The 54,714-nt window shown below is 72.4% G+C and carries 57 protein-coding genes (2 of these 57 running past the window's edge); 33 read left to right on the top strand and 24 right to left on the bottom strand.

Features of this window, described 5'->3' with window-relative positions; all coding sequences use genetic code 11:
• A protein-coding gene (locus tag ACWEPL_RS10135) for a LysR family transcriptional regulator (RefSeq protein WP_452435821.1) crosses the window boundary here: on the bottom strand, positions 1-250 show its beginning. It extends 659 nt beyond the left edge of the window; the window shows 250 of its 909 coding nt (coding positions 1-250); its start codon is at positions 248-250; the stop codon falls past the left edge of the window.
• Positions 251-321: 71 nt separating this feature from the next.
• Here ACWEPL_RS10135 and ACWEPL_RS10130 point away from each other — a divergent pair, with 71 nt between their 5' ends.
• Positions 322-687 carry a YybH family protein gene (locus ACWEPL_RS10130; protein ID WP_363973722.1) on the top strand — a complete coding sequence of 122 codons (366 nt, stop codon included), beginning with the start codon at positions 322-324 and terminating at the stop codon, positions 685-687.
• Between the two features lie 57 nt (positions 688-744).
• Positions 745-1,815 (top strand): adenylyl-sulfate kinase, encoded by a 1,071-nt coding sequence (locus ACWEPL_RS10125; protein ID WP_452435820.1) that lies wholly within the window; start codon positions 745-747, stop codon positions 1,813-1,815.
• A 36-nt stretch (positions 1,816-1,851) separates the two neighbouring features.
• Here the strand turns inward: ACWEPL_RS10125 and ACWEPL_RS10120 are convergent, their stop codons facing one another.
• From ACWEPL_RS10120 to ACWEPL_RS10110, 3 genes are read right to left on the bottom strand one after another with little or no spacing between them, the layout of a single operon-like run.
• A complete protein-coding gene (locus ACWEPL_RS10120; RefSeq protein ID WP_363973728.1) occupies positions 1,852-2,247 on the bottom strand; it encodes a DUF742 domain-containing protein in 396 nt (131 codons plus the stop codon).
• 6 nt (positions 2,248-2,253) lie between these two features.
• Complete coding sequence (locus tag ACWEPL_RS10115) at positions 2,254-2,652, bottom strand: roadblock/LC7 domain-containing protein (protein ID WP_363973731.1); 399 nt, start codon at positions 2,650-2,652, stop codon at positions 2,254-2,256.
• Positions 2,649-5,462, bottom strand: a complete 2,814-nt coding sequence (locus ACWEPL_RS10110; RefSeq protein ID WP_363973733.1) for a sensor histidine kinase — start codon at positions 5,460-5,462, stop codon at positions 2,649-2,651. The genes ACWEPL_RS10115 and ACWEPL_RS10110 overlap by 4 nt, the downstream gene beginning before the upstream one ends.
• A gap of 314 nt (positions 5,463-5,776) precedes the next feature.
• On the opposite strand from ACWEPL_RS10110, the gene ACWEPL_RS10105 reads away from it, so the two are divergent.
• On the top strand, positions 5,777-6,769 hold the full coding sequence (locus ACWEPL_RS10105) for an ABC transporter substrate-binding protein (protein ID WP_452435819.1): 993 nt from the start codon (positions 5,777-5,779) through the stop codon (positions 6,767-6,769).
• An 89-nt stretch (positions 6,770-6,858) separates the two neighbouring features.
• On the opposite strand, the gene ACWEPL_RS10100 is transcribed toward ACWEPL_RS10105, so the two are convergent.
• Both ACWEPL_RS10100 and ACWEPL_RS10095 read right to left on the bottom strand, forming a co-directional pair.
• Entirely contained in the window at positions 6,859-8,349 is a 1,491-nt protein-coding gene (locus ACWEPL_RS10100; protein ID WP_452435818.1) for a carboxylesterase/lipase family protein, read from the bottom strand.
• Positions 8,346-9,278 (bottom strand): MBL fold metallo-hydrolase, encoded by a 933-nt coding sequence (locus tag ACWEPL_RS10095; RefSeq protein ID WP_452435817.1) that lies wholly within the window; start codon positions 9,276-9,278, stop codon positions 8,346-8,348. Before ACWEPL_RS10095 ends, ACWEPL_RS10100 begins: the two co-directional genes overlap by 4 nt.
• 206 nt (positions 9,279-9,484) lie before the next feature.
• Between ACWEPL_RS10095 and ACWEPL_RS10090 the strand changes: the two genes are divergently transcribed.
• Positions 9,485-12,193 (top strand): helix-turn-helix transcriptional regulator, encoded by a 2,709-nt coding sequence (locus ACWEPL_RS10090; protein WP_452435816.1) that lies wholly within the window; start codon positions 9,485-9,487, stop codon positions 12,191-12,193.
• Here the strand turns inward: ACWEPL_RS10090 and ACWEPL_RS10085 are convergent.
• A complete protein-coding gene (locus ACWEPL_RS10085) occupies positions 12,190-14,241 on the bottom strand; it encodes an FUSC family protein (protein WP_452435815.1) in 2,052 nt (683 codons plus the stop codon). The genes ACWEPL_RS10090 and ACWEPL_RS10085 overlap by 4 nt on opposite strands.
• Positions 14,242-14,353: 112 nt before the next feature.
• Here ACWEPL_RS10085 and ACWEPL_RS10080 point away from each other — a divergent pair, with 112 nt between their 5' ends.
• Positions 14,354-14,581: a hypothetical protein gene (locus ACWEPL_RS10080; protein ID WP_452435814.1), complete on the top strand. Its 228-nt coding sequence runs from the start codon at positions 14,354-14,356 to the stop codon at positions 14,579-14,581.
• A gap of 49 nt (positions 14,582-14,630) precedes the next feature.
• Here the strand turns inward: ACWEPL_RS10080 and ACWEPL_RS10075 are convergent, their stop codons facing one another.
• The 3 genes from ACWEPL_RS10075 to ACWEPL_RS10065 all read right to left on the bottom strand — a co-directional run bounded on the left by ACWEPL_RS10075 (position 14,631) and on the right by ACWEPL_RS10065 (position 17,282).
• The gene (locus ACWEPL_RS10075; protein WP_452435813.1) at positions 14,631-15,638 is read right to left on the bottom strand and encodes a hypothetical protein; all 1,008 of its coding nucleotides are present in this window, start codon (positions 15,636-15,638) and stop codon (positions 14,631-14,633) included.
• 606 nt (positions 15,639-16,244) lie between these two features.
• Entirely contained in the window at positions 16,245-16,424 is a 180-nt protein-coding gene (locus ACWEPL_RS10070; RefSeq protein WP_452435812.1) for a hypothetical protein, read from the bottom strand.
• Positions 16,425-16,457: 33 nt separating this feature from the next.
• Positions 16,458-17,282 carry a helix-turn-helix transcriptional regulator gene (locus ACWEPL_RS10065; RefSeq protein ID WP_363973758.1) on the bottom strand — a complete coding sequence of 275 codons (825 nt, stop codon included), beginning with the start codon at positions 17,280-17,282 and terminating at the stop codon, positions 16,458-16,460.
• 172 nt (positions 17,283-17,454) lie between these two features.
• Here ACWEPL_RS10065 and ACWEPL_RS10060 point away from each other — a divergent pair, with 172 nt between their 5' ends.
• Positions 17,455-18,819, top strand: coding sequence for a sensor histidine kinase (locus ACWEPL_RS10060; RefSeq protein ID WP_452435811.1), 1,365 nt, complete (start codon positions 17,455-17,457; stop codon positions 18,817-18,819).
• Here ACWEPL_RS10060 and ACWEPL_RS10055 read toward each other — a convergent pair.
• Both ACWEPL_RS10055 and ACWEPL_RS10050 read right to left on the bottom strand, forming a co-directional pair.
• Positions 18,816-19,829 carry a nitrilase-related carbon-nitrogen hydrolase gene (locus tag ACWEPL_RS10055; RefSeq protein WP_452435810.1) on the bottom strand — a complete coding sequence of 338 codons (1,014 nt, stop codon included), beginning with the start codon at positions 19,827-19,829 and terminating at the stop codon, positions 18,816-18,818. The two genes, ACWEPL_RS10060 and ACWEPL_RS10055, sit on opposite strands and share 4 nt — an antisense overlap.
• A complete protein-coding gene (locus ACWEPL_RS10050; RefSeq protein ID WP_452435809.1) occupies positions 19,826-20,809 on the bottom strand; it encodes a DUF1838 family protein in 984 nt (327 codons plus the stop codon). Before ACWEPL_RS10050 ends, ACWEPL_RS10055 begins: the two co-directional genes overlap by 4 nt.
• A 118-nt stretch (positions 20,810-20,927) precedes the next feature.
• Between ACWEPL_RS10050 and ACWEPL_RS10045 the strand changes: the two genes are divergently transcribed.
• Genes ACWEPL_RS10045 through ACWEPL_RS10030 form a run of 4 tightly spaced genes read left to right on the top strand, consistent with a single transcriptional unit; the run spans position 20,928 to position 23,021 of the window.
• The gene (locus tag ACWEPL_RS10045; RefSeq protein ID WP_363973767.1) at positions 20,928-21,566 is read left to right on the top strand and encodes a TetR/AcrR family transcriptional regulator; all 639 of its coding nucleotides are present in this window, start codon (positions 20,928-20,930) and stop codon (positions 21,564-21,566) included.
• Between the two features lie 2 nt (positions 21,567-21,568).
• Complete coding sequence (locus tag ACWEPL_RS10040; protein ID WP_452435808.1) at positions 21,569-21,856, top strand: DUF6204 family protein; 288 nt, start codon at positions 21,569-21,571, stop codon at positions 21,854-21,856.
• Between the two features lie 27 nt (positions 21,857-21,883).
• Positions 21,884-22,450, top strand: a complete 567-nt coding sequence (locus ACWEPL_RS10035) for a helix-turn-helix domain-containing protein (RefSeq protein ID WP_452435807.1) — start codon at positions 21,884-21,886, stop codon at positions 22,448-22,450.
• Between the two features lie 31 nt (positions 22,451-22,481).
• A complete protein-coding gene (locus ACWEPL_RS10030) occupies positions 22,482-23,021 on the top strand; it encodes an N-acetyltransferase family protein (protein ID WP_452435806.1) in 540 nt (179 codons plus the stop codon).
• Here the strand turns inward: ACWEPL_RS10030 and ACWEPL_RS10025 are convergent.
• Positions 23,005-23,838: a MurR/RpiR family transcriptional regulator gene (locus ACWEPL_RS10025; protein WP_452435805.1), complete on the bottom strand. Its 834-nt coding sequence runs from the start codon at positions 23,836-23,838 to the stop codon at positions 23,005-23,007. The two genes, ACWEPL_RS10030 and ACWEPL_RS10025, sit on opposite strands and share 17 nt — an antisense overlap.
• A gap of 64 nt (positions 23,839-23,902) precedes the next feature.
• Here ACWEPL_RS10025 and thrC point away from each other — a divergent pair, with 64 nt between their 5' ends.
• The 14 genes from thrC to ACWEPL_RS09955 all read left to right on the top strand — a co-directional run bounded on the left by thrC (position 23,903) and on the right by ACWEPL_RS09955 (position 36,977).
• Complete coding sequence (gene thrC / locus ACWEPL_RS10020) at positions 23,903-24,967, top strand: threonine synthase (protein WP_363973780.1); 1,065 nt, start codon at positions 23,903-23,905, stop codon at positions 24,965-24,967.
• Positions 24,968-25,070: 103 nt separating this feature from the next.
• Positions 25,071-25,679, top strand: a complete 609-nt coding sequence (locus ACWEPL_RS10015) for a biotin transporter BioY (RefSeq protein ID WP_452435804.1) — start codon at positions 25,071-25,073, stop codon at positions 25,677-25,679.
• Positions 25,680-25,686: 7 nt separating this feature from the next.
• A complete protein-coding gene (locus ACWEPL_RS10010) occupies positions 25,687-27,045 on the top strand; it encodes a class I adenylate-forming enzyme family protein (RefSeq protein ID WP_452435803.1) in 1,359 nt (452 codons plus the stop codon).
• A 1-nt stretch (position 27,046) separates the two neighbouring features.
• Entirely contained in the window at positions 27,047-28,240 is a 1,194-nt protein-coding gene (locus ACWEPL_RS10005; protein ID WP_452435802.1) for a thiolase family protein, read from the top strand.
• The gene (locus ACWEPL_RS10000) at positions 28,237-28,911 is read left to right on the top strand and encodes an energy-coupling factor ABC transporter ATP-binding protein (RefSeq protein WP_350730556.1); all 675 of its coding nucleotides are present in this window, start codon (positions 28,237-28,239) and stop codon (positions 28,909-28,911) included. Before ACWEPL_RS10005 ends, ACWEPL_RS10000 begins: the two co-directional genes overlap by 4 nt.
• A complete protein-coding gene (locus ACWEPL_RS09995; protein WP_355196443.1) occupies positions 28,908-29,513 on the top strand; it encodes an energy-coupling factor transporter transmembrane component T family protein in 606 nt (201 codons plus the stop codon). Before ACWEPL_RS10000 ends, ACWEPL_RS09995 begins: the two co-directional genes overlap by 4 nt.
• A gap of 54 nt (positions 29,514-29,567) precedes the next feature.
• Positions 29,568-29,912, top strand: coding sequence for an ArsR/SmtB family transcription factor (locus tag ACWEPL_RS09990; protein WP_192784068.1), 345 nt, complete (start codon positions 29,568-29,570; stop codon positions 29,910-29,912).
• On the top strand, positions 29,912-30,532 hold the full coding sequence (locus ACWEPL_RS09985) for an SRPBCC family protein (protein ID WP_452435801.1): 621 nt from the start codon (positions 29,912-29,914) through the stop codon (positions 30,530-30,532). Before ACWEPL_RS09990 ends, ACWEPL_RS09985 begins: the two co-directional genes overlap by 1 nt.
• A gap of 123 nt (positions 30,533-30,655) precedes the next feature.
• Positions 30,656-31,456 carry a hypothetical protein gene (locus ACWEPL_RS09980; RefSeq protein WP_452435800.1) on the top strand — a complete coding sequence of 267 codons (801 nt, stop codon included), beginning with the start codon at positions 30,656-30,658 and terminating at the stop codon, positions 31,454-31,456.
• The gene (locus tag ACWEPL_RS09975) at positions 31,456-33,165 is read left to right on the top strand and encodes a peptidoglycan-binding protein (RefSeq protein ID WP_452435799.1); all 1,710 of its coding nucleotides are present in this window, start codon (positions 31,456-31,458) and stop codon (positions 33,163-33,165) included. The genes ACWEPL_RS09980 and ACWEPL_RS09975 overlap by 1 nt, the downstream gene beginning before the upstream one ends.
• Positions 33,158-33,832 (top strand): ABC transporter ATP-binding protein, encoded by a 675-nt coding sequence (locus tag ACWEPL_RS09970; protein ID WP_452435798.1) that lies wholly within the window; start codon positions 33,158-33,160, stop codon positions 33,830-33,832. Before ACWEPL_RS09975 ends, ACWEPL_RS09970 begins: the two co-directional genes overlap by 8 nt.
• 2 nt (positions 33,833-33,834) lie before the next feature.
• Complete coding sequence (locus tag ACWEPL_RS09965; protein WP_452435797.1) at positions 33,835-35,010, top strand: ABC transporter permease; 1,176 nt, start codon at positions 33,835-33,837, stop codon at positions 35,008-35,010.
• Between the two features lie 15 nt (positions 35,011-35,025).
• Positions 35,026-35,691 (top strand): two-component system response regulator CseB, encoded by a 666-nt coding sequence (gene cseB, locus ACWEPL_RS09960; protein ID WP_452435796.1) that lies wholly within the window; start codon positions 35,026-35,028, stop codon positions 35,689-35,691.
• Positions 35,691-36,977 (top strand): sensor histidine kinase, encoded by a 1,287-nt coding sequence (locus tag ACWEPL_RS09955; RefSeq protein WP_452435895.1) that lies wholly within the window; start codon positions 35,691-35,693, stop codon positions 36,975-36,977. The genes cseB and ACWEPL_RS09955 overlap by 1 nt, the downstream gene beginning before the upstream one ends.
• 29 nt (positions 36,978-37,006) lie before the next feature.
• On the opposite strand, the gene ACWEPL_RS09950 is transcribed toward ACWEPL_RS09955, so the two are convergent.
• The 4 genes from ACWEPL_RS09950 to ACWEPL_RS09935 all read right to left on the bottom strand — a co-directional run bounded on the left by ACWEPL_RS09950 (position 37,007) and on the right by ACWEPL_RS09935 (position 40,865).
• The gene (locus ACWEPL_RS09950) at positions 37,007-37,786 is read right to left on the bottom strand and encodes a maleylpyruvate isomerase family mycothiol-dependent enzyme (protein ID WP_452435795.1); all 780 of its coding nucleotides are present in this window, start codon (positions 37,784-37,786) and stop codon (positions 37,007-37,009) included.
• A 294-nt stretch (positions 37,787-38,080) separates the two neighbouring features.
• Positions 38,081-38,848 carry a class I SAM-dependent methyltransferase gene (locus tag ACWEPL_RS09945; RefSeq protein WP_452435794.1) on the bottom strand — a complete coding sequence of 256 codons (768 nt, stop codon included), beginning with the start codon at positions 38,846-38,848 and terminating at the stop codon, positions 38,081-38,083.
• A complete protein-coding gene (locus tag ACWEPL_RS09940; RefSeq protein WP_452435793.1) occupies positions 38,845-40,065 on the bottom strand; it encodes a riboflavin synthase in 1,221 nt (406 codons plus the stop codon). The genes ACWEPL_RS09945 and ACWEPL_RS09940 overlap by 4 nt, the downstream gene beginning before the upstream one ends.
• 191 nt (positions 40,066-40,256) lie before the next feature.
• Positions 40,257-40,865 carry a TetR/AcrR family transcriptional regulator gene (locus tag ACWEPL_RS09935; protein ID WP_363973819.1) on the bottom strand — a complete coding sequence of 203 codons (609 nt, stop codon included), beginning with the start codon at positions 40,863-40,865 and terminating at the stop codon, positions 40,257-40,259.
• Between the two features lie 74 nt (positions 40,866-40,939).
• On the opposite strand from ACWEPL_RS09935, the gene ACWEPL_RS09930 reads away from it, so the two are divergent.
• Positions 40,940-41,623 carry a carboxymuconolactone decarboxylase family protein gene (locus ACWEPL_RS09930; protein WP_350730538.1) on the top strand — a complete coding sequence of 228 codons (684 nt, stop codon included), beginning with the start codon at positions 40,940-40,942 and terminating at the stop codon, positions 41,621-41,623.
• 56 nt (positions 41,624-41,679) lie between these two features.
• Positions 41,680-42,333, top strand: coding sequence for an NAD(P)-dependent oxidoreductase (locus tag ACWEPL_RS09925; RefSeq protein ID WP_452435792.1), 654 nt, complete (start codon positions 41,680-41,682; stop codon positions 42,331-42,333).
• On the opposite strand, the gene ACWEPL_RS09920 is transcribed toward ACWEPL_RS09925, so the two are convergent.
• Together ACWEPL_RS09920 and ACWEPL_RS09915 are read right to left on the bottom strand one after the other, a co-directional pair.
• Complete coding sequence (locus ACWEPL_RS09920) at positions 42,315-43,562, bottom strand: MFS transporter (protein ID WP_452435791.1); 1,248 nt, start codon at positions 43,560-43,562, stop codon at positions 42,315-42,317. The genes ACWEPL_RS09925 and ACWEPL_RS09920 overlap by 19 nt on opposite strands.
• Positions 43,559-44,656: a MerR family transcriptional regulator gene (locus ACWEPL_RS09915; RefSeq protein ID WP_452435790.1), complete on the bottom strand. Its 1,098-nt coding sequence runs from the start codon at positions 44,654-44,656 to the stop codon at positions 43,559-43,561. The genes ACWEPL_RS09920 and ACWEPL_RS09915 overlap by 4 nt, the downstream gene beginning before the upstream one ends.
• A 185-nt stretch (positions 44,657-44,841) precedes the next feature.
• Here ACWEPL_RS09915 and ACWEPL_RS09910 point away from each other — a divergent pair, with 185 nt between their 5' ends.
• The gene (locus tag ACWEPL_RS09910; RefSeq protein ID WP_452435789.1) at positions 44,842-45,861 is read left to right on the top strand and encodes an aldo/keto reductase; all 1,020 of its coding nucleotides are present in this window, start codon (positions 44,842-44,844) and stop codon (positions 45,859-45,861) included.
• 4 nt (positions 45,862-45,865) lie between these two features.
• Here ACWEPL_RS09910 and ACWEPL_RS09905 read toward each other — a convergent pair whose 3' ends face one another.
• On the bottom strand, positions 45,866-46,264 hold the full coding sequence (locus tag ACWEPL_RS09905) for a nuclear transport factor 2 family protein (RefSeq protein ID WP_452435788.1): 399 nt from the start codon (positions 46,262-46,264) through the stop codon (positions 45,866-45,868).
• 87 nt (positions 46,265-46,351) lie between these two features.
• On the opposite strand from ACWEPL_RS09905, the gene ACWEPL_RS09900 reads away from it, so the two are divergent.
• On the top strand, positions 46,352-47,122 hold the full coding sequence (locus ACWEPL_RS09900) for a helix-turn-helix domain-containing protein (RefSeq protein ID WP_452435787.1): 771 nt from the start codon (positions 46,352-46,354) through the stop codon (positions 47,120-47,122).
• A 206-nt stretch (positions 47,123-47,328) separates the two neighbouring features.
• Here ACWEPL_RS09900 and ACWEPL_RS09895 read toward each other — a convergent pair whose 3' ends face one another.
• On the bottom strand, positions 47,329-48,750 hold the full coding sequence (locus ACWEPL_RS09895; protein WP_452435786.1) for a DHA2 family efflux MFS transporter permease subunit: 1,422 nt from the start codon (positions 48,748-48,750) through the stop codon (positions 47,329-47,331).
• Between the two features lie 84 nt (positions 48,751-48,834).
• Here ACWEPL_RS09895 and ACWEPL_RS09890 point away from each other — a divergent pair, with 84 nt between their 5' ends.
• The 5 genes from ACWEPL_RS09890 (at position 48,835) to ACWEPL_RS09870 (ending at position 52,857) form a co-directional block, all read left to right on the top strand.
• Positions 48,835-49,170: an ArsR/SmtB family transcription factor gene (locus ACWEPL_RS09890; protein ID WP_363973843.1), complete on the top strand. Its 336-nt coding sequence runs from the start codon at positions 48,835-48,837 to the stop codon at positions 49,168-49,170.
• A 235-nt stretch (positions 49,171-49,405) separates the two neighbouring features.
• Positions 49,406-49,900: an SRPBCC family protein gene (locus tag ACWEPL_RS09885; RefSeq protein WP_452435785.1), complete on the top strand. Its 495-nt coding sequence runs from the start codon at positions 49,406-49,408 to the stop codon at positions 49,898-49,900.
• Positions 49,901-50,099: 199 nt separating this feature from the next.
• Complete coding sequence (locus ACWEPL_RS09880) at positions 50,100-51,113, top strand: hypothetical protein (protein WP_452435784.1); 1,014 nt, start codon at positions 50,100-50,102, stop codon at positions 51,111-51,113.
• Positions 51,110-52,255 carry a sensor histidine kinase gene (locus tag ACWEPL_RS09875; RefSeq protein WP_452435783.1) on the top strand — a complete coding sequence of 382 codons (1,146 nt, stop codon included), beginning with the start codon at positions 51,110-51,112 and terminating at the stop codon, positions 52,253-52,255. Before ACWEPL_RS09880 ends, ACWEPL_RS09875 begins: the two co-directional genes overlap by 4 nt.
• On the top strand, positions 52,252-52,857 hold the full coding sequence (locus ACWEPL_RS09870) for a response regulator transcription factor (protein WP_363973854.1): 606 nt from the start codon (positions 52,252-52,254) through the stop codon (positions 52,855-52,857). Before ACWEPL_RS09875 ends, ACWEPL_RS09870 begins: the two co-directional genes overlap by 4 nt.
• Before the next feature lie 20 nt (positions 52,858-52,877).
• On the opposite strand, the gene tsaA is transcribed toward ACWEPL_RS09870, so the two are convergent.
• The 3 genes in view from tsaA to ACWEPL_RS09855 are tightly spaced (at most 57 nt apart) and all read right to left on the bottom strand, a layout consistent with a single transcriptional unit that may run on beyond the window.
• The gene (gene tsaA, locus ACWEPL_RS09865) at positions 52,878-53,282 is read right to left on the bottom strand and encodes a tRNA (N6-threonylcarbamoyladenosine(37)-N6)-methyltransferase TrmO (protein ID WP_452435782.1); all 405 of its coding nucleotides are present in this window, start codon (positions 53,280-53,282) and stop codon (positions 52,878-52,880) included.
• 14 nt (positions 53,283-53,296) lie between these two features.
• Positions 53,297-53,845, bottom strand: coding sequence for a helix-turn-helix domain-containing protein (locus ACWEPL_RS09860; RefSeq protein WP_452435781.1), 549 nt, complete (start codon positions 53,843-53,845; stop codon positions 53,297-53,299).
• A 57-nt stretch (positions 53,846-53,902) separates the two neighbouring features.
• On the bottom strand, positions 53,903-54,714 hold the 3' portion of the coding sequence (locus ACWEPL_RS09855; protein ID WP_363973863.1) for a DUF1152 domain-containing protein. The gene runs 136 nt beyond the window's last position; 812 of the gene's 948 nt are visible here — the last part of the coding sequence; the start codon falls outside the window, past its right edge; its stop codon occupies positions 53,903-53,905.

Genomic DNA, 54,714 nt, shown 5'->3' with positions numbered 1-54,714 from the left:
CGCCCACCGCCTCGCCGACCGCCCCTGCCGCCGCGAGCGCGGCCCGGGCGTGCTCCAGAGCCGCCAGGCCCGCGACGGTCAGCGTCGCGGTGCGGCCCGAGCGGTCGAACAGCTCGGCGCCGAGCTCGCGCTCGAGCTGGCGGATCTGGGCACTGACGCCGGACTGGCTGATGTGCACCCGCTCGGCGGCCCGGGTGAAGTTCTGCTCCTCGGCGACCGCGACGAAGTACTCCAGCTGCCTCAGTTCCATAACCAGAGATTCTAGCTTCCATCAGAACCATCTGTTGGACTTCTGATGGGTGGCCGGGCAGGGTGGAAAACATGACGGAATACGAGAAGGCCATGCGGCCGGAGGAGATCACCCGCCTGTTCGTCGAGCGGTCCAACGCCGGTGACGCGGCCGGGGTGGCGGCGCTGTACGAGGAGGACGCGGTGCTGGCCTACCCGCCGGGCAGCCAGACGGTGGGCCGGGAGGCGATCCGCGAGCTGTGGGAGAAGGTGCTGGCCGGGCGGCCGCACTTCGAGCCCGAGCAGCCGCTGCCGACGCTGATCCACGGCGACATCGCGCTCACCTCCACCCCGCCGAGGGACGGGGCCGGGGCGCGGGCCCAGGTCGTACGCCGCCAGCCGGACGGGAGCTGGCTGCGCGTGATCGACCAGCCCGAGTTCGTCCCGCCCACCCGCTGACCCTGCCCTCCGAAAAGGGGTCGCCGGGCGGGGCGGGGGCCGACTACGGTCGCGTGGATGAGCGATGATCGGCTGCCCCTGCTGTGGCTCTGCGGTCCGTCGGGCGTCGGCAAGTCGACGGTCGGCTGGGAGGTGTTCAACCAGCTCAGCCGGAGCGGCGTCAGGACGGCGTTCGTCGACGGCGACCAGATCAGCATGTTCCACCCGCTCCCCGAAGGCGGCACGCACCCCGTACGGGCGCGCCACCTGGCGGCGATGTGGCCGAACTTCCGCCGGGAAGGCGCCCAGTGCGTGGTCCTGTCGGGCTTCGTCTTCACCGACGAAGAGGTCCGCCAGTACACCCGGCTGCTCCCGGACGCCGCGCTGACGCTGTGCCGGCTGCGGGTCGGCCAGGCCGAGCTCAAGGAGCGCTTCCTCGCCAGGGGCTGGCGTCCCGACCTGGTCGAGCAGGCCATCGCGGATGCGGAGGCCCTGGAGCGTACGGACTTCGCCGATGTGTGCGTGGACACCGACGGGCTCTCGATTGCGGAGGCGGCCAGGACGGTCCTCGCCCGGGCCGGGGGATGGCCGCTCGCGCGGGTGCCGGTGCTGTGGTTCTCCGGCGCGACCGCCGTCGGCAAGTCCACGGTCGCGTACGAGGTCTTCTCGCGCCTCATCAGGAGCGGCGTCCCGGCCGCCTACGTCGATCTCCAGCAGATCGGCGTGCTCCGTCCCGTCACCGAGGACGCCCGGCGGCTCAGAGCGGGCAACCTCGCCGCCCTGTGGTCCGGCTACCGGGCCGCCGGAGCCCGCTGCCTGATCGTCTCCGGCGACGCCGGCCTCGACACCTACGCGGACTCCCTCCCCGGAGCCGCGCTGACGGTGTGCCGCCTGCACGCCGGACCCGGCACGCTGGCCGAACGGGTGATGCTGCGCGGGCAGGGCGGAGGGCCGGCCATCCCCGGCGACGAGCTGAAGGGGCTGGATCCCGGCGCACTGCGGCGGGCCGCCGAACGGGCGGCCCGTGAGGCCGAGGCCCTGGAGCACGCCGGCGCGGGCGACCTCCGCCTCGACACCGACGGCCGGTCGGCGGCGGAACTCGCCGAAGAGGTGCTGGCCGCCTGGCCGGGCCGTCCCGCCGGCGCGTGAGGCGGCGTGGCGGCCGTCAGCCCGTGGACGCCGGGCTCAGAGCCGCTGCAGCCCGCTGAGCACCCGTTCCAGCAGGCCGGCCTCCGGCCGCCCGCCGGGCAGGCGCGGGTGGTACAGGTGCAGCAGCCCTTCGGCCGCCATGTCGGCGATCAGGACGCGGGCGACCCCGAGCGGGATCTGCAGCACCGCCGCCACCTCGGCCACCGACCGGACCTGCCGGCACAGCTCGCTGATGGCGGCGTACTCGGGCGTGATCAGGGCGAAGGTGTGCGGCGGCGCGTCGGCGGAGCACACCAGGGCCTCCATCGCCAGCTTGATGCGCGGCGCGGTGCGCCCGCCGGTGACGGCGTAAGGCCGGACCGGCGAATCCGGGTCCTGCTCGTCGGGGTCGGGCGGCGGCCGCCAGCCGCCGCTCCAGGGCGGGTCGGTCATGTCCACTCACCAGGACTGCCGGGCGCGAAGGGCCGGGGTGAGCACCTGTCCGGCCCGGTCGGCCAGGAGCGTCATCTGGTACGCCACCACGCCCATGTCGCAGTCGGGGGTGGCCAGCACGGCCAGGCAGGAGCCGTCGCTGATGGCCACGTTCAGCATGAGCCCGCGCTGCATCTCAATGGCGGTCTGGACGACCGGCCCGCCCTCGAACAGCGTGGCCGCGCCCTGCGTCAGGCTGGCCAGGCCCGAGGCGACGGCGGCCAGTTGCTCGGCGCGTTCGGGCGGGAAACCGGCCGAGACGGCGAGCGGCAACCCGTCGGAGGAGACGACCGCCGCGTGGGCGACGCCGGGGACCGACCGGGCGAAGTCGGTGATCAGCCAGTCGAGATTGCTGTTGCGGGTCATGGGCCTTCCTCGCGGGTCGTGCTCCCTGCATCGAAGGGAGGGATGCTGCGCATGCAGATGTCGTCGCGGGCCGCTCGGAACCCCTGCTGGTAGCTGGCCATGCGGTCGCGGACCTGCTCGGGCGAGATCTGCGGGATGGGGGCGACGCCCTTGGGTACCGAGGGATTGTCGGCGCTGCCGGGCACCAGATTGGCCTTGGGCACGCGCTTGGGCAGGCCGGAGGCGGTGGTGCCGTCGTTGGCCGGGCTGGCGGCGGCCTCGGCCGCGCTCCACCCGGCGTCGGCCTGGGGCGAGCTCCAGGCGCCGTCGGAGGTGTCGTGGTTGAACCAGGCCGACTTCACCGCCGCGAAGATCGGCAGGTAGCCGTCGGGGTCGGGGACGGGCGCGACGCCCAGCCCCGTGCCGAGCGGATCCACGGAGATAGCCCTGGCGGGGACGGCCCCGTTTGGGACCGGGCCGCTCGCGATTGGACCGCTCGCGATCGGGCCCGGCGCCGCGCCACCGAACGCCGGGCTTCCCGGGACCGGGCCTGGGGCCGTGCCGCCGAAGGACGGGCCTCCCGGGACCGGGCCCGGGCCGCCGCGCAGGAGGTCGAAGCGCGCCCTGGCCCCGGGCGTGTCGAACATCCCCGGCCAGATGGAGGCCGCCGACCAGTCCGCCGAGGACGTGTCGGGCCCGGGATCGGTGGCGAACGACGGCCAGTCGGCCGAACCCGTCCCCACGGCCGGCGAGTACGGCCGCGGGGACGGGACCACGGGCGGGGGAGGGGTGACCCAGGAGTCGGAGATGTCGAACGGCCGCCCGAAGGACGCCGCCGGCGTCGGCTGGGCGGGCGGCTGCAGCAGCGCCTCCGGCAGGAACACCGTCGCGGTCAGCCCCTTGGAGTCGTTGAGGTGCAGCTGCACCCGGATGCCGTGGCGGTGGGCCAGCCGGGCGACCACGAACAGCCCCATGCGCCGCGAGACCGACACGTCCACCGTGGGCACGTTGGAGAGGCGCTCGTTGGCCTGCGCCAGCTCGTCGGGGACCATGCCGATGCCGCTGTCGGTGATGGACAGCACGGCGCCGCCGCCCTCGATGGCGGCGGCGGTGACGACGACGGACGTGGTCTGGGGCGAGAACGACAGCGCGTTCTCCACCAGCTCGGCCAGCAGGTGGATGATGTCGTTGACCGCCTGCCCCGAGACGGCGCTGCGGGTGGCGACCCGGGGCGTGACCCGCTCGTAGTTCTCCACCTCCGACAGGCAGGCGCGTACGACGTCGGCCACGCTGACCGGCTTGTTCCAGCGTCTGGGAGGCTCCTGACCGGCCAGGAGCAGCAGGTTCTCGTTGTTGCGCCGCATGCGCGTGGCCAGGTGGTCGAGCGTGAACAGGCTGGCCAGCCGCTGCTCGTCCTGCTCGCCCCGCTCCAGCCCGTCGATGAGCTTGATCTGCCGCTGCACCAGGGTCTGGCTGCGCCTGGACAGGCTGACGAACATGGCGTTGACGTTGGCGCGCAGCCTGGACTCCTCGCCGGCCAGCCGGACGGCCTCGCGGTGGACCTCGTCGAAGGCCCGCGCGACCTCGCCGACCTCGTCCAGGGAGTCGACCCCGATGGGCGGGATGGCCACGGTGGTCTCGTCGCCGGCCTCGTGCAGCGAGCGCACGGTCCGGGGCAGGCGTACCCCGGCGATGTGCAGGGCCTCGGTGCGCAGCCGGCGCAGCGGCCTGACCAGCGACTGGGCCATGATGGCGGTGACCATCAGGACCGCGAGCAGCAGCAGGAGGCTGTAGGTGGCGGCCAGCAGCGCGTCGCGGCGCGCGGAGTCCTGCAGCGTGCGGCTCTGCACGTTGATCGACTCGCCGAGCCGCCGCTGGACGGTCCACATGCCGTCCACGGTGCCGCTGATCGCCTCGAACCAGCGCTCGGCGTCGTCCTCGCGACCCGGGTCGAGATCGACCCGGCCGCCCTCGGTGACCTGGGCCAGCGCGCGCAGCCTGATCGCCTCGGCGCGGTCCACCAGCGTGCCGGTGACGGTGTCGTCGTAGGTCTGCAGCTGGTCCAGCGTGGCCACCGACCTGAACACGGCGATCTCGCTCTCCTGCTGGGCCCGTGCGGCCATGAAGCGTTCGAGCTCGCCGCTCTGGAAGCGGCCCGCCGAGGCCACCGCGGCGAGCAGGCCGCGCTGCTGCGAGGCGGCGTCGTGCGCCTTGGACAGGGCCGCCAGCGCGCGGACGCTGTTGCCCAGGGCCTCCTGGTCGCCGCCCTGGGCGATCTGGTCGTGGAACTGCTGGAAGGCGTTGATGATCTGGGAGTACTTGGTCAGCGCCGGCAGCGCGAGCAACTGGGTGGACTGCACGATGCCGCGGGTCGCGGGGATCTCCGGCAGGCGGCTGATCATCTGCTGGGTGATGGTCCAGGCGCTCTCGCCGTGGTCGGGGGTGATCGCCTGGGCCTTCGCGCGTACGGTGGCGACCGCCTCGTCGACGGGGGCGAACTGCCTGCGCAGCGGCTCCGCGCGCGCGGCCGAACGGCCGGTGGCCACGAAGTAGACCGCGAGGTCGCGCTCGCGGGCGAGCTGGTGGGTCAGCTCGATGACGGTGTCACCGAGCTCGGCCTTCTCCAGTACGCGCTGGTACTGGCCCGCCGCGGCCCACGAGGTGATCACCTGCTGGGCTCCGAGCACGACGCCCACCCCGGTGGGGATGAGGATCAGGGCGACGAGACGCGCCCGCACCCGCCAGTCACGCAGTCGCAGCCTGCGCTTCTGCCTCCTGCGGACGTGCGCTAATCGGGGGCGAGGGCGGCGCGCGGTCGGTTGCTTCGTCACTGGCTCCCCACTCTGTCGCCTGAACGCACGCCGGCATGCGAGGCGCGTGATGCGCGCCACGAGACGAAGAGCAATTTGAGCACACACCGACGAGGTAGGCCAACCTTACAAAGACCATGACTTCCATTGGAATGGCCGATTGACCTGGAATCCCTCCTATCTGCCCAAGGTTGCCAGAAATAGGACACTTTTGGACAACCCGTAATGTTCCACCGAGTCATGACTCATGATATTTCATGGCAATTGCCGCAGATCCTGCTGTACGATCACCGGCGGCCTTTCGGATGCGTGGACTCGCCAAGGAGAAACCCTCAATGGAATCCGGTTCTGCTTTTCGCGCGTTCCTGGCGTTCCTGGCCGCCGCCGCCCTCGCCGGGTGCGGCGGCGGCAGCACCCTCGCGGCGAACCCGGGCACGCCGGGAGACCTGGAGAAGACCGCGCTGACCATCGGCGTCAGCCCCACTCCCTCCTCGGCGCCGGTGTTCATCGCCGATCGCAAGGGCTTCTTCAAGGCCGAGGGCCTGACCGTCAAGACGGAGATCATCCAGGCCCCGCAGCAGGTCATGCCGAAGATCCTCAACGGCGGCATCGACATATTCAAGGGCAGCTACGTCTCCCTCATCAACATCCAGGGCAGCGGCGCCGCCAAATTGAAGATCCTTTCAGACACTTTGCAGGGCGCGCCCGGCATCGCCGGCGTCGTGGTACGCAAGGACTCCCCGCTGCAGACCCCCAAAGACCTCAAAGGCAAGACGATCGCGGTCAACTCCCTGAACAACCTGGGCACCATGTCCATGAGCGCCCATTTGAAGGCGTATGAAGTAACGCCGAAACAGGTGAAGTTCGTCGCCATCGATTTCCAGGCACAGCTGGGCGCGCTGACGAGCGAGAAGGTGGACGCGGCGTGGATGGTGGAGCCGTTCCTGTCGGCCGCCCAGCAGGCCGGCGCCCGGCTGCTGCTCGACACCAACACCGGCCCGACCGACGCGCTGCCGATCGACGGCTGGGCCGGCACGGCGGAGTGGGTGAGCAAGCATCCGAAGACCACCGCCGCCTTCCAGCGCGCGGTCGCCAAGGCCCAGCGCCTGGCCGCCACCAACCGCGCCGAGCTGGCCGAGGTCGTCCCGCTCTACACGCAGACGCCCAAGCAGGCGGTGATGACCATGGCGATGGGCACCTTCCCGACCTCGCTGAACCCCAAGCGGATCCAGCGGGTGGCGGACCTGATGTACGAGTTCGGCTACCTGAAGTCCAAGGTTGACGTGGCCTCCATGGTCGTCCCCGAACCCGTTCCGCAACCCGGTTAGCCGCGCCGGCCGACCCCTCGACGATCAGCTCGCGGCGGCCCCAGCCGGGCGCGGTGCCCGCGAACTGCATGCATCCCGGGCCGATGGGGTCAGAGCCACGCCTGAAGCTCCTCGCCGTGCGGGTCGTCCACCAGGCTCCATTCCGCGTCGATGCGCATGGTGGCCCGGCGGCCGGTGTCGTAGCGGTCCCAGCCGGGGTCGCCGGTCGTGGCGAAGGAGACCCAGGCGGCATGCATGCGGGCGGCCGGCTCCGCGGGCGGTTCGTCCGGCCCGAGCAGGGCCTCGGGGCCACGCAGCCGGGGCAGCCCGGTGACGTCGAAGACGAACGGCAGCTCCACGGCGTGGGTGGCACCCAGTTCGCCGCCCAGAGCGTTCGAGCGCCACGCGAATGAGTAGCGGTAAGTGGCGGCGTCCGCGCGTCCCGCGTGCGCGTCGGCCAGGCGCCGGCTGCCCACGCCGAACAGGGCGTCGCCCATGATGGCCGAGCGCAGTTCCCCGAAGGACGCCTCCGGCCTGGCCTTGCGGTAGGTCTCGACGAGGTGGGCCGGATCCGGGTGCGAGCGGGCCGCGGCAGCGTCCACGTCCGCCGCGGTCGACGTGGACAGGCTCCCGAACGGCGCCAGATAGAGGTTGCCTTCCTCCGTGTTGGTGCCCACCAGCAGGTCCACCCCCGCGCCGCGGCCCGCGGCGACCGCCTCGGCCGGTTGCCGGTCGAGCACGACGCTGAATGCGCTGAGCCCGATGAGCGGGTCCGTGTGAGTCTCGGTCCGCAGGTCGATGCCCGACAGTTCGGATACGACCTCGACGAGCCGCTGGTCGGGGACGCCGGCGAAGGCCGCGGCGTGCGGCTCGATCCCCAGGGTGCGGGCCGCGGCGCGGGTCACGCGGGCGGCCTGCTCGGACGTGAAGGCGCCCAGACCGCTGCCGCTCTGCACGATCGCGCGCCGGAACAGCCCCTCGGCCTGCGGCGCGGCCAGCACACCGCCCACGATCGTGGCGCCCGCGGACTGGCCGAACAGCGTGACGCGGCCGGGGTCGCCGCCGAACGCGGCGATGTTCTCCCGTACCCAGCGCAGGGCGGCTATCACGTCGAGCAGGCCCCGGTTGGCGGGCGCTCCGGGCAGGTCGAGGAAGCCCGCGACGCCCAGCCGGTAGTTCAGCGTCACCAGGACGACCCCGTCGCGGGCGAAGGCGGCGCCGTCGTAGATCTCGGACCGGGTGGATCCCGCCACGAACCCGCCGCCGTGCACGAACACCATCACGGGCAGCCGCGCGCCGCCGGCTTCCGGCGTCCACACGTTGACGGTCAGGAAGTCCTCGCCGGGGATCCAGCCCGGCCCGAAGTACGGGGTCATGTCCACGCTGCCGAGCCTGCGTTCGGCTTGCGGCGCGGTCGGACCCGGCGTGGTGGCGTCCCGCACGCCGTCCCAAGGGGCGTGCGACCTCGGGGCGGCGAATCGGGCGGCGCCCGCCGGTGGAGCGGCGTAGGGGATGTTCAGGAAAACGCTTGTCCCGTCGCGGCGCAGGCCCCGTACGGCGCCCTGCGCGGTGACGGCGGCGTCTCGCGTACGGTGGTTCATCGAGCCTCCTCCAGGCTCTCGGCGTGCGGTGCGAACGGCGCCCAGCCCTTGATGGCGAACCCGCTCCCTTCGCGGCTCACCTCGGCGGCCCCCTGCCCGCCCAGGTGTGCGGGGACGACCAGGGCGTTGCGGTCGGCGGCCCAGCCGAGCACCTTGCGGCGGGTGGCGCGGGCCCCGGCAGGGTCCTCGCAGAAGCAGCTGTTCGTGTCGGGCTCCACGAACTGCACGGGGCTGTGCAGCAGGTCGCCGACGAACACCGCGCGGTCCGCACCCGATTCGAGGACGACCACGGAGGACCCGGGGGTGTGGCCGGGCGCGGGCTCCAGGCGCAGGTTGGCGTCGATCGTGTACGAGTCCTCCCACAGCGTGGTCAGGCCCGCCTCGTGGACGGGGGCGACGCTGTCCTCGAACACGTTCTGGTTGCCCCGGCCGAGCAGCGGCTTGTGCTCGTTCGCCGGGTTCCAGAAGTCGAAGTCGGCCTTGGGCATGAGGTAGGTGGCGTTGGGGAAGGTCGGCACCCAGGCGCGGCCGTCCAGGTAGGTGTTCCAGCCGACGTGGTCCACGTGGAGGTGGGTGTTCACCACGAGGTCGACGTCCTCGGGCCGTACGCCGGCGCGGGCCAGGTTGTCCAGGAAACCGGTGTCGAGGCGGCTCCACACCGGCGAGTAGGGCCGTTCCTTGTGGTTGCCGACCCCGGTGTCGATGAGGATGTTCCGGCCCTCGCTACGCAGCAGCCAGGTCTGGATCGCGGAGTTGACGATCCGCGTCTCAGGGTCCACGAAGTGCGGCTCCAGCCAGGAGGCGTGCTCCTCCCAGGCGCGTGGCGAACTCTCCGGGAAGAACGTCTCGGGCGTCATCGCGACGGGTCCGTAGAACTCCCACACCCGCGTGACCGTGACGTCACCCAGGGTGATCTGATCGGTGATCATGAGTATTCCTTGATCGATGAGTGGTGGTGAACGCGGTGGAAGCCGCCGCCCGTCCATCGTGCGCCGCCGCCCCGGTCGAGCGGTATGCGACAGGTGACTGCATCTGCCGTCCGGCACCCGTTGCTACGGTGACAAGGAAGCGGTACGGACCTGCGACGACGCCGCGTCACGGCCGACGGGCACAGGCGTTTTCCGGAGGGAGGCCCATGGACGAGCGGGTGCCGCGCGACCCGATCATCGGGCGGGACGCCGAGATCGAGCGGCTCTCCGCCCTCGTGGCCGACGGGTCCGGCGGCGGACGCGTCCTGCTCCTGTCCGGAGCCGAGGGGACGGGCAAGAGCACCCTGCTGGAGGAAGCGGTCCGCCGCGCCGAGGCGGCAGGCCACCGGGTGCTGCGCGCGACCGGCCACGGATCCGAGAGAGACCTGGCCTTCGCGGGACTCCACCAGCTCCTGCGGCCGGTGCTGCACGAGGCGGCCGACCTGCCGGACAGGCAGCGCCTGGCGCTGCTGGGGGCTTTCGGCTTCGCGCCCGACGCCCCCGACCCCCTGCTGACAGGCGTCGCGGTCCTGACCCTCCTGTCCCAGGTCGCCGAGCGGGCGCCCCTCCTGGTCGTGCTCGACGACGCCCAGTGGATCGACTCCGCCTCCGCCGCCGTCCTCGCCTTCGCCGCCCGGCGGCTGGACGCCGACCCGGTTGCCGTGCTGGTCGCCGCACGCGACGGCGATCCCGGCCTCGACCGGGATTTCCCGACGCTCAGGCTGGGCCCGCTCGACGACGTGGCGTCCCGGCGGCTGCTCGACCTGCACTCGCCCGGCCTGACGGGAAGGATCAGGAAACGCGTCCTCGACCAGGCCGCGGGGAATCCGCTGGCCCTGCTCGAGCTGGCCGAACACGCTCGTTCCGACCGCGACGATCACGGTCCGCCGCCGGTCGGCGAGCGCCTGGAGGACGTCTACGCCGCCCGGCTGACAGAGCTGCCGGAAGCCGGCCGGCGCGCCCTGCTGCTGCTGGCCGCCGCCGATGTGGAGGACCCCCCGGACGCCGTCCTGGCGCTGCTGCCCGACGCCGACGACAAAGCCTGGCCCGCGCTCGAAGAGTCCGGGCTGATCCGCCGGGCGGGCCGGCACCCACGGTTCCGCCACCCGCTGATCCGTTCCGCGGTCTACCACGCCGCGTCGTTCGACGCCCGGATGGCGGCTCACCGCGCGCTGGCCGACGCCCTGCGCGACGAACCGGACCGCCGTGCCTGGCATCTCGCCGCCGCGACCCTCCACCCGGATGCCGACGTGTCGGCGGCCCTGGAGCACACGGCCGGTAGGGCGCGTCGGCGAGGTGGCTACGCGGCGGCGGCCAAGGCGCTGGCCCGCGCGGCGGAGCTGCGTCCCGGACGCGACGAGGGTGCCCGGCTGCTCGCGGACGCGGCCGGCCTGGCCGTCTTCACCGGGGACCTGTCCTGGGTGCGGGAACTGGCCGATCGGGCCCGCGACCGTACCGACGACCCGGCCGTGATCGCCGCGGCCTCCCTGCACGTCGGCAGGCTGGCCGCGCTGACCAGGCAGCACGGCACCGCTTTCGCCGGCCTGGCCGCGATCGCCGACGACCTGGCCGCCACGCGTCCGGACACCGCGCTGGACGCGCTCGCCACCGCCGCCGTGCTGCGCTTCTACTCCGGCGAGGAGTCCCAACGGCGGGAGATCGACCGGATCCTGCCCCGCCTGCCCGCCGGACCGCTGCGGGACTGGGTGCGGATCGTGTCGGACCCGTTCGGCGGCGGGCGCGAGCTCGTGCCCCGGCTGCCGGACCTGATCGCCGCGGCCGGGGACCGCCCGGAACGGCGGACCGCGCTCGCCGTCGCGGCCTGGGTGCTGGATGAGCTGCCGCTGGCCGTCCGTACGTTCGAGGAGGCCGTACAGTCGTGGCGCGCCGCGGGACCGCTACCCGACGGGCTGGGCGGCGTCGTCGCGCTCGCCTACTTCGAGTACGGCCACTGGGAACAGGCCCGGGCGGTGTGCGCGGAACTCGCCGAGTTGTCCGTCGCGGCCGGGCTCGCCCACGCCGTCGCGTGCGCGCGCGCCGTCGACGCGATGGTCCAGGCCTCCCACGGAGACGCCGCGGGTGCCCGCGCACTCGCCGAGGAGGCGCTGAGCCTGGTGAACCCGTTGGAGAGCCGGTCGGTCGCCATCTACGCGCGCCGCGCCCTGGCCGTCGCCGCCCTGGCCGAGGGCGATTACGAGGCGGCCTACGAGCACGCGCGGATGGTGTTCGACGCCGACGGCGACCCCGTCCACTACCACGCCTCCTACCCGGCACTTCCGGAGCTCGCCGCGTCTGCCGCGCGCGGCGGGCACCACGCCGAAGCCGTCGAGATCGTCGAGCGCTCGGCCCGAGCTCTCGCGCGCGGAGGCTCGCCCCGCCTGCGGGCCCTGGTCCATCGCAGCCGCGCGCTGCTCGCCGAGCCCGGCCACGCCGAGCCCGACTTCCTGGCCGCCCTGGCCGACCCGGCGCTGGAACGCTGGCCCTTCGAGCGCGCGCAGGCGCTGCTGGAGTACGCCGAATGGCTGCGCCGCCGACGCCGGATCGCCGAGGCGCGGCCGTACCTCAGCACCGCGTACGACATCTTCCGCCGCCTCGGCGCACGCCCGTGGACGGAACGCGCGCAGTCCGAGTTGCGGGCGGCCGGTCTGGACGTCGACACCCCGGACCCCGACGCCTTCGCCGGACTCTCCCCGCAACAGCAGCAGATCGTCCGGCTCGCCGCCCGCGGGCTGACCAACCGGGAGATCGGTGAACGCCTCTTCCTGTCGCCGCGCACCGTCGGCTCCCACCTCTACCGCACCTTTCCCAAGCTGGGTGTCACCGCCCGCTCGCAGCTGCGCGACGTGCTGGAGACGGGGACCCGCACGACCGGCTAACGTGCCGGGCACCCGATGCGGGCTCCGCCGAGAGCCCCCGCGAGCTCGGTCGTCGCCTCGTCCAGGCGTTCCAGGTGGAACAGTTCGCGGTGCGCCGCGGAGGAGGTGCGGTCGCCGCCCCACCGGCGCTCGGCGGCGAGCCGCGCCAGCATGCGGCGGCCGTCGTGACAGGGGATCACGGGCCACCCGCCCGCCTCCACCAGGGCGATCGTCCGGTCAAGCGTGGCCCGGATGCGCTCGACGGCACGCACCTCGCACCCCGCTTCGCCCAGCTGAACCGCTGGTTCGGCGGTCACGGCGGCGAGGCTGCGGGCGTGATAGGCACACGACTCCAGCAGCGCGAGCAGGCGGCGGGCATGGGCACGCCGGGCGCGGCGCGGGTTCAGCGGGTGGGTCAGCGGACGAAGCGAACCGCGCAGCTCCTCGATGGCCCCGTCCAGCTCACGGAGGTCGAACAGCGCGCCCCCTTCCCGTACGCGCGTCCGCCGGAGGACCCGCAACACCTCGAGCAACCGCGCCGCGCCGGCCCGGCCCGCGGTGGTGGGCAGCACGAGCGTCCCCATGAGCACCCCGCACAGCGCCCCGAGGACGGTCTCCTGGACACGCAGCGCGAGGAGCTCGGCCGAGAAGGTGCCGAGCAGGACGAACATCATGGCGATCAGGCAGGTGACGAAGAAGGTGACCGCCCAGTACGCACGCGGCGGGGTGCGGAAGATCCCGTAGACACAGACCAGCGACACACAGAGCGCCGGCAGGACGCCGCCCCCGCCCGCGGCGGCGAGCACCGGCCCGCACACCACGCCCAGGACGGTGCCCAGCAGCCGCTGGAAGCCCTGGACCAGGATCTCCTGGGAGCTCTCGGTGTTGACGAAGACGACCCACGCGGTGAGCACGGCCCAGTACCAGCGCTCGGAGGACAGCAGCTCCCCGAGCACGACGGCGATCGCCCCCGCCGCGGCGGCCTGGACGGCCTGCCGCGTCGTGACCCGCCTCAGCCCGCGAGGGCTGGTACGAGGTGGCTGCCTGCCGTCTCCCAGCCGGTACGGGGCGCCGTCGACCAGCCCGAGTCCGGCCACGGCCCGCGTCAGCTCGCCGATCACGTGACGCACGTCGGGGAAGGCGACAGGAGCGCCCCCGAGCTGCCGGTCGACCCGGTCGTGGTCCGTGTCACGAGGGCGCATGAGATGGCCGTGGACAACCTGCAGCTCCGCGACCAGTTGCTCCCGGGCGCGTGCGCACGCCGGCCCGGCCGAGGCGGAACGGACGATCAGCACCGCCAGCCGCTGCGCGGCCACCTCGGCCTGCGCGACCCGCCTCAGCACCCGGTTCGCGGAGGACTCCCGCGACTGCGCGGCCACGTCCTGGTCCAGGAGGTCCGCGATCAGCAGCGCGTCACGGTGCAGCCGGGCGACCCGGCGTTCCAGCGACCGCGCAAGGCGGGCGTCGTCCCGTCTCGCCCGCATCACCTCGATCGCTCCGAGCACGACGTGTCCCAGGTGCGTGTGGAAGGCCCGCCTCAGCCGTCGCAGCGTCCTCGCGGGTCCCGTCCGCAGCAGGCCGAAGCGCACGAGCGCATGGGCGGCGAAGCCCACGCCCACGGCGGCGTACAAGCCGGGCAGATCACTCACCCGCGCGTCCAGGAACTGGGTCAGGAAATACGCCATGAAGGCGAAGATCCCAAGCGCCTGGCCCCGCGGCCCGTACCGGCGGATGTACACCGCCCAGAAGATCAGCACAACGAAGACGCCCTCGGCCATCACGGGAAAGGGCGCCAGCGCACCGCCCGCGGGCAGCACGGCGAACACCAGGGGAACGGCCGCGACGACCACGAAGACCTGATCCCGCGCAGAGCCGTCGCCGATGGCCAGCGCAGCGGTGAAGGGGGCGAAGCAGCCGGCGACGAGGAACGGGGCGGGCATGTCCAGGAAGGCCAGGACCGCCAGGGCGAGCGCGATGCCCGCGACGGCCGCGAGCGCGGTCGTCGAACGCATGAGCCCGGGGTCGCGGACCGCGAGGCGATCCCACGCACGCCGGAGTTGAATGCCCATCGGTTTCCTCGAGGTTGTCCGGTTCTCCGGGCCATCATGCGGACGTGCGGCCCCGCCGGGGTATCGGACGCATGACTGCACTTCAGCCCGGCTACCGCGCAGCCTGATGAATATGATGATCACCATGGGCCGTGCGGCGGGCGAGGACAGGACGGCGCCTCACAGCCGGTCCCCGAAGACGCACCAGCCGGACGACATCGAGTTCCGCCTGCTGGGGCCGGTCGGGCTCTGGGCGGGTGACACGTTCGTCGGCCCTGCCACCCCGCAACAGCGCTCGGTGCTGGCGCTCGAAAGCAGTGAGGTGCCCGAGACACCGCAGGCGATCCGACGGCAGCACTGAGCTTTCAACGTCTCGACTCGACCAGACTGCGGCGCGCGGGACAGGCGGCTCACTGGACGCTCCAGGCCTCCTTGCGCGGCGGATAGGCGAAGGTCTGCGTCTCGGCCCAGTCTTCCCCGACGACGCGGTAGTCGTGCGCGGCTTCGCTCGCGGTGTGATGGCGGCCGATGTCGACCGTGTCGGCGGTCGACCAGACACCGTTGACCTGGTGCTGCACGGTGTAGAGAAACTCGTTGAAGCCCGAGGGGGACACGCACGTGTTGACGATGGTGAGCGAGCGTCGCCCCGTCGTCAGATCCGGCGGGAGGGTGACGATCTGGTTTCGCCACTTGTAGATGCCGTCCTCGAGCAGCGGTCGCCATTCCGCGGCCGGGGTCCCGTTGACGCTGATGGTGGCACGTTGCAGACCGACGCCCGCATCCAGCCGGCGGATCAGCCGTACGCCCGTATTGGCCGGGTCGACGGTCACGGTGAACCGGCTCCACCCTCCACGGGGGAACGCACGACCGTCGTCGCTGACGATGTGGGCGGGATTGACGATGTGGTCGGGCACCTCTTCGGAGGCGCCGCGTTGCGGCGTCGCCCGCTGAGCGATGACGACGCTCAGGATCACCGCGGCTGTCAGCACGGTCACCGCTGTGAGCAGGGCGGCTCGGCGCCGACGCCGGCCGGCGGCACGGGCCGTCCCCGTGGTGCCCGGTGTGGTCATGGCCTGGGCGGCGATCTCCGTGGACCCGGGGGGCAGCTGATTGACCCGCACCCGCTCCCACGCCCGTTCCCACGCCGGGAGCTGATGGTCGGGGACGCGGCAGCCCCGGAGGAACGCCACCATCACCGCCTTCTTGGGGAAACGCCGACCGGCCAGCATGTCGGCGCAGGTAGAGCGGGGCAGCCGCGTTCCGCCCGCCCTGTCCGCCCGCGTCTGAAGCTCCCGAAGTGACACGTCGGCCCGCGCGAACTGCTCGGCCAGCAGTTTCACCAGGTCCTCGTGACACGTCACCGACTCCGGCCCGCCCTCGGGCCGAGGATCTTGGTCGCCTTGAGGGGCCTCGCTCATCGTTCCCGGACCCTGTCCTCTCCTGACCGGGCCGTCCGGCCTCGCCTGCTGCGACAGACAGTGTACGGGTGATTGCTCGGCGTGTCCGAGCTCGGCCGAGTCTGGCCGAGTTCCTGTTGGACACCCGCCGGGGTGGGTTTCGCTGTCGTCCACCGGCGGTGATCGGGCGAGCACGCCCGGTCCCGCCACGAGAACACGCCCGAACACAGGAGACCACCATGCGCGCACGTCGCGGACTCGCCGGGATGCTCGCGGACGTGGGTCAGCGGATTTCCTCGTCGTCGGTTTCCGGGCAGAGGTCTTCGCGGTGGTCAGGCCGGTGGCGGTGTAGACGTCGTGGCGTGGGACGGGCCGGTTGTTGCGCCGCCCGAGTGGTCGTCCCGGTCCTGGCCGGAAAGGTTTCGGTGCCCGGGCCGGACCGGTCCAGCTGCCACATCCGGTCCACCTCGACGGGACCACCACAGCCACACCGGCTTCGGGATCGCCCCGCCGGCAGATGGTCCATCTCCAGGCGGATCACGGTGCCCTCGATCATCGGCAGCTCAGCCGAATCGGCCCAGGCCGCACGGCCGATGAGAAAGGTTGAAGATCAAGCGGGACCGTGTTTCATGAGGCGTTGAGCCACTGGTTGATCGCGGCGATGATGACGACGGCTTCGTAGCGTACGGTGAGATTGTCGTAACGGGTTGCCATGCCGCGGTTGCCTTCGAGCAGGTTGATGCCGCATTCCACGGCGTGGCGCAGCCGGTAGAGCGCGGGGAGGACAGCCCGTGCGCCGCGGCCCACCCGTCCGGGGACGACAGCCGTTGAAGAGCGATCTCAGCCACGGACGGGCGCGGCGAGGCTGCCCAGCAGTTTCAGCGCCTGCTCCGAAGGGCTGCCCGGCTGGGCGAGCAAAGTGATGAGCTGTAGGCCGTCGGAGCCGTTCACCGAGAAGACCTCGCAGGTCAGCTCCAGCTCCCCGACCTCCCGGTGGCACATGCGCTTGACCTCGGCCACCTTGGGCGAGACATCGTGGCGGGCCCACAGCCTCCGGAAGTCGGAGCTCTTGACGGACAACTCTCCCACGAGCTCGGTCAGGCGGGGGTCGTCGAGCTGCGACCCGGCGACGAGGCGCAGGTGGGCGACCTTGGAACGGGCCGACTTCTCCCACTCGGGATAGAACTCGCGGGCCGCGGGATCCAGGAAGATCATGCGGAGCAGGTTGTCGCGGTCCTCGAACCCGCCGTACAGGGCGTCGGCGAGGGAGTTCGCGGCGAGGATGTTCATGAGGTCGTCGCAGATCAGCGCGGGCGTGACGGGCCAGCCGCCGATCAGCGTGCGCAGCGCAGGGCTGACCCGCCGGGCCGGCGACCGCCGGGGCTGGAGCATGGGATGGGCCAGTGCGTGCATGTGGGCCGTGGCCTCGAGAGTCAGCCCGAACACCTGGGCAAGGGCTCCGAGCACGCGCTCGGACGGGTGGCGCTCCCTGCCCTGTTCGAGGCGGATGTAGTAATCCGTGCTGACGTGGGCCAGCATCGCCACCTCCTCGCGCCGCAACCCCGGGGTCCGGCGCGGGCCCCCGTCGAGGAGCCCCGCCTGCGCGGGAGTCATGACCTCTCTCCGTGCGCGCAGGAACTCGCCCAACAACTTAGTGCTGTCCATTTAAGTACGATATGTCGGGATTTGAGCGCCAGGGTGGGCGTGTCACTACCAGGCTGAGACGGCATTGCCGCATCCGTCGGCATTCATCCAGGTATGCGAATTTCCTGGGTGTCACGCGCCTACCCTCCTCAGCATCGTCCCGCCTTACCGTCGCAGTGACGGAAAGGAAACGATGACCGTGATCCCTCGCCCCCGGTCCATCCGAGCGCGCTGTACCGTGGCCGCGTCGCTGCTCGCCCTGGTCGCGCTGGCCGTGGTGGGCGTCACCTCCTCGCTGGCCATCCGCTACCGCATCCAGGACGACGCCTTCAACCGGGTCGAACAGGTCGCCAGCCGGTGGAGTGCGGCGGCCCGCGCCGGCACGATCCCCAAGGTCATACCCACCTCGGGCGACCTGGCTCTCATTCAGCTGGTCGACGCGCGCGGCCGGGTCCTCGCCGCCAGCCACTCCGCCCTCGCGCGCTCGGCGCTGAGCACGCTGCGACCACCCGTCGACGATCGCGTCCAGCGGCGGAGCGATGGGTGCCGCCTCCTGGTGGCCATCCGGATCACCACGGCGGCCGGCGCCCAGGTCCTGCTGGCGGAGCGCCGGGAGCCGGCCCTGCTGCGCGGCCACAACCTGGAGTACGCGCTCACGGCGGCGGCCCTCGTCCTCCTCGCGATCGTCTCCTGGACCTCCTGGAGAACGGTGGGCCGCACGCTGCGGCCGGTCGAGGCGATCCGCGTGCGCCTGGCCGAGATCACCGTCAGCGACCTCAGCCTGAGCATCCCCGTGCCGCCGGGCGACGACGAGGTCGCCATGCTCGTCCGTACCGCCAACCAGACCCTGGACCGGCTCGACGAGGCGGTGGCGCAGCAGCGCAGGTTCGCCTCCAGCACGTCGCACGAGCTCAGGAACCCGATCGCCGGCCTGCGGGCGCAACTGGAGGAGGCGCTGCTCCACCCCGGCGAGATCGATCCGCACAAGACCATCCGCTCGGCCCTGTCGGTCACCGACCGGCTCGACGCCATCGTCGGCGACCTGCTGGCGCTCGCGCGGCTCGGGGCCGGCGACCCGGCGCCGCCCGAGCTCATCGACCTCGGGCGGCTGGTGAGCCAGGAGGCGCCGCGCGCGGGCCGCGTGCCCGTACGCGTCCACGCGGCCTCGGACGTCTGGGTCCGCGGGTCCCGCATCCAGCTCGCCCGGCTGCTCGCCAACCTGGTGAGCAACGCGATCCGGCACGCCGGCAGCGCCGTGGACGTCCTCGTGGCAGCCTCGGACGGCGAGGCCGTGGTGACGGTGGCGGACGACGGCGCCGGCATCGCGCCCGCCGACCGCGAGCGGGTCTTCGAGCGGTTCACCCGCCTCGACGACGCCCGCCACCGCGACGCCGGCGGCAGCGGGCTCGGCCTGGCCATCTCCCGCGACATCGCCCAGAGCCATGGCGGGACGCTCAAGGTCGAGGATGCGCCGCGCGGCGCCAGCTTCGTCCTGCGGCTCCCGCTGCTCGACCCCCCTCCGGTCGATCAGACGGAACGCGTGAGCGCTGTCGCCTAGTAGCCGCCCGGGCCGTACAGGCGCTCGATCGCCTCGACCTGCCGGGCGGCGAACCAGGCCCGATCGCGCGCGCCCTGCGACAGCCCGCCGGGCCGCTCCCCGTCGTGCCTGGCGTACTCCTCGGCCCACAGCCCCGTCTTCACCCTGCTCAGCAGGTTGCCCATGCCGGGCCGCCGCCGCAGCCGGCGCAGCGCGCCCACGTCCAGCTCGGCGGCGGCCACCAGCGACTCGCCCGCGCCCGCCTGGGCGAGCACGCGTCCCTGGTGGTCGAGGACCTCCGAGCCGCCGTTGGTGGAGTCGCCGGGGATCGGGATGCCCCTAAGGCCGCCGCTGTTGGCCGAGACCACGTAGGCCAGGTTCTCGGCGGCCCTGGCGCGGCGGGCGATCGCCTTCGGGGTCAGCGCCGGTGAGGAGGCCTCGGAGGTGGGGTGGCAGAAGATCTCGGCGCCGCGCAGGGCCAGCGCGCGGGCCAGCTCGGGCATGAGGATCTCCTCCGAGGCCAGCACCGCCAGGTTGCCGATCTCGGTGCGGGCCACCGGCAGCACCCCGTCGATGCCGTAGACCTCCAGGTAGCGCTCCCACACGTCGTACGGGCTCGGCGTGAACATCGAGTGCAGCCTGCGGTAGCGCAGGACCGGCGCACCCTGCGGGGAGAGGATCACCGACGCCTGGAAGTACAGCTCGGGGAAGTGCTCGTCGCGCTCATAGGCGTTCACGCACAGGTAGACCTCGTGCCGGGCGGCGATCCCGGCCAGCGCCTCGTACTCCGAGCCGCCGGGGTCGAGCGCGGCCTTGTCGCGCCACTCGGCGAAGCTCTCGCGCATCGGGAAGCCGGTCAGCACGTACTCGGGCAGCACCACCAGGCGGAGATCGCGGCCGAGCCAGGCCTTGCTGCCGCCGACCTGCTCGCCGATCCGCTCGATGGCGGCGCGGATGGCGGTCCTCGGGTCGGCGGCGGCGTTGACGGCCCTGGTCTCCATCTGGAGCGCCAGGGCCGTGTAGGCGGTCACGAGCGCCCGTTGGCCGCACACCAGCCAGACCAGGTGGTGGCGCCCTTGCCGAGCTGCTTGTTGTAGAAGGAGCTCCAGGAGTTCTCGCTGGCGCCGGGCGCGGTGGGGGCGGCCGTGAAGAGCGGGTGGTTCGCCTCGACCTCGGCGCGCAGCCACGGCTCGATCTCGGCGTAGGAGCTCAGGGACCAGCTGCGGGCGTGGTAGGTGAGCTGGCCGCGTACGTCGCTCTCGGCCAGGCACATGAACGGCGCCCACGGGCTCGTCCGCGCCCAGCTGATCTTCGTCTCCATGGCCCCGGAGGGGACGGTGCCCGGAACGGTCCTGGCGGCCGCCTCGCGCTCGTCCACGGAGAAGTCGAACATCTCCTGGGCCGCGTACACGCCGCCCACCAGGCCGAACCGCTCGCCGAGCGCGGTGCCGAAGTCGGAGCGTACGGGGATGTCACTGGTCCACACGTTCTCATCATGCAACTGGCGCACCGGTGGGCCCACGTAGGCGGAGGTGATGTTGAACGGGCCGAAGTTCACCGCGTCGTTGTTGATGGGGATGACCGGATAGGTCTTCTGGTCGATCGGGTTCTTCCATTCCCGCAGGACCCGCGTGGGATCGGCGGGGTCGGTGTAGAAGACGATCTCCCGGGAGAGCTGGTAGAGCTGCGTCGTGTCCGGCACCCGGTACAGGCGCCTGATGTTGTAGCCCTCGATGTTGAACAGTTTCTGCCCGTGCCGCATCGCCGGGTCCAGGCTGTTGCCCTCGATGTTGGCGTACACGCTGCCGGAGATCCGGAAGACCATGTCCTTGCCGTCGGGACGGCCGAAGGTCTGGAGCGAGAGCAGGCCGTTCCGATCGGTGACCGTCTTGTAGACCGGTCCCGGATATGTCGGGTCGGCGGGCTTGTCGTCCGCCGCGGCGCCCGGAGCGGTCACGCTCAGGAAGAGGGCCGCAAGGGCTAAAGACCGGAGGATATTGCGCTTGACCATGGGTCCGCTCCGAACACTTAGGCGAGTGAGCGAGCCCAATGTGATCATGTCGCGTTCGGCGCTGTCCATCCGGCCCAGAAAACTGCAATGGACTCCAAATTTGGAGTAGACTCCAGGCATGGTGGAGGGGCTCCGGGAGCGGAAGAAGCGGCAGACCCGGCAGCGCATCATCGGCGTGGCCATCGGCCTGTTCGTGGAGCGCGGCTTCGAGCACGTCACGATCGCCGAGGTCGCGGCGGCCGCCGAGGTGTCGGTGAACACCGTCTACAACTACTTCCCGGCCAAGGAGGACCTCGTCCTGCCGCCGGAGGAGGCCTCGCCGCACCGGCTGGCCGACATCGTGCGGGAGCGCCCGCCCGGCCAGTCGGCGGCCGGGGCGGTGCTGGCGCGGCTGCGTGCGGAGGTGCGTGGGCGCGAGCGCCAGGTGGGGCTGACGGAGGGGTTCGGGCGGGTGCTGGAGATGATGCGGGCCGCGCCCACGCTGGCCGCCCGGCTGGACGACCTCGGCCGCCGGATGACCGACGAGCTGGCCGTCGTGCTGGCCGAGGAGACCGGGGCGGCCGAGGGTGATCCGCTGCCGCGCGTGGCGGCCTGGCACATCGGGTGCCTGCACGCGCTGGTCTACGCCGAGATCGGCCGGCGGACGGTCGCGGGCGAGCCGCCCGACGCCATCGCCACCGCCGTGCTGGAGCTGATGGATGTCGCAGAAGGGCTGCTGGGCGAGCGTGTCCTGGCCTATGCCGTACGAAAGGGATGACCGTGTTCAGGGTGACGATCAGGGGCAAGTTCAAGGGGCTCGACGACGCCGGGCGGGCCGCCGTGCTGGCCGCGAGCGGCGCGGCGTACACCGAGGCCGGGACCTTCACCCACGACGCGGGCGTCACGGCCTTCACCTTCCGCTGCCAGGTGCCCGCCGGGCCCGACGACGGCGAGGACGAGGCGGCGCTGGGGGCGATGGAGGCGCTGGAGGCGCACGGGCATCCGTACGAGATCCTGCAGCTCGCGGTGACCGACATGCGCGACATCAAGGTGCGGCGTCGCCGCTGATCCCACATATGGGATATGTTCTCTTATATGAGACAGATGGAGGAGGTCGAGGTCCGGCTCGCCGGGCGGCTCGCGGAGCTGCGCGTCGAGCGCGGCTGGTCGCTGGAGGAGCTGGCGAGCCACTCGGGGATCAGCCGCTCGACGCTGTCGCGGCTGGAGCGGGGAGAGATCAGCCCGACCGCCGCGCTGCTGGGCAGGCTGTGCGCCGTCTACGGGCGTACGATGTCGCGGCTGCTGGCCGAGGTGGAGGCCGAGCCGCCGCAGCTCGTACGGGCGGAAGTGCAGGCGGTGTTCCGGGATGAGGAGTCCGGGTTCGTCCGGCGTTCGGTGTCGCCGCCCCACCCCGGGATGCGGGGCGAGGTCGTGGAGGGCAGGCTGCGGCCGGGGGCGGACATCTCGTACGACGCGTCGCCGGTGCCCGGGCTCGAGCAGCACATCTGGGTGCTGGAGGGGGCCGTGGAGATCACCGCCAACGGTCACACGCACACCGTGGAGGCGGGCGACTGCCTGCGCTTCCGCCTGTGGGGGCCGTCCCGCTTCCGTTGCCCAGGCCCCGACCCGGTCCGGTACGCCCTCCTGATCGTCCTCCCATGACCCACAGCTCGAAAGACCCCGGAGGAGTCCCATGCCCGCCATCGAGCGCCTGACCGCCGACGACTTCGACGCCGACGTCAAGGAGCTGGCCGGCCTGCTGGTCGACGCCGTGGACGGCGGCGCGTCCGTGGGCTTTCTCGCGCCGTTCGGCCACGAGGAGGCCGCCGCCTGGTGGCGGTCCCAGGCTCCGGCGGTGGCCGACGGCAGCCTCCTGGTGTGGGTGTGCCGCGACGGGAGCGCCGTCACCGGCCCCGTCACCGGCACCGTCAGCCTTGCCCTGGCGACCAAGCCGAACGCCCGCCACCGCGCCGAGATCGTCAAGCTGATGGTCCACCGCGAAGCCCGCGGCCGGGGCCTGTCGCGCGCACTGCTGGCCGCCGCCGAGCAGGCTGCCCTCGACGCCGGGGCGGACCTGCTGCTCCTGGACACCGAGACCGGCAGCACCGCCGAGCACGTCTACCGCACGGGCGGCTGGACCCGCTACGGCATCGTCCCCGACTACGCCGGATCCCCGGACGGCACGCTCCAGGACTGCAGCTTCTTCTACAAGAAACTCACAGCGTCCGGGTGAGCGCGTCGAGGTCGGCCAGCCGCTCGGTGGGGGCCAGGCGGGCGGCCGTGGCGACGAGCAGCAGCTCGGTGACGGCGATCTCGTGGGCGAGCGGCGCGATCGGCCCGGCGGCCTCGCGCGGCAGCCTGATCAGCACCTCCGCCTCGGCGGCCAGCGGCGACTCCCATGCGTCGGTGACGAGCACCAGCCGCGCTCCCCGGGCGCGCGCGGCTTTGACGAAGCGGGCGGTGCCGGTGGAGTAGCGCCGGAAGTCGTACGCCACCACGACGTCGGACCCCTTCAGATCCAGCACGGTACGCGCCCGGGCCGGCACGGAGTCGGGCACCCGGTGCGCGCCGGGCCGCAGGCTGGCCAGCTGGCGGATCAGGTATTCGGCGGCCAGCTCGCTCAGCGGCCCGCCCAGCGCCCACACGGTCCTGGCCTCGGCGAGCAGGGCCGCGGACGCGTCGAGCAGGGGATCCGTGGCGGCGGCGAGCGTGCCGTCCAGCCCCGCGCGCAGGTCCTCGGCGGCCTGCCGCAGCTCGGGGCTGGCGGCGGGGGAGTCGGGTGCGCGCGAGACGAACTCCAGCAGCCGCGACCGGCCCCGCGCCCCGTCGCGCACCGCGGCCTGGAAGTCGGCGAACCCGCCGTACCCCAGCCGGTCGAACAGCCGCGACGCCGTCGGCGGGCTCACCCCGGCGCGCTCGGCCAGCGCCCGCAGCGAGCCCAGCGCCGCGAACGGATAGTCGTCGAGCAGCACCCGCACGATCGCCCGCTCCCCGGGCGGCAGCTCGGGATAGACGGCGCTGAGGCGGTCGGCCACCGGATCGTTCTCCACAATGACAAATGTTACATCAACACCGGCTACCCAGGTTCGCGAAACGAATGTTACGGTTCGGGGCATGAGAACCTGGCATGGCCTGATCGACAGCGACTACCGGCGCTGGCTGCCGGTCACCGCCGACACCCCCTCCATCTCGCTCAACGAGGGCAACACCCCGCTCCTGCGCTCCGCGCACCTGTCGGAGCTCACCGGCTGCGAGGTCTGGCTGAAGGTCGAGGGCGCCAACCCGACGGGCTCGTTCAAGGACCGCGGGATGACGGTGGCGATCAGCAAGGCCGCCGAGGCCGGGGCCCAGGCCGTCATCTGCGCCTCCACCGGCAACACCAGCGCCTCGGCCGCCGCCTACGCCGCCCGCGCCGGGGTGACGGCCGCCGTGCTGGTCCCCAAGGGACGGATCGCGCTCGGCAAGCTGAGCCAGGCCGTACGCTACGGCGCCGAGATCGTCGAGATCGACGGCAACTTCGACGACTGCCTGCGCGTGGCCCGCGAGCTGGCCGCCCAGCACCCGATCGCGCTGGTCAACTCGGTCGGCAACGAGCTGCGCCTGGCCGGGCAGCGCACGGTCGCCTACGAGATCGTGGACGCCCTCGGCGAGGCGCCCGACGTGCACTGCCTGCCGGTCGGCAACGGCGGCAACATCACCGCCACCTGGGGCGGTTACCGCAACTACCACGGCGCCGGCCTGGCCGGGCGGCTGCCGCGCATGTGGGGCTTCCAGGCGGCCGGAGCGGCCCCGCTCGTCCACGGCGCTCCCGTGGCGGCTCCGCAGACGGCGGCCAGCGCGATCAGCGTGGGAAACCCGGCCACCTGGGACGGCGCCGTGGCCGCCCGCGACGAGTCCGGCGGGCTGATCGAGGCGGTGACCGACGAGCAGATCTTCGCCGCGTACCGGCTGCTGGCCCGCCGCGACGGCGTCTTCGCCGAGCCCGCCTCGGCGGCCGGCGTCGCGGGCCTGCTCGACCGGCACGAGCGAGGCCTGCTGGAGCCGGGCCTGCGGATCGTGATCACGCTCAGCGGCAACGGCCTGAAGGACCTGGACGCCTCCCTGCGCGGCGGCTACTCCTCGACGGAGACCTCCTCGTCCGCCTCCGACGTGGCCCGGGCCCTCCGCCTGGCGGCCTGACCGCAGTTGTGGAGAAGGTATCGATCGTTAGCAGAGGAACACCCGGAAAGTTGTGGGATCTCTCCATGCCTGAACGGTGCGGTTCTGGTGTGGGATCGTCCCCATGATGGATGCATCGAAGCGGCGCGGGTTCCCCACGGGCGACCTGGCGCGGGTGGCCGTGTTCGCGGCGCTGATCGCGGTGCTGGGCGTGCCCGGCTCGTTCAACCTGTTCGGCAATGCGGTCCCGATCACGCTCCAGACCCTCGGCGTGATGCTGGCGGGGGCGATCCTCGGCACGTGGCGGGCCGCGCTGGCCGTGGTGGTGCTGCTCGTGCTGGTCGCCGTCGGCCTGCCGCTGCTGGCGGGCGGGCGGGGCGGGCTCGGCGTGTTCGCCATGCCGTCGGCCGGATACCTGATCGGCTGGATCCCCGGCGCGGCGGTGACCGGCTGGCTCGTCGAGCGCGCGGGCCGCAACCCGGGGATCTTCCCGCTGATGGTGGCGTGCCTGGTGGGCGGGATCGGGGTGGTCTACCTGTTCGGCATCCCCGTCCAGTCGCTGGTCACCGGGGTGTCCCTGGGCGCGACGGCGGTGTCCAGCCTCGTCTTCCTGCCCGGCGACCTGGTCAAGGTGGTGCTGGCGTCCGGCGTGGCCAGGGGCACGCAGCGGGCCTACCCGGACGCGGTCCCGGCCGTGCACCGCGAACGGCTGCGCTCCGGCGGGGGGCGTTGACCGCTCGATGCCCGTTGCACAACACGTGATGCGGCACGCCGCCGAACGCCCTTCGCACCCGGCGGTGTGCGGCCCCTTCGCCGAGCTCACCTACGCCCAGCTCGCCGAACGGATCCACGGCGCCGCCCGCCACCTGCTCGGCCGAGGGATCGGCCCGGGCGCGCTGGTCTCGATCGGCCTGGCGGACCCGGTCGAGCTGCTCACCGCCGTGCTCGCGGCCGACCTGGCGGGCGCGACGCCGCTGGTGGGCGACCCCGCCTGGGACCGGGAGCGGTGGACGAGCGTCGCCGCTCCTGGACCCGGTTTCCTCGTGGACGCGCCGCTGCCCGGGGTGGCGGGTCCGGCGGTGCGGCACGATCCGGAGCCCGGGGACCGGGCGTGGGCGTGCTTCAGCTCGGGCAGCACCGGCCGGCCGCGCGCGATCGTGCGCACCCGCGCGTCGTGGACGGAGTCGTTCCCGCACCTCGGCGAGCTGGCCGGGATCGGCCCGGACGACGTCGTGCTGATCCCTGGCCCCCTCGTCTCCAGCCTGTACGCCTTCGCCGCCGTCCACACCCTGGCCACCGGGGCGACGGCCCTCCTTCCCGGCCGCCGGCCCTCCCGCACGCTGCCCGGCCTGCTGGCCAGGGCCACGGTCGTGCACCTGGTGCCGCACCGGCTGCCCGACGTGCTGGAGCACCCGGGGGCGCTGCGCGTGGCCGTCGTCGGCGGCGCGGCCCTCGACCCCGGCACCCGGGCGGCGGCCGCCCGGGCGGGGGTCCGGGTCGTGTCCTACTACGGGGCGACGGAGCTGTCGTTCGTGGCGGTGGACGCCGACGGGGGCGGGCTGCGCCCTTTTCCGGGCGTGGAGATCGAGGTCAGGCCCGAGGGCGGGCTCGGCGAGGTGTGGGCGCGTTCGCCGTGGCTGGCCGACGGATATCTGGGCGGCGCCGCGGGCCCGTTGCGCCGGGACGCTGACGGTTGGGCGAGCGTGGGAGACGTGGCGGAGCCGTACCGGGTAGGAGAGGTGCTGCGGGTACGCGGCCGGGGTGACGGCGCGATCCAGACCGGGGGCGCCACCGTCGTGCCCGAGGACGTCGAGGAGGTGCTCAGGAAGGTGCCCGGTGTGGGGGACATCGTCGTGATCGGCTCGCCGCACCCGTCGCTGGGTGCGGTGGTCACGGCGGTCATCGAGGCCGAGTGCGCCACGCCACCGCCGCGCGCGCTGCTGGAGGCGACGGCCAGGGGCGGCCTGGACGAGGCGCAACGGCCACGCCGCTGGTACGCGGTGCCGAGCCTGCCCCGCACCCAGACCGGCAAGCCCGCCCGAGCCCTGGTCGCGGCCCGGCTGGCGGGCGGCGACCCCGACATCCGGCGGCTGATCTGACATGCGCGACTCCGATCCGCGCCACGAAGCCGCGACCCGGACCCTCGGGGACGAGCCCGTCGTCGTGGCGGCCCGGCGCACCCCCATCGGGACGGCCGGGCACGCGTTCAAGGGCGTGACGGTCGATCGGCTGGCCGCGCCCGTGATCGCCGCCGTGGCGCGCGAGCTGGCCGGGCGGCGGGTGGACGACGTGGTGCTGGGCAACTGCATGGGGCCCGGCGGGAACGTGGCCAGGGTGTCGGCCCTGGCGGCGGGCCTGGGGCACGAGGTGCCCGGCCTGACGGTGGACCGGCAGTGCGGCAGCGGGCTGGCCGCGATCCTGGTGGCCGGTCAGGCCGTCCGGGCGGGGGAGATGGACCTGGTGATCGCGGGAGGGGTGGAGAGCGCCTCGACCGCGCCGCTGCGTACCCATCGGGGCGCCATGGAGCCGTACCCCAGGGCGCCCTTCGCCCCGCACGGTCACCCCGACCCCGACATGGGGCCGGCCGCCGAGGCGCTGGCGGCGGCGCGCGGCGTCAGCCGGGCGCGCCAGGACGCCTACGCCTGCCGCAGCCACGCCAGGGCGCTGGCCGCCCGCGAGGCGGGCCGGTTCAAGGAGGAGATCGTCCCGATCGGCGGGCGCCGCGACGACCAGCGGCCCCGGCCGCTGCGGGCGGCGTCGCTGGCCCGGTTGCCCGCGGCCTTCGTGGCGGACGGTACAGTGACGGCCGGTAATTCCTCCCCGGTCAGCGACGGCGCCGCGGCCGTGGCCATCGTGCCCGAGCGGTTGCGCGCGGGCCTGCCGGGGATGCGGCTGGTGGCCGGGGCCGTCGTCGGGTGCGATCCCGAGCTGCCCGGGTGGGGTCCGGTGCCGGCGGTGCGGCGGGTGCTGGCGCGTGCGGGGGTGGAGTTGGAACAGGTCGCGGCGGTGGAGATCGTGGAGGCGTTCGCGGCGCAGGTGCTGGCCGTCACCGACGCGCTCGGGATCGACGCCCTGGACGACGATCGGGTGTGCGCCGACGGCGGTGCGCTGGCCCTGGGGCATCCCTGGGGCGCCACCGGCGCGGTCGTGGTGACCCGGCTGTTCGGCCGCCTCGTGCGCGGGGGAGCCCCGCCGGGGACGCTGGGCCTGGCGACGGCCGCGGTGGGCGGCGGGCTCGGCGTGGCCGCCCTGTTCGAGGTGGTCGGCACCGGCCGGGACGGAGCGCGGGCGTGATCGAGTTCGCCGACGTGCGCGTACGCCTCGGCGCCCGCGACGTCCTCAACGGCGTCACCGCCGCCCTGCCCGAGCGGCGGATCGGCGTGGTCGGCGCCAACGGGTCGGGCAAGAGCACCTTCGCCCGCCTGATCAACGGTCTGGCCCTGCCCACCTCGGGCAGCGTCACCGTGCTCGGCCTCGACACCCGCCGCCACGCCGCCAAGATCAGGCGAGGCGTCGGATTCCTGTTCACCGACCCGGACGCGCAGATCGTGATGCCCACCGTGGCCGAGGACGTGGCCTTCTCCCTGCGCCGCAAGGGCCTGGCGCGCGAGGAGGTCGAGCGGCGCGTGCACGACGTGCTCAACCGGTACGGCCTGGCCGGGCACGCCGACCACCCCGCCCACCACCTGTCGGGAGGCCAGAAGCAGCTGCTCGCCCTGTGCTCCGTCATGGTGCTCGAACCGGACATCCTCGTCATGGACGAGCCGACCACACTGCTGGACCTGCGCCACTCCCGCCAGGTCGCCGACCTGCTGCGCGAGCTGCCGCAACAGGTGCTGGTGGTCAGCCACGACCTGCCGCTGCTGGCCGACTTCGACCGCGTCCTGGTGCTCGACCAGGGCCGCGTCGTCGCCGACGGCACCCCCGACGAGGCCATCACCCACTACCGGAAGATCATGTCGTGAACGGCCTCACCGGCGCCTACGTCCCCGGCTCCTCGCCGCTGCACCGGCTCCCGGCCGGCGCCAAGCTGGCGGGGCTGGCGCTGGCGTGCACGGGGCTGGTGCTGCTGAGCTCGCCGCTCGCGCTGGCAGGCGCGGCGGTCGTGGCGGCCGGTCTCTATGCGCTGTCCGGGGTCGGCGTGGCGGCGGCGTGGGCGCAGGTCAGGCCGGTGCGGTGGTTCGCGGTGGGGCTGTTCGGGATGCAGTGGGTGCTCGTGGACCTGCCGGGGGCGGTGTCCACCACGCTGCGCGTGGTCCTCGCGGTCGCGCTGGCCGGGCTGGTCACGCTCACGACCCGCACCTCGGCCATGATGTCGGCGCTGGAGCGCTGCCTGTCGCCGGCCAGGTTCGTGGGTCTGGACCCGTTCCGGCTGTCGTTGCTGCTGTCGCTGACGGTACGCAGCGTGCCCGTCGTGGCCGCGCTGGCCACCCGCGTCCGGGAGGCCCAGCGGGCCAGGGGCGTCGAACGCAGCTTCCGGGCCTTCGCCGTGCCGCTGGTGGTCGGCTCCCTCCGGCACGCCGACGCCCTCGGTGAGGCCCTGAGCGCCCGCGGCCTGGACGACTGAGCGCAGGCTTATCCCAGGTTTGACTTATATAAGCCAATCCTGAACAATCAGGTCGTGCACGCATTCGACGTCCTCGGCGATCCGGTCCGGCGGCGGATCCTGGAGCTGCTGGCCGCCGGTGAGCAGAGCTCCGGAGAGCTCACCGGCGTCATCCAGCGCGAGTTCGGCATCTCCCAACCGGCCGTCTCCCAGCACCTGCGGGTGCTGCGCGACAACGGCTTCGCCAGCGTACGAGCCCAGGGCACCCGGCGGCTCTACGCCGTCGAGCCGGGGCCGCTGCAGGAGGTCGATCTCTGGCTGGAGCGATTTCGGGGCTTCTGGACCCAACGACTGGACGCGCTGGCGACGGAGCTGGCCCGCGGCAAGCGCGAGCGCCGCATGAACGAAAAGGACACCTGATGGATATCGTGGACGAGCTGCTCAAGGCGCAGCGCGAGGTGAAGGACGGCGACGTCAAGAGCGTGGTGCTGCGACGGCACTACGACGCCGAGGTCGAGGACGTCTGGGACGCCTGCACCGACGCCGAGCGCCTGTCCCGCTGGTTCCTGCCGGTGAGCGGGGACCTCCGGGTCGGGGGGACGTACCAGCTCCAGGGCAACGCGGGCGGGGAGATCCTGCGCTGCGAGCCGCCCAGCCTGCTGAAGGTCAGCTGGCTGTTCGGCGCGAACCCCGGCTTCTCCGAGGTCGAGGTGCACCTGTCCGCGCAGGACGGCGGCACCCTGTTCGAGCTGCGCCACAGCGCCGAGGTGCCGCCGGAGTTCTGGGGGCGGTTCGGGCCGGGCGCGACCGGCGTGGGCTGGGACCTGTCGCTGCTGGGCCTGGCCCTGCACCTGTCGACCGGTGGCGACACAGGGGTCGACGAGGCCACGTTCCACGAGACCGGCGAGGGGCGGCGCTACATCACCGAGAGCAGCCGGGCCTGGGGCGAGGCCCACCTGGCCGCGGGCGGCGAGCCGGACGAGGTCGCCACGGCCGTCGCCGCCACCACCGCCTTCTACGCCCCCGAACCGGAGCGTTGATACGCGGCGGATACACGGCTGAGCACGCGCGGATACCCGGTCAATACAGATCGGCCGGGAGAGGGCTCCAAAGTGGCCACGGCGTCGCGAAGGGCGGCGTGAGTCACCGGGAAGGAGTCCCCGATGCGTGTGCTGATGTGTGGCCTGCTCGGTCTGGCGGTGCTGACCGGCTGCGGGGGAGACCCGGCCCCCGCGGCCGACGGCGGTGGCGGTGGCGGTGGCGGTGCCACGATGGACAAGGCCCGCGAGCGCGAGACCGTCATCGCCACCTGCATGAAGCAGAAGGGTTTCGCCTACACCCCCTCGGTCAGCCCGCCCAGGAAGTCCGCGGCGAACCCCGCTGACTACGCGGCGATGAAGGCCGAGCGCGGCAAGAACGGCTTCGGCGTCTTCTCCGCCGTCGTCTATCCGAAGCCGCCGGAGACACAGGCTCCGGACCCCAACCAGGCGACGATCGACGGCCTCTCCGGCGCCAGGCGGGACGCCTACCTCAAGACCCTCAACGAGTGCCGGGTCACCGCCCTCCGGCAGGTGAACGGCCTCAAAGCCACCTCGGTCGCCGACTACCAGGACCAGATGGCCACGGAGATCGAGAACATCGACAAGACTCTCGACGGCGACCCCAAGCTGCTGGAGCTCGCCGCGCCGTTCGCCGAGTGCCTGAAGTCCAAGGGCGAGCGGGTGACCTCCGAGAAGCCGGTCGCGCTGAGCGGCCGCGGCGTGGTGCTGTGGAGCGAGCAGGCCGACCGGCTCGGCAAGGCGGGCACCGTCACGGCGGAGGCCGCCAGGCCGTACCTCGCCAGGGAGATCAGGTCGGCGCTGGTCGACCTGGAATGCGGCAAGGACTTCTACGCCGCCTTCATCCCCCTGCAGAAGCGGCTCACCAACGAGGCCAGGGTGAAGTACGGGTTCCAAGAGCGGTGATGCGCACCCCTCGCGGAAAGCTGCTGCTCGTGCTGGCCGTGGTCCTGGCGGTCGCGGGGACCGGCTGGGGAGTGGCCGCCCTGCTGCGCTCCCCGGCCGACGAGGCGGCGGCGCGCAAGCCGCCCAGACCGTCGCTGGTCACCGTCGCGGTCGAGCGGCGTAAGCTGCTCGCCACCGTCGTCGTCAGCGGCGCGCTGGAGTACGGCTCGCCTTATCCGGTGTCGCTGGCCGGGGTGGTGGGCGGCAGCGAGACCACTCAGCGCGCGACCCGCGCTCCCCGGCGGGGCACCCTGGCGGAGGGCGCGGTGATGATGGAGGTGAACGGGCGCCCGGTGTTCGTCTTCTCCGGCACGGTGCCGATGCACCGCAGCATCGTCTCCGGCGCCAAGGGGGCCGATGTCGAGCAGTTGCAGAAGGCGCTGCGCAGGCTCGGTCACCGCGCGCCCGCGACCGGCGTGTTCGACCGGGCGACCGTCGCCGCGGTGTCGCGCTTCTACGCCAAGAAGGGCTATGAGGCGCAGCAGCCCACCTTGGAGCTCCGGCAGAAGCGCGACGACCTGCGCCGGGCCGTACGGACCGCCCAGGAAGTGCTCGCGACCGAGCGCATGGCTCTTGACCAGGGCAAGGATGTGCTCCCGCTGAAACTCAAGCTGGCCGGCGCCCGGCAGGATCTCAAGGAGGCCGAACAGGCGCTCGGGAGCGCGCGGGCGCAGGACCGCACTACCGAGGACGAGGCCAAGGTCGAGGCCGCCGAGAGCGCCGTACGGGCGGCCGAGGAGAAGCTGCTGGCGGCCCAGCAGGAGCTCGCCCAGGCCACCGCGACGCCCACCGCGGCACCCAGCCTCGGGCCCAGCCCCACGGTGAGTGCCACGGCCGGGCCGCCCGCCGACACCCGCCTGCTCGAACTCCGGGTCGCCAACGCCCGAGCGGATCTGGCCGCCGCCAGGTCGGCGCTGGAGCGCGTACTGAAGGAGGCCGGGATCACGCGGGCCGCGCGGCTGACCGAGCTGGGGAAGAACGTCCGGCTGGCGCGCGAGGCGGTCGCCACCGCCGAGCAGGCGCTCAGGCAGGCCAGGCAGCTCTCGCCCGTCAAGCTGAAGGTGGCCAACGCCCAGCGTGACCTGGCCGCGGCACGGGCGCTGCTGGCCGAGTTCTCCCGCACCTACGGCGTCACCGTACCGCCGGGAGAGGTCGTCTTCCTGCCCAGGCTGCCCGCCCGCCTGCACAAGCCGGCCGTCAAGGTGGGCGAGCCGGTGGACAAGTCGGTCGCCACGGTGACCAGCGCCTCGTTCGTGGTCTCGGGCTCGGTGGACGTGGCCGAGGCCGAGCGGGTGAAACCCGGCCTGAACGCGAGCATCGAGACCGAGGCCGGCAAGACCGTCCCCGGCACGGTGACCTCCCTCGGCGGACGCGACGCGAAGGGCGCCGTGCCGGTGACGATCACTCCCACGTCGATGAAGGGCCTCAAGAAGCTCGCCGGCGCGCCCGTCACGGTTCGCGTGACCATCGGCGCCACCGACCGGGAGGTGCTCGTGGTCCCCGCCGCGGCGGTCGTCACCGCCGCGGACGGCCGGGCCCGGGTGCAGGTGGAGATCGCGCCCGACCGGACCAAGGAGGTCGAGGTACGCACCGGCCTGTCCGCCGACGGGGCCGTGGAGGTGACCGGCGAGCTCAAGCCGGGCGACCTGGTGGTGATCAACAGTGCCTGAGCCGGTCATCCTGCTCGACGGCCTGACCAAGGAGTTCCCCGCCGACCCTCCCGTCAGAGCGCTCTCCGCCATCACCCTAAGAGTTGAAAAATCGGATTATGTCGCCATAGTTGGCCCCTCGGGGTCCGGGAAGTCCACGCTGCTCAACACGCTCGGCCTGCTCGACCGGCCGACCAGCGGCAGCTACCGGCTCGACGGCATCGAGACCACCACCTTGAAGGATGGTGCGCGGACCACCATCCGCGGCAGCCGGATCGGCTTCGTCTTCCAGTCCTTCCACCTGTTGCCGCACCGCAGCGTGCTGGAGAACGTCATGCTGGCCGAGGTCTACGGCGCGGCACCGCGCGCGGGGCGGCGGAAACGCGCGCTGCGGGCCCTGGAGCGGGTACGGCTGTCGCACCGGGTGGACTTCCTGCCCGGCAGGCTGTCCGGCGGTGAGCGGCAGCGCGCCGCCATCGCCCGCGCCCTCATGGGCGAACCGTCGCTGCTGCTGTGCGACGAACCCACCGGCAACCTCGACAGCAGGAACACCGACGCCGTGCTCGACCTGTTCGACGAGCTGCGCGCCCAGGGGATGACCATCGTGGTCATCACTCACGAGACCGACGTGAGCGACCGGGCCGCGCGCCGGGTGCGCATCACCGACGGCGTCCTCACGGAGGAGTAGAGGTGCACCCTCGCGATCTGCTGAACGAGGCCGTGGCCGGGCTGCTGGCCCGCCCGGTGCGCTCGGCGCTGACCACGCTGGGCACGGTGCTGGGCATCACCACGCTCGTGGTCACCCTGGGCGTCGCCGCGACGGCGGGCAACCAGATCGTCGGCCGCTTCGACGAGCTCACCGCCACCTCCGTCACGGTCGAGGTCCCGGAGAACCCGTTCCCCCTGGTCGACTGGGCCGACATCGGCCGGGTGACCCGGCTGCGCGGGGTGGTCTCCGCCGCCGCCCTCGCCGAGTCGAAGCAGAGCGCCAACCTCAGCGTCCGTTCCAACGACATCGTGGACCCCACCCGGGTCACCGACCAGACCCTGACCGTGGTCTCCAGCAGCCCTGACCTGCCCGCCGCGGTCAAAGGCAGGATGATCGAGGGCCGCTACTTCGACGCCGGGCACATCGCCCGCGGGGACAAGGTCGTCGTGCTGGGCCTGCACGCGGCCGAGCTGCTGGGCATCACCCGGCTGAGCCGGGCTCCGGCCGTCTTCATCGGCGCGCAGGCGTACACCGTCATCGGCGTCCTCGGCGACCTGCGACGCGAGAAGGGCCTCGCGAGCGCGGTCATGTTGCCGCCGTCGGTCGGCAGGCGCTACGGCCTGAGCACCGTGAGCCGGGTCCTGATCAACACCGGCCTCGGCGCCGCGGAACTGATCGCCAGGCAGGCCCCGGCCGCGCTCAGCCCCGGCAACGAGGCACTCCTCCAGGTCGGCTCGCCGCCCAGCCCCACCAGGGCCCGCGATGCGGTGGAAGGCGACGTCGACGCCCTCTTCCTGATCCTCGGGCTGGTCTCCCTGGTGGTCGGCGCGGTCGGCATCGCCAACGTCACGCTGGTGACCGTGATGGAGCGCGTCGCCGAGATCGGCCTGCGCCGCGCCCTCGGCGCCGCCCGCCGCCACATCGCCGCGCAGTTCCTGCTGGAGTCCACCCTCACCGGCCTGACCGGCGGCGTCATCGGCGCTTCCGGAGGGATCGTCGTGATCGTCGCGGTCTGCGCCGTCAAGCAGTGGACGCCCGTCATGGACGTACGGCTGGCCCTCATGGCGCCTGCCGCCGGTGCCGTCGTCGGGCTGCTCGCGGGCCTCTACCCGGCCCTGCGCGCCGCTCGCATGGAACCGGTCAACGCACTTCGCTAGATATGGTGCCCTTTCATGACATCTCTGCTGCTCGTCGAAGATGACGCGGTGATCCGTGAGTCCCTCGGCCTGGCCCTGGAGCGCTACGGCTACCGGATGACCACCGTCGCCGACGGGCTGAGCGGCCTGGAGGCGGCCCGGGCGGGCGGCCACGACCTCCTGCTGCTGGATGTGATGCTGCCCGGCCTGGACGGCATCGGCCTGTGCCGCAGGGTCAGGGAGTCCAGCCAGGTGCCGATCCTGATGATGTCGGCGCGCGGCGACTCGCTGGACGTGGTGTCGGGCCTGGAGGCCGGTGCCGACGACTATGTGGTCAAGCCGGTCGACATCCCGGTGCTGGTGGCCCGGATCAGGTCGCTAATGCGCCGTACCACTGCTCCTGCCCCTTCATCGGGCGTGCTGACGTTCGGGGAGCTGACGGTGGACCCGGCGGCGCTGGAGGTGCGGCTCGGCGGGCGGCTGGTCGAACTGGCGCCGACCGAGCTGCGCCTGCTGCTGGAGTTCGCCGCCAATCCGGGGATCGTGCTGGAGCGCGCCACGCTGCTGCGTAACGTGTGGGACTACGGCTGGGACGGCGACAGCCGCGTGGTCGACCTCTGCGTGCAGCGGCTGCGCAGGAAGATCGGCACGGACCGGATCGAGACGGTGCGCGGGTTCGGCTACAAGCTGCGCAGGTCGTGATGCTGGGCTCGCTGCGCTGGAAGCTGGCGGCACTGATCACGCTGGCCTGCTGCGCGATCGTGACCGTGGTCGGGATCCTGGTCCACCGCACGACGCTCGAGCGCACGATGCGGCTGGGCGAGGAGCGGGCGCTGGTGTCGGCCGCGGAGGTCGCCGACAAGCACCGCAGGGACGCTCCTCCCGAGGAGGGGCTGGTCCCGTACACCGAGTCGATCATGAGTGTGGACGAGCTGCCCCCGACCCTGCGCGCGCGGCTGGCCGTCGAGTCACCCGCCACCTGGTACGACGACCTGCGGGCCGAACAGCGGTGGATGTGGGCGGCACAGCCGGTGGGCGATGGGCTCGTGGCCGCCCCGAAGGTCGACATGACCTCGGACATGCGCGGGCTGAGTGCCCTCGACCGAGCCATGGTCCGGGCCGCGCTGACCGCGCTCGCCGTGGTGCTGCCGGTCTCGATGGGCATTGCCGAGCTGGCCAACCGGCGCCTGCGCCGGGTCGCCGCCACCGCCCGCAGGATCGCGGACGGCGACCTGGACGCCCGCGTCGCCGCGGACCGCCGGGGCCTCTCCCGGTGGGGCGGGCGCGACGAGATCTCTGACATCTCCACCGCCGTGGACTCCATGGCGGCGAGCCTGCAGCACCGGCTGCTGGCCGAGCAGCGCTTCACCGCCGATGTTGCCCACGACCTGCGGACCCCGCTGATGGGCCTGGTCGCCGCGGTCGAGCTGCTGGAGGAGAGCGAGGCCACCGATCTGGTACGCGACCGGGTCCGGGTGCTGCGCTCGCTGGTGGAGGACCTGCTGGAGGTCTCCAGGCTGGACACGGGCGCCGAGGTCGCCGAGCGCGTACGGGTGCCGCTGGCCGAGGTGGCGGAGGAGTCCGCGGCCCGGGTGGGGGTCGAGACCCGCGTGACGGCCTCGGGTCATCCGGTGGCCGAGACCGACCCGCGCCGCCTGGACCGCATCCTCGCCAACCTCGTCCTCAACGCCCACCGCCACGGTGCGCCCCCGGTGGAGATCACGGTCCGGGACCACGTGATCGAGGTCCGCGACCGGGGGCCGGGCTTCCCTCCTGAGCTCCTCGCCGACGGCCCGACGCGCTTCCGCACGGGCGCCGCCGAACGCGGCCGCGGCCACGGCCTCGGGCTGACGATCGCGCTGGGCCAGGCCCAGGTCATCGGCGCCGACCTGACCCTGGCCAACGCCCCCGGCGGCGGCGCCGTCGCCACCCTCCGCCTTCCACGGGGCTTGCGCTCGACAGATCACCCCAGTGGACATTTGCCGTGACTTCGAGGAGCAGGCCCCACCACCGTGGGTCAGCCGTCGGTGACCCAGTCCATGTGTTCGATCCAGTGGTCGAGCAGCGCCCGATCCCCCTGCAATTCCAGCGTGGGAGCCGCATCCAGTGGGCGACGCCTGCTGATCACGAGCAGGAGCTCGACGGCTGGGCCGCGTACCACGACGTCCGCCTTGGTGTGCGTGCGCTCCAGCACGACCATGTCCGGTTCCCGGCGTGCCACCCACTCCCCAGGCGCGTCGGTTGCGTGGAAGTGCAGAGTCTGACCGCCCCCGCGCATCGCATCGGCGAAGCCCGCCCTGTTCTCCCAATAGCCGCGGGACGCCATCGTGTCCAGCCAGTCCTCGAGGGCCGCAACGGCAAGCTCCGGAGCCAACTCGAACGGCATGCCGAGTGCCGCAGCCGCGTCCGCGCGATGCACGCAAGCCTCGGCGAACAACCGACGTGACCAGAACGGCACGCCTGCGGCGCCGCCCGACGGATCCCACACCGGCGTGTCATCGGCGACCGATGCGAACGCCTGTCTCGCCTCGGCCGCGCCGTCGTTCAGCCAGGCGCGCCACTGGCCCGAATCGGCCGGACCCGGAACGTAGCCGGCGAACGCCCTGCTCGGCTCGGTCATCTGCTCACCCACGAGCATGGCGACCATACGCTGTGTCCCGCCGACATGGTCGACAAGATCGGCCAGCGTCCACTTCGGACATGTCGGCACCGGGGCCGCCGCATCCCTGCCGTGCACCCAATCGGCAAAGGTGCCCGTCTGCTCGACAACGGCCTTCACATACGCGGGTGTGTCCATCGCTGCACCTCCAAGTGCTTTGTGATCTTGCCGAAGTTCGGGGGCCAGGTCACTCAATGCCGGCCGCCGGTCGGTGTCGATGATCAGGGGCGAAACACCGCACTGATTGTGGCTTGCGGAAGCGCGCCTGACCAGGTCAGTGACCGGACATTCTCCGGACTTCGGCGGCGATCAAGGCAGCGGTGGCGTGCCGCAAGCGGACCTGACCGGGGCCTCCTGGGATTCGGACCCGCGAGCCGGCGTCTCGACCGCTTGGGACGGCCCTCTGCGTACCTGCCTGATCGCCGACCATCATCAGGCGGTGGCCGTGCTGGACGTTGTCACCAGGCGGTAGCCGAGGTCGAGCGTGTCGGCGTCGAGGAGAGCCCGGTGGCGTTCGTTCCAGCGCCCGGTCGCGAGGTCGGCGGCGAGGCGCCGCATCGCGCGCTCGACCCGCTCCTGGTCGAGGGTCGCCAGCGCGGAGATGGCGGCGCGGACCTGCGGGTCGAGGTAGCAGTGCGGGCGTCGCCAGTACGCGCCCAGGAACCCGTCGGTGCAGTCGGCCGGCACCGGGACCGGGACGACGGTCACCGGCGTTCCGTCACGCCGGAGGTGGGTCTCGACCACCGCGAGGGCGGCAAGCCGGGCGTCGGCTTCGGCGATCTCCGGGAGGTACTCCGCGACCAGCCAGAATCGTGCCGTGACGGCGGGATCCCAGGTGAGGACGACCTGCCGGGCGGACACCCGGCGCAGCTCGGCGAGGCCCGCGGCCGCGTCGGTCCAGTGGTGGACGGTGAGGATCGCCATCGCGGCGTCGAACGACCGGTCGGGGAAGGGCAGGGACTCGGCATAGCCCTGGACGACCGTCGCGGAGCCGGGAGGACGCTGCTCGATCATCACCGTGGACGGCTCCACGGCGGTGACCTGCCGGCCGCGCGGTTCGTAGGAGCCGGTCCCGGCGCCCACGTTGACCACCGTCCGGGCGGGCCCCAGGGCCTGGTCGATCAGGCCGGCGATCCGGGGGTCGGGGCGGCGGTGGCGGGAGTAGCCGAGCCCGATCGACTCGTACGGATTGGCGGTCACAGGTGCTTCCCGAGGTCGGACACGTCCAGCAGGGGCAGGCCCCAGCGCAGGGCGGCGATCTCCAGGTCGGCGGCGCCGGCCATGGTGCCGTCGGGGTTCATGACCTCGCAGCACACCCCGACGGGCGGCAGCCCGGCCGCCACGCACATGGCCACGGTGGCCTCGGTGTGTCCGGCGCGTTCGGCCAGCCCTCCGGGGCGGGCGGCGAGCGGGAAGACGTGTCCCGGCCGCAGGAAGTCGGCCGGCCTGGCGTCCGGATGGGCCAGGCGGCGCACGGTCGCGGCGCGTTCGGCGGCCGACACCCCGGTGCCGGTCCCGGAGGCCAGGTCCACGGGGATGTGCGGGCGGGTGCCGTGCCGGTCGCCGGGGCCGGGGACGGGGCCGATCTCCAGCCGGTCGAGGACCTCGGGCGCGCAGGGCACGGTCGGATGGCCGCACACCTGGGTGAGCAGGAACGTGAACGCCTCCGGGCGCAGCCGGGCCCCCGCGAACACCACGTCGCCTTCGCCCTCCCGCTCGGGGTCCCAGATCACCACGGCTCCTCCGGCGGCGAGCTGCGTGAGCGCCTGCTGCACGCCGCGCGCGCCCGAGAGCCGTCCGGCCCAGGGAAGTGCCGCGACCACCTCGGTCACCGACTTCGCCAGGTCGGGCAGGCGGCGGCGGGCCAGGCGGACGACCAGGTCGGGCTCCAGGTTCACCCGATCGCCGACGGACAGCTCCGACAGCGTGGTGGCCCGCAGCGTCAGCGGGATCAGCGCCACCGAGAACCGGTCGCGGGCCACCTCGGCGACGGTGAGGCTGACGCCGTCGACCGCGATCTGCCCCTTCGCGACGACCAGCGAGAGGAAGCGCTCGGGCGGTTTGATCCACAAGCGCCGTGCGACCCCCTCGTCATCGATCCGCACGATCTTGCCCACGGCGTCCACGTTGCCCTGGACCAGGTGACCGGCGAGCGGGTCGCCCAGCGTCAACGGGGTCTCCACGTTGACCCGCGTGCCCGGCCTGATCTGGTCGAGGGTCGATCTGCGCCGCGTCTCCGCCGACAGCCCGGCCTCCAGCGGTTGCGTCTCGTGCGCGGTCCTGAGGACGGTCAGGCCCACGCCGTTCAGGCAGATCGAACCCGGCGCGCCGGCGGCGGCCCCGGGGGCACTGACCGCGATGCGCGCCTCGTCGACGGCCACCACCGTGCCGATTTCCTGGATATTTCCGGTGAACATGCGACACCACCTCTCGACAGCGGGAACCAGGGGCCGGACAGGCCCGAGAGGTGGCGGGGTGTCACCGCGTGGCCCGGAGTCGCACCGAGTCGTCCCGCCGGAACCGGCAGAACCGGCGGGCTGTCACCGCCGCACCTTGGAATCGCACCAATCAACCTTTTATCACCCGGCGGCCCGGGAGATCAAAGCGTCTAACCCAGAGAGATCCCGGCCAGCTTGATCAGGAACCGGTCGATCTGCGCCTCCAGCGGCGGCCAGGGCAGGTCGGGCTGGTTGACCCGCATCGACACGGCCCCGTGCACCGCCGCCCGGAGGTCGAGCGAGACCTCCGCGGCGTCGCCGGGGGCGGCGAGCCCGGCGTCCATGCAGCGCCGCACCGCGGCCGTGGTGCGCTCGCCCAGCTCCTGCTTGAACTCCATGCTGGCCCGCTGGTTGAGCGTGCTCTCGTGGAGGACCTTGTACAGGCCCGGGTGCCGGCGTACCCAGTCGCCCAGGTAGAGCAGGCGGGCGCGTAGGCGCGCCACCGGGTCGGCGGCGGTCTCGGCCTGGTCGAGGGCGCGTACGAGGTCGCGGTGGCACTGCTCCAGAGCGGCCAGGACGAGGGCGTCGCGGTCGGCGAAGTGGATGTAGACGGAGGTGGCGGCGATGCCGACCTCCCGCGCGACCGCGCGCATCGACAGGGCCTGGTCGTCGGCGAGCTCGTCGAGCAGCCGTAGGGCGGCCGTGACGATGTCCTCGCGCAGCCGCTCGCCCTGGCCTCGGGGGTTGCGGCCCCGGGAGCGGGGGTTGGTCACGTTCATGGGAGCCATTGTAACGAGACGGGCGTTGCACTACAGTCGTAGCGCTACAGCCGTACAGTTATCGAGGAGCATCGATGAAAGTCCACGCCAAGACGCTCGACCCGGTGTTCGCGGAGATGAGCGAGGCCACCGACCGCATGATCTGGGAGGAGATCACCGAGCTGTCCATGCGGGAGAAAATCCTGCTGTCCCTGGTCGGCGACGTCTGCCAGCAGACCCTCGGGCTGCCTTTCGAGGCGCACGTGGCGATGGCGTACGAGAACGGGCTGTCCGCCGACGACCTGCGCGAACTCCTGCGCTTCATCGCCTACGACAGCGGCTACCCGGCGGCCCTGTCGGCGCTGGCCCGCCTGGTCGACATCGAACGCGAGCAGGGCCTGCCCGGCCCCACGGGCGACGGGCACCCGATCGACGCCGACGGGCTGACCAGCCCGATCCCCGCGCCGACCCGGCAGGCCGTACGCAATCTCGACCCCGCCTTCGCCGACTACATGGACCTGCAGTCGCGCATGCGCGCGGGGATGCGGCGGTTGACCGTTCGCGAGCGCGCGTTCGCGACCATGACCGTCGACGTGCTCTTCCAGACGCTGGAGGAGAGCTTCCGCGTCCACGTGACGCGGGCCCTGAAGGCGGGCGCCACGCCGGAGGAGGCGCGTGCCGTGGTGCGCTTCTCCGCCCAGTTCGGCCTGACGAAGGCGTGGCGCGGCATGCGGGCGCTGAATGCCCTGTTCACGGAGGCGGGCACGGTCTTCGCCTGATCCGTCCCCGCGAGGTAGGGTGAGTGAATACTCACCTACCGAGAGGGGCGACACTGATGAGACTCGCGGTCTTCGGCGCGACCGGCGGCATCGGCCTGCAGCTCCTGCGCCAGGCCCTCGGTCTCGGCCACGAGGTCACCGCCGTCGTACGCGACGCGTCCCGGCTGCCCGCCGAACTGCGCGGGCGGCTGGACGTCGTCGAGGCCGACGTGATGAACCCGGACGCCATCTTCCCGGCGGTCAAGGGCTGCGGGGCCGTGCTGTCCGCGATGGGCACGCGCGATCGCGGCCCCACCACCGTCCACAGCGCCAGCACCACCTCGATCATCCAGGCCATGACCCAGGCGCAGGCCCGCCGCATGCTGCTGGTCAGCGCCAGCGGTCTGGTCGCCGACGCGGGCGACGGCTTTTTCACCCGGTACGTGCTCAAGCCGCTCATCGTGCAACGCCTGTTCCGCCAGTCCTACACCGACCTGGCCCGGGCCGAGGAGCTGCTGCGCGCCTCCGACCTGGACTGGACCATCGTGCGACCCTCCCGGCTGCTCGACACCGAGCGGCCCGGTCAGTACCGGACCGCACGGGACCTCAACATCAGAGGAGGGCTCAGCACCACCCGCGCCGACGTGGCCCACTGCATGCTCGACCTCATCGACGACCCGTCGTCCGTCCGCCACGTCGTCTCGGTCGCCTCTCAGGGGCCGGCGGTGTAGTTGCGCAGCTCCGGCAGGGCCCATGCGACCACGGCCACGGTCACCGTGGTGAGCAGCCCGCCGACGCAGATCACCAGCCGATGATCGAGGATCGAGGTGGCGGCCCCGTGCAGCAGGTTCGCGAGGTGCGGGCCGCCGAAGAGGACGACGGTGAGCGAGCCCTGGATCCGGCCGCGCATGGAGTCGTGGGTGTGCGCCTGTGTGATGGCGTTGCGGAAGGTGCTCAGCACGAAGTTGACCGCGCCACCGAGGACGAGCGCCACCAGGGCGAGCCACAGCTGGGCGGCCAGCCCGAGGAGCGCCACGGTGATGCCCCACGCCGCGGCGGCCGCCGCCATGAGCGCGCCGTGGCGTCGGGCCCGGGTGAACGTGCCCGACATCAGCCCGGCCGTGACCACCCCGGCCGGATAGGCGGCGTACAGCAGCCCCAGCTCAACGCCGCCTCCCGCGGGCCCGCCGTAGGTCTGCTGGGCGAGCTCCGGGAACAGGGCCGTCGGCATGCCGAAGACCATCGCCGCGAGGTCCACCAGGAGCACCGCCACCAGCAGCCGGCTGGCCGCCAGATACCGGAACCCGGCCGCCGACCGGCGCTGCGTGGCCGGGTGGGGTCGGGGCGGCAGCGGCGGGAGCTTGACGACCGCCCACACGACGGCCAGCAGCGCGACGGCGTCGAACAGGTACAGCGCACCGAGCCCGACCACCGGTATCAAGGCGCCGGCCAGCACCGGCCCGAGGATCGACCCGGCGTAGCGGGTCAGGGAGCTGAGGCTGTTGGCCGCCGGCAGGAGCTCGACCGGGACCAGGCGGGGCACCACGGCGCCCATCGTGGTCATGATCGCGGCGAAGGACAGTCCCTGGCAGGCGACCAGCACCATCAGGATGGGGACGAAACGTCCGCCCAGCACGGCTTGCGTCCAGAAGGCCACGTACGTGAGCGCCAGGCCGCAGTGGGCCGCCAGCAGCACCTTTCGCCGGTCCATGACATCGGCGAGCGCGCCCGCCCCTAACGCCGCCACCACCAGCGCGACGAACGACACCGCCCCCGCCACGCCCACGGCCGCCGAGGAGCCGGTCACCGTGAACAGCTGCGCCGGCACGGCGACCACGCTGAACGAACCACCGACGGCGCAAACCGCCGATGACACCCACAAGCGCCGGTAGGCCGCGATGGCCAGCGGGCGGCGGTCGACGGTGTAGGCGCCGAGCGACCGGGCCGTTGAGGTGATCATCGTCCGGCCTCATCGGCGTCCAGGCTCACCACGTCGGCCACGACGCAGGCGATGTTGTCGGGGGCGCCGGCGGCGTACGCCAGCGCCACCAGCTCGTCGAGCACCTGCTGGGGGGCGCCGGGCCCGGTCAGCGCCGCGCGCAGCGCTCCGGCCGGGACGACGGTGGACAGCCCGTCGGAGCACAGCAGGTACCGGTCGCCGGCCGCGGCGGCGTGCAGCGACAGTTCCGGCCGGGCCCCGCCCGTACCGGTCAGCGCTCGTGCGAGCAGCGCGCGCTGCGGATGCGAGGCGGCCTCCTCCACGGTCAACCGGCCCTCGTCGACCAGCCCCTGCACATAGGTGTGGTCATGGGTGATCTGGAACAGCTCGCCGTCCCGCACCAGGTACGCCCGGGTGTCACCGATGTGCACCAGCGCCAGCCGCGACCCCGACCACAGCAGCGCGGTCAACGTGGTCACCGCCTCACCCGACGGCGTCGAGGCGGCGATCTCCCCGATGGCCCGCTCGGCTTCTCCGACCGCCTCGGCGAGCGCGCCGAGCAGGTCCTCGGCCGGTACGGCCAGCGTCTCCAGCGGTTTGAGCGCGTCGACGGCCGCCGCGCTCGCCAGGTCCCCGCCCGTCCCGCCGGCCCCGTCGGCCACCGCCAGCAACCGGGGGCCGGCGTAGGCGGTGTCCTGGTTGCTCGTACGCACCAGGCCCGACTCCGACCGGGCCGCGTAACGGATCCCCAGCATCGTCGCCGTCTCTTCCACGGTGCTTCCCCTCCCCGACAGATAGTCGACGAGGAACGTGGCCAGCTCTCCACGGGCGGCGGTCTCGGCCAGCACCTGCTGCCAGTAGCCGGCGATCTCCTCGGCCGCCGCGCCCGCCGGCAGGTCGCACACCCGCCGGATGCGTGCCAGCGGCATGCCCAGCCGCCGCAGCCAGGCGATCAACCGGGCCCGCTCCAGCTGTCCCGGGTCGTAGAACCGGTATCCGGACTCGCCGTCCACCGCGGCCGGTCGCAGCAACCCGAGCTGGTCGTAGAGCCGCAGGGCCTTCGGCGACAACCGCGCGGCCCGAGCGAACGCCCCGATCGTCAGCAGCCGCACCATTCCTCCTCGTCCCGGCCACCGTGGCCGGTACCGACGATGCTGCGGCTTCACCCTAGGGGAAGGTCAACACCGCACTTTCCGGAAACCAGTTCCGCATGCACAGCACAGGCAAGTTGCCAAAACGGAACCACATTCCCTATCTTTATCGGAACATGGTTCCGTTTAATCCAGGAGGAAACACAGTCATGCAGTACCGCACCTTGGGCCGTACCGGTGTGCAGGTCAGCTCGCTCGTGCTCGGCGCGATGAACTTCGGCAGGATCGGACGCACCACCCAGGACGACGCCACCGCCATCGTCGACGCCGCCCTCGAAGCCGGGGTCAACCTCATCGACACCGCCGACATGTACAGCGACGGCGAGTCGGAAGAGATGGTCGGCAAGGCCATCGCCGGCCGCCGCGACGACATCGTGCTGGCCACGAAGGCGAGCCTGCCGATGGGCGAGGAGCGCAACCATCAGGGCGGCTCGCGCCGCTGGCTGGTCACCGAGCTGGACAACAGCCTGCGCCGCCTCGGCGTCGACCACGTCGATCTCTACCAGATCCACCGGTGGGACCCGACGACCAGCGACGAGGAGACGCTGTCGGCCCTGACCGACCTGCAGCGCGCGGGGAAGATCCGCTACTTCGGCTCCTCGACCTTCCCCGCCCACCGCGTCGTCCAGGCCCAATGGGCCGCCCGCGAACACCACCTGAGCCGTTACGTCACCGAGCAGCCCAGCTACTCGATCCTGCAGCGCGGTATCGAGAGCCACGTCCTGCCCGTGACCGAGCAGTACGGGCTCGGCGTGCTGGTGTGGAGCCCGCTGGCCTCGGGCTGGCTGTCGGGCGCGATCCGGCAGGGCCGGGAGATCGCCACCAACCGCTCGGCGTTCATGCCGCGGCGCTTCGACACCTCCATCCCGTCCAACCGCACCAGGCTCGACGCGGTCGAGCGACTGGCGAAGGTCGCCGACGCGGCCGGGCTGACGATGATCCAGCTCGCGCTCGGTTTCGTGACCGCGCACCCGGCCGTGACCAGCGCGATCATCGGCCCCCGCACGCTGGACCACCTGCGCTCGCACCTCGCCGCCGCCGACACGGTGCTCTCCGCCGACGTGCTCGACGCCATCGACACGATCGTCGCGCCCGGCGTCGACCTGGCCCCGGAGGAGAAGTACGACACCCCGCCTTCCCTGCTCGACCCGTCGCTACGCCGCCGCTGATCGCTCAGGCGGACTCCCACCACACCAGATTGGCGGCCACCTGGGCCACCGGCTCGATGATCTCCCACGCCTCGGCGATCAGCCCGTCGTCCAACCGCCAGATGTCGACGACCGCGATCTCCGGCCCGGCACCGGGGAGCCGGCGTCGCGAGTACATCACGACGTGATCACCCTCGGCCAGCACGTGATGGATCTCCACCTGCATGCCGGCGAGCGGGCCGAGCGCGGCGCGCACGGCGGCGAGCCATTCCGCCTTGGTCGACGAGGTCGGACCCGGCCGGTGATGGACGAAGTCCTCGCTCAGCAACGGCGCGAGCGCATCGACGTCGCCCGTCGCGACCAGTGCCGTCAGCGCCCGCTGGACGATGCTCTTGTTGTCTGTGGTCAGGTTCTGCGTAGTCATGGCGGCAGTGTTTCGACCGTTGCCCACGGTTGTCGATGAACTCGCATTTCATGGCGCCCGGCGCCACGAGGAGTAGCATCGGCGGGCATGTACACGGTCGGGGAGCTGTTGCGGCAGTGGCGGCATCGGCGGCGAATCAGCCAGCTCGATCTCGCGATCGCCGCCGACGTCTCGGCTCGTCACGTCAGCCTGGTGGAGACCGGCAAGTCCAACCCGAGCGCCGACATGATCCTCCGGCTCGCGGATCAGCTCGAGGTGCCGTTGCGTGAGCGCAACCGGCTGCTGCTGGCCGCCGGCTTCGCACCCCGCTACGCCGAGCGGCCGCTCGGCGGGGACGCGCTGTCGGCGGCCTGGGGCGCGGTCGAGAGGGTGCTCCGCGCACACGAGCCGTACCCGGCGCTGGTCATCGACCGCCGGTGGAACATCGTGATGACCAACCGCGCTCTCGGCCCGTTCCTCGCGGACGTCGCCCCCGATCTGCTGCGGCCGCCGATCAACATGCTGCGCCTGGGACTGGACCCGCGCGGGTTCGCCCCTCGGATCGTCAATCTGGCCGAGATGCGCGTGGTGCTCCGTACCCGGATCGCGCGTCAGCTCGCCACCGCCCCCGACCCCGAGCTCACCGCGCTCTACGAGGAGCTGCTGGCGCCCGGCTCCGAGGACGCGGGCCACCCCGTCGAGTCCGAGGTCGTGATCCCGATGATCTTCAACTTCGGCGGACGGGAACTGCGGCTGTTCTCGACCACCACGACGTTCGGCACCCCGCTGGACATCACGCTGGACGAGATCGCGATCGAGTCGTACTACCCGGAGGACGCGGAGAGCGCCGCCTACTTCGAGAACCTCGTCCGTGCTTGACCTCAACCGCGGTTGAGATCCCGGAATTGCTGATCGCGGGCGGCGCCGTCGCCGACCTGCCTCTGCAGCGCGGTCACGTGGTGGTGGCGTACGGTACCCCGCCGTGCGATGGCGCAGCTACGCCGAGTGGGCCAAGACGGTCGACTGGGACAGAGTCCTCGCAGGTTAGCTCTCCTGACCGGGACCGAGCGGGGCCGGCTGACGGCTCATCCGGACGGTGTCGTGACGGTGGGCGCCTGCGGCGTGGAGACTTCCGCGGGCCTGGACCTCACCAGCCACAGGCCGGTGAACACGGCGCCGGCCAGGGTGACGACGCCGGCCGCGACGAAGGCGCTGTCGAGGCCGGCCTCGAAGGACGCGCCGCCGGCCTCCTGGGTGCGGACGACGGCTCCGAGCACCGCCACGCCGAGCACCGCGCCGATCTGCCGGGTGGTGCTGCTGATGCCCGACGCGAGGCCTCCCTCCTGCGGGCTGACCGCCTGGATGGCGGCGCCGGTCAGCGGGGACATGGTCAGGGCGAACCCGATGCCGACGATGGCCAGCCGCCACCACACGTTCCCGTAGCCGGTGTCCGCGTGCACGAAGCCCAGCGCCAGCAGCCCCAGCCCGGCCAGCGCCAGGCCGATGGTGACCACGATCCGGAAGCCGTACCTGGCCGCGAACCGGCCCGCGAACGGGCTGACGATCACCATGGCGAGCGAGGCGGGCAGGGTCTGCAGGCCGGCCAGTAGAACCGAACTGCCCTGGACGTACACGAAGAACTGGGAGAAGAAGAAGGACGAACCCATGAGCGCGAAACCCACCACGACCATCGCCGTGTTGGACACCGTGAACAGCCTCTGCCGGAACAGCCGCAGCGGCAGCATCGGCGTCGCACCACGTCCTTCGACGACGACGAAGACGGCGAGGATCGCCACCGCGGCGGCGAAGGTGCCCAGGATCACCGGCGAGGTCCAGCCACGGGAGCCGCCCTCGATCAGCCCGAAGGTCAGCGCTCCCACGCCCAGCACGGACAGGACCGTCCCCGGGAGGTCGATCGCCGGCGCGTTCGGATTGCGGGACTCGCTCAGGACGCGCATACCGACCAGCAGCAGGATCGCGCCGATGGGCGCGTTGACGAGGAAGATGGCGGGCCAGCCGAAGGCGTCCACCAGGATGCCGCCGGCCAACGGTCCGGCGGCCAGGCCGATCCCGCTGAATCCGGCCCACAGCCCGATCGCCTTGACCCGTTCCTGCGGAACGGGATACGCGGCGGCGAGCAGGGCCAGCGAGGCGGGGCTCAGCGCCGCGGCCCCGATGCCCTGCACCACCCGACCGGCGATCAGCCAGCCGAGCGAGGGTGCGACGGAGCACACCACGGACGCGACGGTGAACACCACGACGCCGGCCAGGAACACCCGCTTGCGACCGAAGCGGTCGGCGAAGACGCCGCCGGACAGCAACAGCATGGCGACCAGCAGCACGTAGGCGTCGACGATCCATTGCAGGCCGGTCAGCTGGGTGTGCAGCCGCTGCTGCATGTCGGGCAGCGCCGCGCCGACGATCGTGCTGTCGAGCAGCACCATGAACTGGCCCAGGCAGGCCACTGCGAGTAACGCTGTCCGGTGCGTGCTTCCGTGTGCGGTCAAAGCTGCTCCCTCTCATGGGGCGGATGCTCTGGCACACCATAGTTCGATAATTCCGAAGTGTCGAAGCGTTGTATTGTGGAGGGCATGCGACCGCTACCCCAGCCGGCGCGCGAGTCGTTGACGCTCGCGCCAGTCCTCCACGCGCTCGGCGATCCGGTGCGCCTGGAGCTGGTACGGCGGGCCTGGGACAACCCCGAGTCGACCTGCTCCGCTCTCGCCGACGGCCTGGACGTGCCGCTGTCGACGCTGTCCAACCACTGGCGGATCCTGCGCGAGGCCGGGCTGATCACCATGACCGTCGACGGCCGGCACCGGCGGATCCGGCCGCGCGCCGACGATCTGAGCGACCGCTTCCCGGGCCTGCTCGACCCGATCCTGCGCCTCAGCGCGGCCGACCCGCCGGACGGCGGCCCGCAGTGAATAAGGGAGCAGGCCGTAAGCGAGAATGATCGAGCGTCCCGGGTGCCGTCCGCAGGCCGCCGCCGGCGGGCTGCCCAGGATCCGCGGGTTCGGCGGCCACGAGTGGTCGGAGCCGGGCGGGCGCACCGCCCGGCCGGCCCGGAACTCATCACCTGTCTCGTGACATTTACATCTGTCTGCCACGGGCCCTCACGAGGAGGATCGTTCGCGTAACCGCACCTCAAAGGGAGCAATCATGACCGTCTCACCCGTGGCCAAGACCGTCCGGATCGAGCGCACCTACGCGACCACGCCCGAGCACGTGTGGCGCCTGTGGACCACCAGTGCCGGCATCGAGTCCTGGTGGTCGCCCGACGGCTTCACGGTCAACGTCGGGAAACTGGACCTGCGGCCCGGCGGCGAGCTGATCTACACGATGACCGCGACCGCGCCCGAGCAGATCGCGTTCATGGAGGGCGCCGGGCTGCCGCTGAGCACCGAGTCGCGCAAGACCTTCGTCGAGGTGGACGAGCCCACGCGGCTCTCCTACACCTCGCTGGCCGACTTCATCCCGGGGGTGGAGCCGTACGACTTCCTCACCGTGGTCGAGATCCAGTCCACCGGCGACGGCGTCCACGTCGTCATGACCATGGACGCGATGCACGACGAGGAGTGGACCCAGCGCCTGACGGCCGGCCGCGGCAACGAGCTGGACAACCTCGGCCGGGTCATCGACGCCGGAGAAGTCTGATCCCCTCACGCTCGTGGTGCGCATCGTCTCTCCCTTGAACGGTCACGACACCGTTGCTCTAGCCCCCCGCCTGCGCCGCCGCGCGATCGGAGCGGATCCAGGTCGCCGCCATGCCGGCCCGTCCAGGACGCCCACCCGCGCCGGATCCGGCACCCGGCCGCGGCCTCTACTCTGGTCAGCCAGGACGCGAGGACGGGCGGTGGGAGGATTGGCGGAGCTGTGGCGATCCGACCGCATCGTCCGGCTGGCGCCGGTCGGCGCGGTCGCCTGCAGTGCTCTGCTGCCGGTGGTGCAGGTGATGCTGGCGTTCGGCTACATGGGCAACGACACCCGCACGGGGCTGTGGAGCCTCGCGGCGGTGGTGACGTACCTGCCGCTGCACCTGCGCCACGTCTGGTACGCGGCACACGCGCGGCGGCCACCGGCCGGCGTCTGGACCTTCGCCGTGATGGCCGCCGTCATCCTCGGCGCCACTCCCTTGGCCGGGAACATGTGGCCGCGGTCGTACGCGGCCCTGGTGGTGTCGGCGCTGCTGGTGCTGCCGGCGCCGTGGTCGTACATCGTGTACGTGACGGTGGCGGCCGCGGCGGCGCCGATCGCCTACGCGCTGGGGCTGCCGTGGACGACGGCGCCGTGGCTGCTGTTCTCGGTGCTGGGCGGGAGCGCGGCGCTGCTGCTGCTGGTCTGGCTCCCCGCCGCGCTGACGCGGCTGCGGGCGGCCAGGGAACTGCTTGCCCAGCAGGCGGTGGCACAGGAACGCCGCCGCCTCGACGACGATCTGCGCCGGAGCCTCGGCCGCGCGCTGGAGTCGATCGCGGCGCGCGGCGAACAGGCCGGGCGCAGGCTCGGGGGAGCCGCGCCCGAGGATCTGTCGGACGAGCTGGCCGCGCTCGCCGACGACTCCAGACGTACGCTCGCCGACGCCAGGCAACGCGTACGCGGCTACCGTCAGCCGTCGTTGCGCGCCGAGCTGGAGACCGCCGCGACCCTGCTGGCCGCGGCCGGCATCGAGACCCGCCTCGAACTTCCACGCGGCGGCGTCCCCGACGCCATCGCCCCGCAGTCCCGGGCCGCGCTGCGCGCGACGGTCACCCGGCTGCTGCGCGCCGATGCCGTACCCTCCTGCACGATCACGGTGACCTCCACGGACGGCCGCCTACGGCTGGAGCTGCGCACCGGCGAGGCCGCCGAGACGATCGAGATACCGGCATGACCGCGTCCATCCCGCCCCGCTGGGTGCTGCGGCACCCGCACTGGCCGCTGATCGCCCTGCACGTGCCGCTGACCCTGCAGGTGCCGGTCTACACGATCCTCGGCATGGACGGCCCGCCCGGCAACCCGGTCGCCGCGATCCTGGGGGCCGCCGCGGCCGGCGCGATCCAGCTGCGGCACAGCCTCGCGGCGGCCCGGGGCGAGCGTCCCGCGGGCTGGCCCTGGAGCCTCGCGGCGCTGGTGCTGCTCGCGGACCTGCCGATCTGGTGGCTCGGCTCCAACTGGGAAGCCCTCGGGATCTTCGCGCTCGCCTCGATGATGACCTTGCTGCGCGGGGGGTGGGTGCTGGCGGTGGCCGCCACGCTGCAGTTGACGGCCAACGCCACCAGGGAGGTGCTGACGATGCTGCAGAGCCAGAGCACGATCCCGCAGGCTCTCCTCCTCGGCCTGTACGCGGTGGTCGTCACCGGCCTGTACGCCGCGGCCCTGGTCGGTGGCGCCCGGCTGGTCCGGCTGCTGAACGAGCTGGACGCCGCCCGTACCGAGCTGGCCGCGACCGCCGTCGGCGAGGAGCGGATCCGGGTCTCGCGCGACCTGCACGACCTGCTCGGCCAGAGCCTGTCGGCGATCGCTCTCAAGGGCGACCTGGCGCTGCGGCTGCTCACCAGGGACGCCGTCGCCGCCCGCGCCGAGATCGAGAGCCTGACCGGCGTGGCCCGCCACGCGCTGCACGACGTACGGGCGATCACGCGGGACCAGCACGCCGTGTCGCTGCGTACGGAGATCGACGGGGCCGCGGCCCTGCTCGGCGCCGCAGGCGTGGAGACCCGGCTCGACGTGGCCGACCTGCGGTCGCTGCCCGGGTCCGCGCAGAGCGCCCTGGCCTGGGCCGTCAGAGAGGGCACCACGAACCTGCTGCGCCACAGCGAGGCCGGCTCCTGCACCATCACGCTCTCCCGGCAGCACGGGAGAATACGGCTGGAGATCGTCAACGACGGCGTCCGCGGCGCCGCCGGCCTTGGGAGCGGCTCCGGGCTCGCCGGGGTGGCCGAGCGGGCCGAAGCCGTGTCCGGCTCGTCCGAGGCCGGTGTCCGTGATGGCCGGTTCCGGCTGTCGGTCGAGGTTCCCGAGGAGGTCGCGTGATCCGCGTGCTGATCGCCGAGGACATGCACATGATCAGGTCCGCGCTGGTCGCGTTGCTGTCGCTGGAGGACGACATGGAGGTGGTCGCCGAGATCGAGCGCGGGGACGAGGTGCTGGACGCCGCGCTGCGGGTACGCCCCGACGTCGCGGTGCTGGACATCGACATGCCGGGCCTGGACGGGCTGTCGGCGGCCGAGCAACTGTCCGCGCGGGTTCCCGACTGCCGCACTCTCGTGCTCACGGGGCTCAGCCAGCCGGGCAACCTGCTGCGCGCGCTGAAGGTGCACGTCAAGGGCTTCATCGTGAAGGACGCCCCGGCGCAGACCCTCACGGACGGGATCAGGCGCATCGCGGCGGGGGAGCGGGTGATCGACCCCGAGCTCGTCGCCGCTGCTCTCGAGACCGGCAGCAGCCCGCTGACGGCCCGCGAGACCGAGGTGCTGCGCGCCGCGGCGAGCGGCAACCGCGTCGCCCAGATCGCCACCCAGCTCTCGCTCTCGCAGGCCACGGTGCGCAACTACCTGTCGAACGCGATCAGCAAGGTGGGCGGGCGCAACCGCATCGACGCCATCCGCATATCTCGCGACGCCGGCTGGCTCTAGACATGTCAGTGCTCGGTCTGTCAGCGGTCGGGGGTGAGGAGGGGTTTGACGTCCAGGATCGGGGTCGCGTCGAGGGCTTCGAGGTTGCGGACGTGGACGCGCGTGCCGTCGATGGCGAGGATGTGGACGACGTGCAGGCCGATCGGGTTGGGACGGTCGGGCGCGCGGGTGGCGAAGACGCCGGAGAGCGGCCGGGTGGTGTCGCCGCGCGGGTGAACGGTGAGCGTCTCGCGGTCGGCGCGGTCGAGCCAGGTGAGCAGCAGGACGTCGGCACCCGGGGCCAGGCCGTCCAGGGCGGGGGCGTACCGATCGTCGAGGACGAGCCAGGCCTCGGGCGCTCCCTCGTCGGGCTGCCGGGGCGCCGCCGCCCGATCCGTCAGCGTCGACTCGACGCGCCCGATCGGGCGCAGCGTGTATTCGGTCAAGGTCCTGGATCCTCTCACTCGGTCTCGGCCGCGGAGGCCTGCTCGATGGGGAAGAAAACCGGGCTGAGCAGGTATTGCGCGCGATCCGGCGTCGGCTCGTTGGCCAGCAGGGGCAGGATCACGCGCCGCAGCTCGATGATCATATTCTCCAGTTCGTCGCGGTTGAGCCAGACGGCGTGCTGCCGGTAGCCGACCAGGTCCGCGGCCGGCTCGGCGTTGTCGCGATCGAGGTAGGCGTTGAACTCGGCCACCAGCACGGCCATCGACGTGGCGAACACGCGCCGGTGGTCGTCGGGCGACAGCGCCGCCGCCGCGGCGGCGTCCACGATGACCCGGTCAAGGCGTAGCCGGTAGCGGCGTTCCACCGCGCCGCGCACGCGCCGCTCGTCGGCCACCTCCAGGATTCCGTTGGCCGCGAGCAGGTCGACGTGCCGGTAGATCATGGCCTTCGAGCTGTCGGGGATGCGGGCGCACAGTTGAGCGGTGGTGAGTTCGCGCCCTCCGCGCATCGCGTGCACGATCCGCAGCCGTACCGGATGCGCCAGCAGTTCCAGGGTGTCCACCTCGCAACGGTCTCATGCCGTGCCACCATTACACAAACACGAGAACGGTGGCTGCCTCTAGTGCGGGAACGCCTTCGGCGGGCGGGGCGTCACCTCGTCGCGGAACGCCTCGATGACGGAGTGGACCTGGCGCATGAGCACGGTGTCCCGGAGCCGGTCCAGGTAGAGCGAGCGCCGGGCCAGCGCGTCGAGGTCCACGGCGAAGTAGATGGCCATCAGTGGATTGACGAACAGCTCGCTGCCCTTGGTCCTGTCGGTGAAGCGCACATCCCCGAACTCGCCGCGCACGGCCGCCGCGATCGAGCCGTTCACGATGCTCGGGTACGCCGGCAGCTCGGCCTGGGCGTGGGCGACGGCGTCGAGGTAGAGCGCGCCCGCCTTCGTGGACCTGGAGACGGAGAACGCGCCCAGGTAGGCGCCGTCGCGCTCCAGGGCTGCCAGGTTCTCCAGGACCTGTGCGTGGTTGACGCCGTGATAGGCGTCCACCCCGAAGCCCAGGCAGGCCACGATCTTCTCGGGGACGTCGAGGGCGTGGGCGGCGGCCAGGCTCGTCATGTCGTCGGCCGGCGTGCCGAGGCCGGCCTCGTCGCCGCGCATGAGGATGTCGGTGCCGCCGTCCACCAGGACGACCGCGTCCAGGTCGAGGTGCGCGGCGAGCTTGGCGTACGCGGCCTGCAGCGGGCGGACGCCGACCTTGGGGAAGGCGTACACGGTCGACGGCTGGCCGTGCATGGCCAGCCAGCGGGCCAGGCAGCCCTCGGGGAAGTACCAGTCGCGGGCCTCGGTGTCCGGGCGTATCTCCGCGACGTCCTCGAACAGCCAGACGTCGAGATCGAGCGCGTCGAGGTGGCTGAACGACAGGTTCGCCA

It is taken from the genome of Nonomuraea sp. NPDC004186 (assembly GCF_053603495.1).
The sequence above is the reverse complement of the archived record's forward strand: the minus strand, read 5'-3'. Positions and strand labels throughout refer to the sequence as shown.

Bases quoted from the DNA above. Each gene is read 5' to 3' on its own strand.
- ACWEPL_RS10130 (WP_363973722.1), top strand. From the start codon at position 322: ATGACGGAATACGAGAAGGCCATGCGGCCGGAGGAGATCACCCGCCTG.
- ACWEPL_RS10125 (WP_452435820.1), top strand. From the start codon at position 745: ATGAGCGATGATCGGCTGCCCCTGCTGTGGCTCTGCGGTCCGTCGGGC.
- ACWEPL_RS10120 (WP_363973728.1), bottom strand. From the start codon at position 2,247: ATGACCGACCCGCCCTGGAGCGGCGGCTGGCGGCCGCCGCCCGACCCC.
- ACWEPL_RS10115 (WP_363973731.1), bottom strand. From the start codon at position 2,652: ATGACCCGCAACAGCAATCTCGACTGGCTGATCACCGACTTCGCCCGG.
- ACWEPL_RS10105 (WP_452435819.1), top strand. From the start codon at position 5,777: ATGGAATCCGGTTCTGCTTTTCGCGCGTTCCTGGCGTTCCTGGCCGCC.
- ACWEPL_RS10100 (WP_452435818.1), bottom strand. From the start codon at position 8,349: ATGAACCACCGTACGCGAGACGCCGCCGTCACCGCGCAGGGCGCCGTA.
- ACWEPL_RS10095 (WP_452435817.1), bottom strand. From the start codon at position 9,278: ATGATCACCGATCAGATCACCCTGGGTGACGTCACGGTCACGCGGGTG.
- ACWEPL_RS10090 (WP_452435816.1), top strand. From the start codon at position 9,485: ATGGACGAGCGGGTGCCGCGCGACCCGATCATCGGGCGGGACGCCGAG.
- ACWEPL_RS10085 (WP_452435815.1), bottom strand. From the start codon at position 14,241: ATGGGCATTCAACTCCGGCGTGCGTGGGATCGCCTCGCGGTCCGCGAC.
- ACWEPL_RS10080 (WP_452435814.1), top strand. From the start codon at position 14,354: ATGATGATCACCATGGGCCGTGCGGCGGGCGAGGACAGGACGGCGCCT.
- ACWEPL_RS10075 (WP_452435813.1), bottom strand. From the start codon at position 15,638: ATGAGCGAGGCCCCTCAAGGCGACCAAGATCCTCGGCCCGAGGGCGGG.
- ACWEPL_RS10065 (WP_363973758.1), bottom strand. From the start codon at position 17,282: ATGGACAGCACTAAGTTGTTGGGCGAGTTCCTGCGCGCACGGAGAGAG.
- ACWEPL_RS10060 (WP_452435811.1), top strand. From the start codon at position 17,455: ATGACCGTGATCCCTCGCCCCCGGTCCATCCGAGCGCGCTGTACCGTG.
- ACWEPL_RS10050 (WP_452435809.1), bottom strand. From the start codon at position 20,809: ATGGTCAAGCGCAATATCCTCCGGTCTTTAGCCCTTGCGGCCCTCTTC.
- ACWEPL_RS10045 (WP_363973767.1), top strand. From the start codon at position 20,928: ATGGTGGAGGGGCTCCGGGAGCGGAAGAAGCGGCAGACCCGGCAGCGC.
- ACWEPL_RS10035 (WP_452435807.1), top strand. From the start codon at position 21,884: ATGAGACAGATGGAGGAGGTCGAGGTCCGGCTCGCCGGGCGGCTCGCG.
- ACWEPL_RS10030 (WP_452435806.1), top strand. From the start codon at position 22,482: ATGCCCGCCATCGAGCGCCTGACCGCCGACGACTTCGACGCCGACGTC.
- thrC (WP_363973780.1), top strand. From the start codon at position 23,903: ATGAGAACCTGGCATGGCCTGATCGACAGCGACTACCGGCGCTGGCTG.
- ACWEPL_RS10015 (WP_452435804.1), top strand. From the start codon at position 25,071: ATGATGGATGCATCGAAGCGGCGCGGGTTCCCCACGGGCGACCTGGCG.
- ACWEPL_RS10010 (WP_452435803.1), top strand. From the start codon at position 25,687: ATGCCCGTTGCACAACACGTGATGCGGCACGCCGCCGAACGCCCTTCG.
- ACWEPL_RS10005 (WP_452435802.1), top strand. From the start codon at position 27,047: ATGCGCGACTCCGATCCGCGCCACGAAGCCGCGACCCGGACCCTCGGG.
- ACWEPL_RS09985 (WP_452435801.1), top strand. From the start codon at position 29,912: ATGGATATCGTGGACGAGCTGCTCAAGGCGCAGCGCGAGGTGAAGGAC.
- ACWEPL_RS09980 (WP_452435800.1), top strand. From the start codon at position 30,656: ATGCGTGTGCTGATGTGTGGCCTGCTCGGTCTGGCGGTGCTGACCGGC.
- ACWEPL_RS09975 (WP_452435799.1), top strand. From the start codon at position 31,456: ATGCGCACCCCTCGCGGAAAGCTGCTGCTCGTGCTGGCCGTGGTCCTG.
- cseB (WP_452435796.1), top strand. From the start codon at position 35,026: ATGACATCTCTGCTGCTCGTCGAAGATGACGCGGTGATCCGTGAGTCC.
- ACWEPL_RS09955 (WP_452435895.1), top strand. From the start codon at position 35,691: ATGCTGGGCTCGCTGCGCTGGAAGCTGGCGGCACTGATCACGCTGGCC.
- ACWEPL_RS09950 (WP_452435795.1), bottom strand. From the start codon at position 37,786: ATGGACACACCCGCGTATGTGAAGGCCGTTGTCGAGCAGACGGGCACC.
- ACWEPL_RS09940 (WP_452435793.1), bottom strand. From the start codon at position 40,065: ATGTTCACCGGAAATATCCAGGAAATCGGCACGGTGGTGGCCGTCGAC.
- ACWEPL_RS09935 (WP_363973819.1), bottom strand. From the start codon at position 40,865: ATGAACGTGACCAACCCCCGCTCCCGGGGCCGCAACCCCCGAGGCCAG.
- ACWEPL_RS09930 (WP_350730538.1), top strand. From the start codon at position 40,940: ATGAAAGTCCACGCCAAGACGCTCGACCCGGTGTTCGCGGAGATGAGC.
- ACWEPL_RS09925 (WP_452435792.1), top strand. From the start codon at position 41,680: ATGAGACTCGCGGTCTTCGGCGCGACCGGCGGCATCGGCCTGCAGCTC.
- ACWEPL_RS09920 (WP_452435791.1), bottom strand. From the start codon at position 43,562: ATGATCACCTCAACGGCCCGGTCGCTCGGCGCCTACACCGTCGACCGC.
- ACWEPL_RS09915 (WP_452435790.1), bottom strand. From the start codon at position 44,656: ATGGTGCGGCTGCTGACGATCGGGGCGTTCGCTCGGGCCGCGCGGTTG.
- ACWEPL_RS09910 (WP_452435789.1), top strand. From the start codon at position 44,842: ATGCAGTACCGCACCTTGGGCCGTACCGGTGTGCAGGTCAGCTCGCTC.
- ACWEPL_RS09905 (WP_452435788.1), bottom strand. From the start codon at position 46,264: ATGACTACGCAGAACCTGACCACAGACAACAAGAGCATCGTCCAGCGG.
- ACWEPL_RS09900 (WP_452435787.1), top strand. From the start codon at position 46,352: ATGTACACGGTCGGGGAGCTGTTGCGGCAGTGGCGGCATCGGCGGCGA.
- ACWEPL_RS09890 (WP_363973843.1), top strand. From the start codon at position 48,835: ATGCGACCGCTACCCCAGCCGGCGCGCGAGTCGTTGACGCTCGCGCCA.
- ACWEPL_RS09885 (WP_452435785.1), top strand. From the start codon at position 49,406: ATGACCGTCTCACCCGTGGCCAAGACCGTCCGGATCGAGCGCACCTAC.
- ACWEPL_RS09875 (WP_452435783.1), top strand. From the start codon at position 51,110: ATGACCGCGTCCATCCCGCCCCGCTGGGTGCTGCGGCACCCGCACTGG.